The 57,671-nt window shown below is 36.9% G+C and carries 53 protein-coding genes and 1 pseudogene (1 of these 54 running past the window's edge); 18 read left to right on the top strand and 36 right to left on the bottom strand.

Features of this window, described 5'->3' with window-relative positions:
• On the bottom strand, window positions 1-511 hold the 5' portion of the coding sequence (helD, locus tag J7E77_RS02875; RefSeq protein ID WP_214712205.1) for an RNA polymerase recycling motor HelD. It extends 1,832 nt beyond the left edge of the window; only the first 511 of its 2,343 coding nucleotides appear in the window; it begins with the start codon at window positions 509-511; its stop codon lies beyond the left edge, outside the window.
• 454 nt (window positions 512-965) lie between these two features.
• Between helD and J7E77_RS02870 the strand changes: the two genes are divergently transcribed.
• Window positions 966-1,499: a YceI family protein gene (locus J7E77_RS02870; RefSeq protein WP_214712200.1), complete on the top strand. Its 534-nt coding sequence runs from the start codon at window positions 966-968 to the stop codon at window positions 1,497-1,499.
• Between the two features lie 286 nt (window positions 1,500-1,785).
• Window positions 1,786-4,200: an immune inhibitor A domain-containing protein gene (locus J7E77_RS02865; protein ID WP_214712199.1), complete on the top strand. Its 2,415-nt coding sequence runs from the start codon at window positions 1,786-1,788 to the stop codon at window positions 4,198-4,200.
• 320 nt (window positions 4,201-4,520) lie between these two features.
• Here J7E77_RS02865 and J7E77_RS02860 read toward each other — a convergent pair whose 3' ends face one another.
• The 7 genes from J7E77_RS02860 to J7E77_RS02830 all read right to left on the bottom strand — a co-directional run bounded on the left by J7E77_RS02860 (window position 4,521) and on the right by J7E77_RS02830 (window position 10,647).
• Window positions 4,521-5,009, bottom strand: a complete 489-nt coding sequence (locus J7E77_RS02860; RefSeq protein ID WP_214712198.1) for a L,D-transpeptidase family protein — start codon at window positions 5,007-5,009, stop codon at window positions 4,521-4,523.
• Between the two features lie 99 nt (window positions 5,010-5,108).
• Complete coding sequence (locus tag J7E77_RS02855) at window positions 5,109-6,611, bottom strand: aminotransferase class V-fold PLP-dependent enzyme (protein WP_214712197.1); 1,503 nt, start codon at window positions 6,609-6,611, stop codon at window positions 5,109-5,111.
• Between the two features lie 124 nt (window positions 6,612-6,735).
• Window positions 6,736-7,083, bottom strand: a complete 348-nt coding sequence (locus tag J7E77_RS02850) for a hypothetical protein (protein ID WP_088088565.1) — start codon at window positions 7,081-7,083, stop codon at window positions 6,736-6,738.
• A gap of 581 nt (window positions 7,084-7,664) precedes the next feature.
• The gene (locus J7E77_RS02845) at window positions 7,665-8,399 is read right to left on the bottom strand and encodes a polysaccharide deacetylase family protein (protein ID WP_214712195.1); all 735 of its coding nucleotides are present in this window, start codon (window positions 8,397-8,399) and stop codon (window positions 7,665-7,667) included.
• 123 nt (window positions 8,400-8,522) lie between these two features.
• Entirely contained in the window at window positions 8,523-9,185 is a 663-nt protein-coding gene (locus J7E77_RS02840) for a DUF2306 domain-containing protein (protein WP_214712187.1), read from the bottom strand.
• A 188-nt stretch (window positions 9,186-9,373) separates the two neighbouring features.
• Window positions 9,374-9,973 carry a TetR/AcrR family transcriptional regulator gene (locus J7E77_RS02835; protein WP_214712186.1) on the bottom strand — a complete coding sequence of 200 codons (600 nt, stop codon included), beginning with the start codon at window positions 9,971-9,973 and terminating at the stop codon, window positions 9,374-9,376.
• Window positions 9,974-10,002: 29 nt separating this feature from the next.
• A complete protein-coding gene (locus tag J7E77_RS02830) occupies window positions 10,003-10,647 on the bottom strand; it encodes a VC0807 family protein (protein ID WP_214712185.1) in 645 nt (214 codons plus the stop codon).
• Window positions 10,648-10,836: 189 nt separating this feature from the next.
• Between J7E77_RS02830 and J7E77_RS02825 the strand changes: the two genes are divergently transcribed.
• Window positions 10,837-11,625 (top strand): Cof-type HAD-IIB family hydrolase, encoded by a 789-nt coding sequence (locus J7E77_RS02825; RefSeq protein WP_214712183.1) that lies wholly within the window; start codon window positions 10,837-10,839, stop codon window positions 11,623-11,625.
• An 81-nt stretch (window positions 11,626-11,706) separates the two neighbouring features.
• Here the strand turns inward: J7E77_RS02825 and J7E77_RS02820 are convergent, their stop codons facing one another.
• Window positions 11,707-12,543 carry a DMT family transporter gene (locus J7E77_RS02820; protein WP_214712181.1) on the bottom strand — a complete coding sequence of 279 codons (837 nt, stop codon included), beginning with the start codon at window positions 12,541-12,543 and terminating at the stop codon, window positions 11,707-11,709.
• A gap of 235 nt (window positions 12,544-12,778) precedes the next feature.
• On the opposite strand from J7E77_RS02820, the gene J7E77_RS02815 reads away from it, so the two are divergent.
• Together J7E77_RS02815 and J7E77_RS02810 are read left to right on the top strand one after the other, a co-directional pair.
• Window positions 12,779-13,789, top strand: coding sequence for a MerR family transcriptional regulator (locus tag J7E77_RS02815; protein WP_214712179.1), 1,011 nt, complete (start codon window positions 12,779-12,781; stop codon window positions 13,787-13,789).
• Between the two features lie 103 nt (window positions 13,790-13,892).
• Window positions 13,893-14,414 (top strand): MerR family transcriptional regulator, encoded by a 522-nt coding sequence (locus J7E77_RS02810; RefSeq protein WP_214712178.1) that lies wholly within the window; start codon window positions 13,893-13,895, stop codon window positions 14,412-14,414.
• Between the two features lie 89 nt (window positions 14,415-14,503).
• On the opposite strand, the gene J7E77_RS02805 is transcribed toward J7E77_RS02810, so the two are convergent.
• The gene (locus J7E77_RS02805) at window positions 14,504-15,490 is read right to left on the bottom strand and encodes an acyltransferase family protein (protein WP_214712177.1); all 987 of its coding nucleotides are present in this window, start codon (window positions 15,488-15,490) and stop codon (window positions 14,504-14,506) included.
• Between the two features lie 297 nt (window positions 15,491-15,787).
• Window positions 15,788-17,032 carry a DHH family phosphoesterase gene (locus J7E77_RS02800; protein ID WP_214712176.1) on the bottom strand — a complete coding sequence of 415 codons (1,245 nt, stop codon included), beginning with the start codon at window positions 17,030-17,032 and terminating at the stop codon, window positions 15,788-15,790.
• A 209-nt stretch (window positions 17,033-17,241) separates the two neighbouring features.
• Between J7E77_RS02800 and J7E77_RS02795 the strand changes: the two genes are divergently transcribed.
• Window positions 17,242-18,213 carry an NAD(P)H-dependent flavin oxidoreductase gene (locus tag J7E77_RS02795; RefSeq protein WP_214712175.1) on the top strand — a complete coding sequence of 324 codons (972 nt, stop codon included), beginning with the start codon at window positions 17,242-17,244 and terminating at the stop codon, window positions 18,211-18,213.
• 46 nt (window positions 18,214-18,259) lie between these two features.
• Here J7E77_RS02795 and J7E77_RS02790 read toward each other — a convergent pair whose 3' ends face one another.
• Entirely contained in the window at window positions 18,260-18,745 is a 486-nt protein-coding gene (locus J7E77_RS02790) for a nitroreductase family protein (RefSeq protein ID WP_214712174.1), read from the bottom strand.
• Window positions 18,746-18,825: 80 nt separating this feature from the next.
• The gene (locus J7E77_RS02785; RefSeq protein ID WP_214712171.1) at window positions 18,826-19,509 is read right to left on the bottom strand and encodes a M50 family metallopeptidase; all 684 of its coding nucleotides are present in this window, start codon (window positions 19,507-19,509) and stop codon (window positions 18,826-18,828) included.
• 182 nt (window positions 19,510-19,691) lie between these two features.
• On the opposite strand from J7E77_RS02785, the gene J7E77_RS02780 reads away from it, so the two are divergent.
• A complete protein-coding gene (locus J7E77_RS02780) occupies window positions 19,692-20,816 on the top strand; it encodes an ABC transporter ATP-binding protein (RefSeq protein ID WP_214712169.1) in 1,125 nt (374 codons plus the stop codon).
• Entirely contained in the window at window positions 20,816-22,372 is a 1,557-nt protein-coding gene (locus tag J7E77_RS02775; protein ID WP_214712167.1) for an ABC transporter permease/substrate-binding protein, read from the top strand. The genes J7E77_RS02780 and J7E77_RS02775 overlap by 1 nt, the downstream gene beginning before the upstream one ends.
• A gap of 63 nt (window positions 22,373-22,435) precedes the next feature.
• Here the strand turns inward: J7E77_RS02775 and J7E77_RS02770 are convergent, their stop codons facing one another.
• Window positions 22,436-23,053 (bottom strand): GntR family transcriptional regulator, encoded by a 618-nt coding sequence (locus J7E77_RS02770; protein ID WP_214712165.1) that lies wholly within the window; start codon window positions 23,051-23,053, stop codon window positions 22,436-22,438.
• 191 nt (window positions 23,054-23,244) lie between these two features.
• On the opposite strand from J7E77_RS02770, the gene J7E77_RS02765 reads away from it, so the two are divergent.
• Both J7E77_RS02765 and J7E77_RS02760 read left to right on the top strand, forming a co-directional pair.
• Complete coding sequence (locus tag J7E77_RS02765; protein WP_214712163.1) at window positions 23,245-23,811, top strand: DUF2238 domain-containing protein; 567 nt, start codon at window positions 23,245-23,247, stop codon at window positions 23,809-23,811.
• A 13-nt stretch (window positions 23,812-23,824) separates the two neighbouring features.
• Window positions 23,825-24,403, top strand: a complete 579-nt coding sequence (locus J7E77_RS02760; protein ID WP_214712162.1) for a DUF2238 domain-containing protein — start codon at window positions 23,825-23,827, stop codon at window positions 24,401-24,403.
• A gap of 45 nt (window positions 24,404-24,448) precedes the next feature.
• On the opposite strand, the gene J7E77_RS02755 is transcribed toward J7E77_RS02760, so the two are convergent.
• The 13 genes from J7E77_RS02755 to J7E77_RS02700 all read right to left on the bottom strand — a co-directional run bounded on the left by J7E77_RS02755 (window position 24,449) and on the right by J7E77_RS02700 (window position 39,813).
• Window positions 24,449-25,810: an aspartate kinase gene (locus tag J7E77_RS02755; RefSeq protein WP_214712161.1), complete on the bottom strand. Its 1,362-nt coding sequence runs from the start codon at window positions 25,808-25,810 to the stop codon at window positions 24,449-24,451.
• A gap of 165 nt (window positions 25,811-25,975) precedes the next feature.
• Window positions 25,976-26,518, bottom strand: coding sequence for an NADPH-dependent FMN reductase (locus tag J7E77_RS02750; protein ID WP_214712160.1), 543 nt, complete (start codon window positions 26,516-26,518; stop codon window positions 25,976-25,978).
• Between the two features lie 90 nt (window positions 26,519-26,608).
• The gene (locus J7E77_RS02745) at window positions 26,609-27,223 is read right to left on the bottom strand and encodes an NUDIX hydrolase (protein ID WP_214712159.1); all 615 of its coding nucleotides are present in this window, start codon (window positions 27,221-27,223) and stop codon (window positions 26,609-26,611) included.
• Between the two features lie 111 nt (window positions 27,224-27,334).
• Entirely contained in the window at window positions 27,335-28,498 is a 1,164-nt protein-coding gene (locus J7E77_RS02740) for a homogentisate 1,2-dioxygenase (RefSeq protein WP_214712158.1), read from the bottom strand.
• A gap of 4 nt (window positions 28,499-28,502) precedes the next feature.
• A complete protein-coding gene (locus tag J7E77_RS02735; RefSeq protein ID WP_308160361.1) occupies window positions 28,503-29,432 on the bottom strand; it encodes a fumarylacetoacetate hydrolase family protein in 930 nt (309 codons plus the stop codon).
• Between the two features lie 5 nt (window positions 29,433-29,437).
• Window positions 29,438-30,058 (bottom strand): flavin reductase family protein, encoded by a 621-nt coding sequence (locus J7E77_RS02730; RefSeq protein WP_214712156.1) that lies wholly within the window; start codon window positions 30,056-30,058, stop codon window positions 29,438-29,440.
• Window positions 30,059-30,163: 105 nt separating this feature from the next.
• On the bottom strand, window positions 30,164-31,279 hold the full coding sequence (gene hppD, locus J7E77_RS02725) for a 4-hydroxyphenylpyruvate dioxygenase (RefSeq protein WP_214712155.1): 1,116 nt from the start codon (window positions 31,277-31,279) through the stop codon (window positions 30,164-30,166).
• A 251-nt stretch (window positions 31,280-31,530) separates the two neighbouring features.
• On the bottom strand, window positions 31,531-32,325 hold the full coding sequence (locus tag J7E77_RS02720) for an ABC transporter ATP-binding protein (RefSeq protein ID WP_214712154.1): 795 nt from the start codon (window positions 32,323-32,325) through the stop codon (window positions 31,531-31,533).
• Complete coding sequence (locus J7E77_RS02715) at window positions 32,300-33,331, bottom strand: ABC transporter permease (RefSeq protein WP_214712153.1); 1,032 nt, start codon at window positions 33,329-33,331, stop codon at window positions 32,300-32,302. The genes J7E77_RS02720 and J7E77_RS02715 overlap by 26 nt, the downstream gene beginning before the upstream one ends.
• A 122-nt stretch (window positions 33,332-33,453) precedes the next feature.
• Complete coding sequence (locus tag J7E77_RS02710; RefSeq protein ID WP_214712152.1) at window positions 33,454-34,452, bottom strand: ABC transporter substrate-binding protein; 999 nt, start codon at window positions 34,450-34,452, stop codon at window positions 33,454-33,456.
• A 245-nt stretch (window positions 34,453-34,697) separates the two neighbouring features.
• Window positions 34,698-34,826, bottom strand: a complete 129-nt coding sequence (locus J7E77_RS31055; RefSeq protein WP_285290459.1) for a hypothetical protein — start codon at window positions 34,824-34,826, stop codon at window positions 34,698-34,700.
• A gap of 184 nt (window positions 34,827-35,010) precedes the next feature.
• Window positions 35,011-36,189, bottom strand: a complete 1,179-nt coding sequence (locus J7E77_RS02705; protein WP_214712151.1) for a cation:proton antiporter — start codon at window positions 36,187-36,189, stop codon at window positions 35,011-35,013.
• Between the two features lie 216 nt (window positions 36,190-36,405).
• Complete coding sequence (locus J7E77_RS02700) at window positions 36,406-39,813, bottom strand: hypothetical protein (protein ID WP_214712150.1); 3,408 nt, start codon at window positions 39,811-39,813, stop codon at window positions 36,406-36,408.
• 196 nt (window positions 39,814-40,009) lie between these two features.
• On the opposite strand from J7E77_RS02700, the gene J7E77_RS02695 reads away from it, so the two are divergent.
• The gene (locus J7E77_RS02695) at window positions 40,010-40,486 is read left to right on the top strand and encodes a hypothetical protein (protein WP_214712148.1); all 477 of its coding nucleotides are present in this window, start codon (window positions 40,010-40,012) and stop codon (window positions 40,484-40,486) included.
• Window positions 40,487-40,526: 40 nt separating this feature from the next.
• On the opposite strand, the gene J7E77_RS02690 is transcribed toward J7E77_RS02695, so the two are convergent.
• The 3 genes from J7E77_RS02690 to ltaS form a co-directional block, all read right to left on the bottom strand.
• A complete protein-coding gene (locus J7E77_RS02690) occupies window positions 40,527-41,039 on the bottom strand; it encodes an HD domain-containing protein (RefSeq protein ID WP_088088594.1) in 513 nt (170 codons plus the stop codon).
• Window positions 41,040-41,169: 130 nt separating this feature from the next.
• Window positions 41,170-42,072, bottom strand: coding sequence for a thermonuclease family protein (locus tag J7E77_RS02685; protein ID WP_214712146.1), 903 nt, complete (start codon window positions 42,070-42,072; stop codon window positions 41,170-41,172).
• Window positions 42,073-42,157: 85 nt separating this feature from the next.
• On the bottom strand, window positions 42,158-44,107 hold the full coding sequence (gene ltaS / locus J7E77_RS02680) for a lipoteichoic acid synthase (RefSeq protein ID WP_214712144.1): 1,950 nt from the start codon (window positions 44,105-44,107) through the stop codon (window positions 42,158-42,160).
• A 517-nt stretch (window positions 44,108-44,624) separates the two neighbouring features.
• Between ltaS and J7E77_RS02675 the strand changes: the two genes are divergently transcribed.
• Together J7E77_RS02675 and J7E77_RS02670 are read left to right on the top strand one after the other, a co-directional pair.
• The gene (locus tag J7E77_RS02675) at window positions 44,625-44,804 is read left to right on the top strand and encodes a hypothetical protein (RefSeq protein ID WP_088088598.1); all 180 of its coding nucleotides are present in this window, start codon (window positions 44,625-44,627) and stop codon (window positions 44,802-44,804) included.
• Window positions 44,805-44,907: 103 nt separating this feature from the next.
• Window positions 44,908-45,087, top strand: a complete 180-nt coding sequence (locus J7E77_RS02670; protein ID WP_214712142.1) for an H-type small acid-soluble spore protein — start codon at window positions 44,908-44,910, stop codon at window positions 45,085-45,087.
• Between the two features lie 73 nt (window positions 45,088-45,160).
• On the opposite strand, the gene J7E77_RS02665 is transcribed toward J7E77_RS02670, so the two are convergent.
• The 4 genes from J7E77_RS02665 to J7E77_RS02650 form a co-directional block, all read right to left on the bottom strand.
• Window positions 45,161-45,322 (bottom strand): hypothetical protein, encoded by a 162-nt coding sequence (locus J7E77_RS02665; RefSeq protein ID WP_214712141.1) that lies wholly within the window; start codon window positions 45,320-45,322, stop codon window positions 45,161-45,163.
• A gap of 74 nt (window positions 45,323-45,396) precedes the next feature.
• A complete protein-coding gene (locus J7E77_RS02660; RefSeq protein ID WP_214712140.1) occupies window positions 45,397-46,545 on the bottom strand; it encodes an acyl-CoA dehydrogenase family protein in 1,149 nt (382 codons plus the stop codon).
• Window positions 46,546-46,616: 71 nt separating this feature from the next.
• Window positions 46,617-47,270, bottom strand: coding sequence for a potassium channel family protein (locus J7E77_RS02655; protein ID WP_214712139.1), 654 nt, complete (start codon window positions 47,268-47,270; stop codon window positions 46,617-46,619).
• A gap of 30 nt (window positions 47,271-47,300) precedes the next feature.
• The gene (locus J7E77_RS02650) at window positions 47,301-48,581 is read right to left on the bottom strand and encodes a TrkH family potassium uptake protein (RefSeq protein ID WP_374102941.1); all 1,281 of its coding nucleotides are present in this window, start codon (window positions 48,579-48,581) and stop codon (window positions 47,301-47,303) included.
• A 412-nt stretch (window positions 48,582-48,993) separates the two neighbouring features.
• Here J7E77_RS02650 and J7E77_RS02645 point away from each other — a divergent pair, with 412 nt between their 5' ends.
• Together J7E77_RS02645 and J7E77_RS02640 are read left to right on the top strand one after the other, a co-directional pair.
• Window positions 48,994-50,490, top strand: coding sequence for a nitrate/nitrite transporter (locus tag J7E77_RS02645; protein ID WP_214712138.1), 1,497 nt, complete (start codon window positions 48,994-48,996; stop codon window positions 50,488-50,490).
• Between the two features lie 220 nt (window positions 50,491-50,710).
• A pseudogene (locus tag J7E77_RS02640) lies at window positions 50,711-52,014 on the top strand (MFS transporter).
• Between the two features lie 222 nt (window positions 52,015-52,236).
• Here the strand turns inward: J7E77_RS02640 and fdhF are convergent.
• Both fdhF and J7E77_RS02625 read right to left on the bottom strand, forming a co-directional pair.
• Complete coding sequence (gene fdhF, locus J7E77_RS30375; protein ID WP_251029029.1) at window positions 52,237-54,297, bottom strand: formate dehydrogenase subunit alpha; 2,061 nt, start codon at window positions 54,295-54,297, stop codon at window positions 52,237-52,239.
• 147 nt (window positions 54,298-54,444) lie between these two features.
• Window positions 54,445-56,598, bottom strand: coding sequence for a PAS domain-containing protein (locus J7E77_RS02625; protein ID WP_214712135.1), 2,154 nt, complete (start codon window positions 56,596-56,598; stop codon window positions 54,445-54,447).
• 299 nt (window positions 56,599-56,897) lie between these two features.
• Here J7E77_RS02625 and yhfH point away from each other — a divergent pair, with 299 nt between their 5' ends.
• From yhfH to J7E77_RS02610, 3 genes are all read left to right on the top strand, one after another.
• Window positions 56,898-57,032, top strand: a complete 135-nt coding sequence (gene yhfH, locus J7E77_RS02620) for a protein YhfH (RefSeq protein ID WP_088088609.1) — start codon at window positions 56,898-56,900, stop codon at window positions 57,030-57,032.
• Window positions 57,033-57,181: 149 nt separating this feature from the next.
• Complete coding sequence (locus J7E77_RS02615; RefSeq protein WP_214712133.1) at window positions 57,182-57,355, top strand: hypothetical protein; 174 nt, start codon at window positions 57,182-57,184, stop codon at window positions 57,353-57,355.
• A gap of 17 nt (window positions 57,356-57,372) precedes the next feature.
• Window positions 57,373-57,621 carry a transcriptional regulator SplA domain-containing protein gene (locus J7E77_RS02610; protein WP_214712132.1) on the top strand — a complete coding sequence of 83 codons (249 nt, stop codon included), beginning with the start codon at window positions 57,373-57,375 and terminating at the stop codon, window positions 57,619-57,621.
• Window positions 57,622-57,671 lie beyond the last annotated feature (50 nt).

The following is a 57,671-nucleotide window of genomic DNA, read 5'->3' as shown; positions in this document are numbered from 1 at the left end:
GTTTTAAGTTCATTTCCCCTTCAATCGTTCCTTCAGGGGTACTATATCTGGCAGGACCAGGTGAATAGTCATAATAAAGGCTAGATATAGGGGCACGCCAGTCATAAATCAAAAAATTTTCATCCTGTTCATCCATTAACGATGCAATTCCTAGGTATACCCGGTCCTCTGCTTCTTCCCCGTTTTCTAAAAAATCAATCCGTCCAAAGTATGGGGAATACTTTAACCTTGATAGTGTATTGAGATGTTTATCCAAATGTCTATGGGTCCGCTCACGTTCTGAGAGCAGTTCGGCCTGTTGTTTGATACTCGCTGCTGTTTCTATCATATCATCAGGTTCATCCATATTGACGGTTACATCTTCCCAAAATTCTTTACGTATCTCGAGAACATCAGAACTTACCTTTCCAGCATTTAGCTTTAATTTATTTATCTTTTTTTCGATTTCATTTACAACCGTGGTCACTCTTCTTTGTTCCATTTTCAAGCCTGTGCTCTGTAAATCGCTCATCAAACCACTCCCCAGATAAATGTTTTGGTCATTTGTTGACAATCGAATAAAATCGTGTTAATGTTATAATAGGTAGTTTTCAAGTAATTACATCAATAATTATTTATGCCAAATATCATCTTATCATGCTCCTCCTACATTTTCAAGGAGATTTTTCAATGCCATTAACAAACGCCTTCAGGGGCGTTTTTTTTTTGTCCTATCTAAGTTTATGTAATCCTCAATTTTCTTCCTATCCTTCTGCCTGTAATCCGCAAACTTAAATATATTCTCATTGAATTATTTAATTCGTCCAATCCTAAATACTTATATAGATAGTATTGGAAAAAATTTAAAAAAAATTTATAAAATCTAATTGACAATATGTTTGCTCACAACATATAATTTATCTTGAATTAAGTTATTTTGATTTCAAGATAAACAAATTAAACAAACATACTGGAGGAGAAATAAAATGAAAAAAACTAAATGGGCTCTTGATGCATCACACAGCAGTGTAGATTTTTCTGTTCGTCACATGATGATCGCAAACGTGAAAGGTACTTTCAACAAGTTTGACGCAACGATTGATGCAGATCCAACCGATTTAACAACTGCAAGCATTGAATTTTCAGTTGATACTGCAAGTGTAGACACTCGAAATCAAGACCGTGATGGACACTTGGTTTCTGCAGATTTCTTTGATGCAGCTAATCACCCAACAATGACTTTCCGCTCTACTAAAATTGAAAAAACAGATGACGGCGAATACAATGTTACTGGTGATTTAACACTACGTGGTGTATCAAAACCTGAAACATTTGCAGTTACTTTCGAAGGTCAAGGAAAAGATCCATGGGGAAATGAAAAGGTTGGATTTAGTGCAGAAGGTACGATCAATCGTTCTGAGTATGGCCTAGTTTGGAATGCGGCACTTGAAACTGGCGGCGTCCTTGTTGCTGACAAAGTAAAAATCAACTTACAAATTCAAGCAGCTAAAGCTGAGTAATTAAGATAAATCAAACACATTAAGTCATTTCAGGCGTGAATTCACATCGAATTCACGCCTTATTTTTTTATAGAATAGACCCATTGTAAATTAATAGATTAGTCCAATCGGCTATTTTCATATATGATATAACCTTTTTCAAAAAAATTAAAATCGCTGTCGAAAATAATTCAAAAGGACTAAAACTTATCTGAATTAACAGAAAATTAAGGAAATAATCCTATTGTTTTATTTCAATTTTCGAAATATTATTTACTAGCAAGCCAAAAAAATTAGGGGGAGTTTTATGAAGAAACTATTAAAAACAGGTCTATCCACCGCAATAATGGCTGGTACATTGTTTGCCGGTTTTCCGGGCAACTATGCTAGTACATCGGGTGGAGTTCTAGCAAAAAGTCCAACCACTAATTCGCATTCTTATGGTTCACTAGACCTATCGGTAGTAAATGAAGATAAATTACTAGATGCCCTTATTAAACGTGGTGTTATCTCAAAGGGAGCATCTACTGCTGAAAAGCAAAGAGCATTACATAAGTACATAGAATTGAAGGGTAAAGAGGATAAAGTAAAGACATCTGACCCTTTAGCTGCAAAAGTAAAAGCTGGTGATGCAGAAAAACAAAGGAAATTTAAAGACTTCAATAAAGGTCTTTTAAAAGGAAATGGTAACAAAAATGGACAGTTGAAAGGCAATCCTGATCCAGTTAAAGAAGGGACTTCACCTGGAATTCAAAGACAGGGCAAATTACTAACATTAACTGTAGAGTACTCGGACATTGCACATAATAATATAAGGAAGGATGAGACTGATAACTATTATTCTGACTATACTCTACAACACTATGAAGATATGATTTTTGGTAAAAACGGAGTTAAAGGGCCTAAGGGTGAAACATTTGTATCCCAAAAGCAATATTATGAACAACAATCTGGTGGAACATATACGATAAATGGACAAGCGTATGGTTGGCTAAAAGTTCCTAGAACTGCAGCATTTTATGGAGCTGATAGTGCTACTGGACATGACAATGTAACCCCAGGTGGATCAAAACAATTGGTTGTCGATACTTATAAAGCTGCACTAGCTGCAGGAATCCCCTTGGAAGATTATGACCTAGAGGATCCACATGATTTTGATAGTGATGGTGATTTCTGGGAGCCAGATGGATTAGTTGACCATCTTCAGATTATTCATGCTGGTATGGGCCAAGAAGCTGGTGGTGGTTCACTAGGAGATAAAGCAATCTGGTCACATCGTTCTGCAAAGTTTGTTGATTTAGACGGTTATGATGAATCAATCCAGCATCCAATTGGAAAACCAGGATTCTACGATTACACAATGATGCCTGAAGACGGAGCTACCGGCGTATTCGCACACGAATATGGTCATGATTTAGGGCTTCCAGATGAATATGATACAATCTATTCCGGTGCTGACGAACCGATTGGATATTGGTCCATTATGTCAGCTGGATCATGGGCAGGAAAAATCCCAGGTTCAGAACCAACAGGCTTCTCTCCTTGGGCAAAGCAATACTTCCAATCTACATTGGGTGGAAAATGGACTGCCCCTACATCTGTAAACTGGGAAGAAGTCTCCACAAAAGGAACACAGTTCTTACTCGACCAAGCAAATTCACCACTTGGGAAAAATAATCAGGCAATTCGAGTAAACTTATCGAAAAAGAAAACCCCTGTTAACACACCTGCTTCTGGAAGCTTTGAATTCTGGGGCGGGCAAAAAGATGAAATGGATACAAATATGGTAACTGATGTAGATTTAACTGGGAAAAATTCTGCTACATTAACATTTGATGCCTGGTATGATATTGAAGAGCAGTGGGATTTTGCTTTTGTTCAGGTTTCTACTGACGATGGTGCTACTTGGAACTCACTAGGGAATTCTAATACTCGTTCGGATGTTGTAGCTGAAGGTTACCCTACTATCTTGAATTCAATGCCTGGTTTCTCAGGTAATTCTAATGGGTGGCAGGCACAATCTTTTGATCTATCAGAGTACAAAGGTCAAAAGATTAAACTTCGCCTTCGCTATGCAACTGACTGGGGTACATCAAATATTGGTTTCTTCGCAGATAATTTAAAGGTTGTTGCTGATGGAGTAACAGTAGTAGAAGATGGTGCTGAAAGCCCGACCTCTCCATTTACATTAAATGGATTCTCGAAAATGGATGGAAATAAACTCACAGACCATTACTACCTTCTCGAATGGCGTAACCATCAAGGTGTTGATTCAGGCCTTGCCAATATTAAACGTGGTAACACATTAATGAGCTATGATGGCGGTTTAGTTGTTTGGTATGTGGATGACAGCTATACAGAAAACTGGACTGGTGTACACCCAGGAAATGGTTTCCTAGGTGTAGTAGATGCCCATCTATCAAAGGATCTGAGATGGCTTTTAGCTGCTGATGGATCTACTCCTGAAGCAAGCACTCGTTATCAAATTGCGGATGCAGCTTTCGGCTTAAATTCTACTTCAGGATTAAACCTAAATTATCCAGGTGTACAGACATTAACTGCTCCAAGTCAAACTGCTGTATCGTTATTCAATGACAGCAATTCGTTTTTAAATACCTTCTTACCTGATGCTGGTCGGGATATCCCGCACTATGGACTTAAAGTTCGAGTTAACGGACAATCCAAAGACAAATCTGTTGGCTCAATCGTAATATATAAGTAATTAAATGAGTTCCACCTTCTTACTTTAGAAGGTGGGATTTTTTTCATATCGACACTTCGAGCGGTCTTCCTATGGAGAAATATAAACTAGTTACTTTTTTATAAAATTTAGATGGCTGATAAGAAAATTAAGTTTTTTGCTTTATGAGGACAGGTTTTACATTTTCCCACTGATTTCTGTCTTCATGAACACTTCATGAGGACAAATTCTATACTTTCCCTCTGATTTCTGTCTTCATGAATGTCACATCAAGATAGATTTTTATATTTCCCTTGGCTTCATTAGAAAAAGGCTGATTCGAAAACCGGCCTTTTTTTCCCCTAAGGACGAATAATCACTCTAGTCCCATTTGGTACCATATCCGCCAGCTGCAAAACATCCCGATTATACATTCTCACACAGCCATGGGAAACGGCTTTTCCAATCGAACTTGGGTCGTTTGTGCCGTGAATCCCGTAACCTTGTTTGGAAAGTGAAAGCCACAACACTCCAAATGGTCCCCCTGGATTATACTGCCGATTTACAATCACAAAATCACCTGTTGGAGTATTCGTCAACATCTTCCCTACCGCGATTGGAAAAATTTTTACTAGCCTTCCATTGTTATATAATGTAAGTCTTCGTTTTCCGACAGAGATTTGAATGGAAAAGGGTATAGTAGTGGGTTCTGGCAGACCTGGAATTTGGATTTTTTGGCCTACATGTAATTGCCCGACCCCAGGATTTGCTGCGTGAAGTCTACGGAGACTTACGCGATAATTAGCAGAGATAATCCCCAGCGTTTCGCCAGGCTTAACTATATGAATCATACGATCCCACCTTTCTTCTGATAGCATATGACCATACAAGTTTGTGGTTGCCTTATTTAGAATAGGTACTGATATCCTTCCTTTCTAGCTGGATCAGCATTATTCAAACCGAAATAGTGGGGCCATATCCTCTCTTACGTGGTTCACAAAAAAGTAATCATTACTTGCCTTATCATATCGATAATCGTTTCTCCATTCATTTATGTTTAAGGTGATATCTCTTATGGCATTTACAAACAATAGGATTTCTTCGTTAGTCATAATCGGATGTAATGAGAAACGAACCCACCCTGGTTTCTCCGACAGATCTCCCTGATTAATCTGTTCAGAAATATGCTTAGAGGAAGGTTTATCAATGTGAAGGAGATAATGTCCGTAGGTCCCTGCACATGAGCAGCCACCTCTTACTTGAATCCCAAACCGGTCATTGAGAAGGCGCACGATTAGATTGTAATGGATTTTCTCAATATAAAAAGAAACAATACCCAGACGAACTTTTTTATGACCATCTAATAAATGAAGGCCGGGAATCTCTACTAATCTAGGTAATAAAATACTTAACTGTTCCTTCTCTCTTGTTAATATATTGTCCACACCCATTTGATTCTTCAAATTCAAACATAGGGCGGTCCGAATGGCTTGTAATATTCCTGGTGTCCCACCATCTTCACGCAGCTCGATACTGGTATGATATTGGTGCTCACCCCATGGATTCGTCCAGGTCACAGTCCCGCCCCCGGGATGGTCTGGAACATGATTAGCATATAACCTAGTATCAAAGACCAAAACACCACTAGTTCCCGGTCCCCCTAAAAACTTATGAGGAGAGAAAAAGACGGCATCAAGTTTTTCCAATGGGTCCTTTGGATGCATATTAATGGTCACATACGGAGCCGCAGCCGCAAAATCCACTATACAAATGCCACCATGTTGATGCATAATTTTTGCTAATTGATGGTATGGGGTTTGAACCCCTGTTACATTGGAGCATGCTGTAAACGAACCAATCTTCATTTTTCTATTCTTATATTGATGCAGCAGGTGAACAAGCTGATTTTTGTCCACGCCTCCTTCCTCGTCTGGACTTAATACAACCACATCCCCCAGTGTCTCGAGCCAGGATGTCTGGTTTGAGTGATGTTCCATATGTGTAATAAAAATTACTGGTCGCTCATTTTCGGAAATCTGCAGCCGCCCTTTCCACTGTTCATGAACTCTAATTCCTAACAATCTCTGAAACTTATTCATCACAGAGGTCATTCCAAATCCATCCAGGATTAGGGCATCATGCTCGTCGGCGTTAACATGTTCCTTAATAATTTTTCTGGATTGATTATATATCCCTGTCATCATTAAACTAGTTATATTCGATTCTGTATGTGTATTTGCCATAAAGGGTCCGAATACCTCAGAAATTTTCTGTTCGATGGGTCGGTAAAGTCGTCCGCTTGCCGTCCAGTCCGCATAGATGATTTTCTTTTTCCCATAGGGGGAATCAAACACTTGGTTCGTCCCAATCACTTGTGAGCGAAACGGTTGAAAATATTCTTCAAGGTTATCCGGAATCCGATAGGTTTTACTTCCAATATTAGCGGTGATCATTTGTTTCACACCTCACAATATAAATCTGTTATTAATATATGCAGGAATCTATAGCACGGTTTCTTTAACGAAATCTAAAAAGAGCAGCCCCCTATAAGGGCTGCTCTTCTGGTATTAGTATTTACTAATAAGTAGTAATTTTCGCTGATTCTTTCCTTGTAACTTCCTCAATTTTTTGGATAAACATTTGAAAGACACGTCTTTTTTCCTCTAGGTCTTTTATGTATTCTTTTAGTTGGTTATAGCTTTCTTCAAATGGTTTATGGTACATGTCGCGAATTTTATCAATAATTTCTTCATTTACCGTCGATTGTATCACTTGCTTTGTTATGCCATATTTGTAGGAGTACACCTTTAATTCCTGTGCTACTTCATCATATTCATTTGCAATTTCAGTTAAGACTAGTGAAATATCATCTTTCCACTCATCTAATGATTTTTGCAAGTAGGATTTTACCATTGTCTCTTCCATATAAACACCCGCCCTAATACAGTCTCGATTATGTTTATACTATTATAACGTGGTTTGATTACATTGAGGTTTCGGCCAGTTTACATTGTCTTTTCAATAGCTATTTTTTTGAGTCTTTCTCCTCAATCACCTGAGTAATTGGATCCACACTAGTAATACTTTCTAGGTTTTTAATACGTGGCAGATTTCCTGGGATAAAGAACTCGTATAAAATCAATAAAAAAACTGTGCAAACCGATTGGTTGCACATTTTTTATGTTTCTAACTAAAAGATGGTTTTCGTAAAGAACAATGGGAGCTTTCGGAAAGAAGTTCTGGTGCAAAATCAGCCAGTTTCTTGATAAAATAACATGTTTCTGGAAAGTGGTGCTCTAAGAACTTGTTTTGAAAAAGAAATCAGTTCACTTGCTGAAAAACTCAAAGCAGGATCGATATTTCGAAGGTTATTAAGCAGGCTGCCGAATGATGAAATAAATCTTTCAGCAACTGCTATTTCCTATGTAACATTTTTGTTAACACTTCCTTGCACAACTATTTTTTTTGGAAAAAACAAATACCTCTTAAAAGTAATAGTTCTTAAATTAGTCTATCTTCACTGCTTTTTCGAAATCATCGAGTGTAGTTGAATATTTTATATACGTTCGAGGTAAATAGTAAAGCTCGTTCTTAAAGCCTTTCATTGAAAATGGGCCTGGCGTTGTAGTCAGTCCATACCGATAATACTTTTTCGCTTCCGCCACCACATGTTCATTCGTAATCCCATAGGGGTACGCTAGAGCAATAACAGCTTTACCTGTTATTTGCTGGATTTTTTCTTTCGATTCTTTTAGTTCATATTTTAAGTTTTCCTCTTTGATTAAATCTGGATGTGTAGCTGTATGTGACTGAATAGATATTAATCCTGAATCTGCTAACATTTTTAGATCTGCTTTAGATAAGCGGTTTGCCCTTCCTACGAAATCAGAAATTACAAAAAAGGTACCGGCTGGATGAAAACTTTCTGTTGTGAGTTTTTGAAAAATCGAATAGGCATTAAGATTATTTTTGTAACCATCATCAAAGGTGATAAAGATTGGCTTTTGAACAGTTTTAATATCCTTCCAACGCTCGAAAGTTAATAAGGTATAACCATGATCTCTTAAATATGCCATTTGTTTCTCAAAATTTTCTGGAGTTACATATAACTCCTTGGATCCAATACTGTCAAATTGATCGATGGAATGATAAATTAATATAGGAATCTTTTGCTTAGCATAGACGCTTTTGGGAAGACCTAAAATGAGAAGAGATAAGAATAGTAATAAAATCTTTTTCATAAAATTCCTCGCTTTTTGCGTTTTATATTTATCTTCCCCCTATTATTCCTCCAAAATATCATTTCATTAAAAAAGCTGCTTTTGGCAGCTTTCTACGATGGATGAGATCAACTCACAAAAAAGTTAAACAACTGGATTGGAGCTAGGGATTTTTTGTCCTGATGTATATTTCTTATTTTTCTTCCTTTTCCATTCCACAAATAATAGGTTCATCACAATGGCTAGGTATACTGCAATTGGAAAAGCTACTGAACTATCCAAAAATATGGTAAAAGGGATGACGACTATCCGAAAAGTAACGAACACCCATGTTATTGCATAACTACGAAGAATCCAGACCTTATGTGCACTTATTTTCCGCTGGGTTGCCTTGATTACGCCCATAGAAGTAGTCCACAGCCAAAAAGCATTTAGGACTAGAAATGCAATGGTTGACCCCTTTCCTCCTGTTGCAAAAAGAGAAATATATGGTACGACAAGTATATTAATAAAAATTGCTACTGCATAAATTCTGCCTAATATTTTATGAAGCTTTGGTTTCCTTTGGCTTATCTTAGTCAATTGAAAAGGACCAATCGCTAGAGAGATCGTACCAAATAAAATATGAGGATAGAAAAACCACTTCCACGTTGTCAATGAAAAATCTGGGTTTTCCATTTTTCCCTTAACCATTGGTGCCCATTCCACACCATTCAATAGAAACATAACAAAGATATAGACGGCGAATAAAGCAATCGTAAAATATAAAACGCCAATTGTAAGTTTCCTTTTCGTCTCATTCTTCATTTTATTTTCCTCCATTACCCCAAATTTTTTCAAAACATTTATATGGTACGGATCTGAATGGAAGTCGGATGATCCCTCTCTATCCTAATTGAATGTAACCCATTATTAACACCTCACTCAAGAAATGTACCGACAGTCGGTTTGTTTTTATCGTACAAACCCCCACCTAATGGGGCCCAAGAAAAGATTCATGTTAATGAATTCATAATCACTTTAAAAATATCACTTGCATCTACTTTGTCTTCTTCTGAGGAGCTCAAACTTTGCGTGACCCGTAAACCGTATGAAAAGGTCATCATTAGTGTTGACATCCTTTCTGCATCAATATTAGGAGGGATCACGCCATTTTCCTGCCCCATCTTAATCCATTGGGTACCAGTATCTTTACTGTAGCGGAAAAGTTCAGTCAGGATATTTTTGACCTTTTCATTTTCTTGGCTTAACAAATATATAAAAATTAAGTTTCCAATATCATTGGAATTTTGCCGTGAGTGAAAAAATTGACTGACAACCCCAAACCGTCCTTGATTAGGACTTTCTTCTTGCATGGATTGAGTAATTGTCATTTGAAATTTTTCATTCATTTCTTCAATTTTAGATTTTAGAATGAGCCCGAACAACTCATCCTTACTGTCAACATAATGATAGATGGCCCCTTTAGATAGTCCAGATCTTTCAATAATGTCTTTTAGTGTCGTATTTCTACAGCCCTTTTCGATAATGATTTCTTCAGTTATTGATAGGATGTGTTGAAAGCTCGGGTTATCATAAATAGTTGAATTAGCCATAATACTACCTTCCTTAATTTCATGATGAGTTATTTATTATTAGTTAATAGGTCTAGACGTGTTTTTGCATACCTGCGATACACAATTGTAAATAAAATCGTTGCACTAATCACCCCCCAAAAAATCAGTTGTGACACCGCTAAAAATGCCGAGACCGATAGTTCGTAGACGAGATTGATTTTGGCAATCGCCTCACCTAATAATGCGATTCCCCAAATTGCTGTCATGATTCTAAGGACTAACCGAAAATATGGATGCTCCCAGTTTTTTTCGAATTGCCCCTTCTTTTCCGTGGCTTCACTTGCACTAAACCTGATGGCAAAATGATAAATTAATGGCTTTGCAAAGAACAAGGATGCGATAAATATCAGGCCTAGCAATCCTGTAACCATTGATTCTCTTAACAGGATAAGCCTTTCATTTCCACCAAGAACGAACGCCAGCAAGCTTAATACAAAGCCAGTTAGCATAAATAAACCAAACGCATCTGCTTTTCTATATTTCACAAGATGGAAAAGATTATCCGCCAATGGAATTAAAGTAGCAATTAATAACGCAACAAAACTTGTGTAGTAGTCTAATAGTAAGTTATAAACGATAACTGGTATCACTCCATTTATTACAATACTTAATACAATCGATTGGATCAATTTCTTTTTATAATTTACATTCACGTGTATGCCTCCCCTTTTTCACCTTTTAAATGTAATAAACTTATCTTACAAACCGACTGCCGGTTTGTAAATTGTTTTATTTACTTTTTTTCCCTTTTCGTATTTAAATTGCATTCTATATTCATGTGACATCCTTTCTTAATAAGTGGTAGACTAAAAACAACATTCTTCAAAGAAGGAGCTACATTCATGACCAATTATAAAGTTTTATTTTTAGATATCGATGGAACATTACTGAGACCAGATGGTACGATTGAAGATTCAACAAAAAAGGCCATTTCAAAGGTTCAGGCTCAGGGCTTGGAAGTTTTCTTAGCTACAGGAAGGCCACTACATGAATTAGATGAACTCGCAAAAGAGTTAAATATTCACTCATTCATTGGTTATAACGGTGCATATGCCATTTATAAAGGTGAAGATATATTCCAGGAGCCTATGAAGAGCTCTACAGTTATGAATTTCTTAGAGATTGCTAAGGATAACCAGCATGAAGTGGTCCTGTATACGAATAATAAGAACGTTTTTACCAATGTAGATTCTGGGATCACAACGGAGTTTATGCACAAATTCCACTTACATAAAAATGAACCTTATTCTCCTTCAGTTAATAGTTCGATCTTAGGGATGACACTAGTCAATCTAAAAAAAGATGACCCTGTCCTTTACAATAATGAAGAGGGAATCCATTTATCCCAAGTCAATGTCGAGGGAATGCATCATTGCTATGATGTAATCAGGGACAAAGTGAACAAAGGCTATGGAGTTCAAGTAGTTTTGAAGCGGCTAGGCATCAATAAGGAAAGTTCGATTGCATTTGGAGATGGAATGAATGATAAGGAAATGCTTCAAAACGTGGGCGAAAGCTTTGTCATGGGTAACGGCCATCCAGACCTTTTTAAATATGCAAAGCATAAAACTACCAAGGTTACTGATTCTGGAATATATAATGGGTTGAAAAAGCTTGGGATGGTGAATTGAGATAGGTAATAAATCATGATGCCAAATAAAAAGTGCAGAGCATTTCAATTTAACTTGAAACACTCTGCACTTTTTTGCGCTTTAGATCTTTGTGAAAATTATCCCAAGTAGAGCAGTACATACACCGATCACTTGATATCTTTTTAATTTTTCTTTAAAAAGTATAAACCCAGCTAGAACCACTACTAGACAATTTAAACTTACAATTGGAAACACGATACTTGCCGTTCCAGAATTAAGGGCATAGAAATAACTGCTATATCCTAAAATGCTAATTAGTCCAACAATGGATCCCACATTGGCTTCTGACCTCTGCCACTTTTCTTTTTTCAAGATACTGCAAATAGCTAAATAGACACTCCCCCCGCCATACATGGCAATGAGGATATCTAATGAATTTATTTGCAAATAGGATGTAGTTTTCATTAAAACCCCTAGTAAACCAAAAGAAAATATCGCAAGCCCAACGCGAATAATCCAAGGGAAATAATTTATTCCTCTATTATTACCAGATGAATACTGGATGGCCATGGCTGAGCCAAGCATAATTATGATTCCTACCCACTGAATCACTGTGATATGTTCATGAAAAAGAACGCCAGCACATACGATTGGAAATATTGTATTTGTTCCTACTAATGGCGATGTCAAACTAGCAGGGCCCTTTTCAAAGGCCTTTGACATTTGGATATTTCCGTTTGCATTTAATATTCCAATAAAAGCTCCTAGTAAAATGGTGATAAGATTCAAATGGACTGTCCCGTTTACAAAAGCAAATCCCAAAGTTAATAGGAATGCTACAAAATAGAAGAAGAACTGAATATGTACTTTCGACACTTTCTTCTCCGTGCTCCACTTGAAAATAGTATTATTAGTCCCAAAACAAACCATAGTAACAAAGGCCGCTGCAATCCACATGTTGAGATCCTTCTTTCTACATCAGTTCCTCTCCATATAATAAACCTCATTTCTACTCTGCTCAATCGTTTTTTTTTTAATAAATGCTCAATTTGCAAAATATTGTTGTTATTTCATGCTTTCCGTCTTGTTTTGATAGCTTTTGTCATCTAGCAGGAAAATGTGCTACCGAATGGTGAATTACTAACATAAAGATGAATTATTTCCGAGATAAATAGAAAGGAATGATTTTTATATGAAGACCTATACCTTAAAAGAAGTAGCCAAAAAAATAAATACAACACCAGGCACCATACGTCAATGGGAAAAAGATTTAGTTGATTTACTAGAAATTCCTCGTACAAAACAAGGGGCAAGAATATGTACAGATAGGGAGATTGACCAGCTAATAGAAATTAAACAACTTTATGAAAAAAAGTTAAGTAAGGAAACAATCAGGGAATGGATGCAAAAAAAACTTCACCCTGAAAGTGAGGATATACCCCAATCCCCCGCAGTTTCACAAGAGACCATTGAAAATCAGGATGTCTCAGAATCATTGGCAGTTCCACAAGGGGTCATTGAAAACCAGGATGTCCAAGAATCATTCGCTGTTTCACTCAATGGAATAGAAAATCTGGATATGCAAGAATCACCTATGGTCTCATTAGAGGTCATTTCTGACTCAGCCAAACCGATAACCATACAAGACGCTATAGATGCACATCAGTTTTTCGAGGCAATGGATACGTACAAGCAAAATTTCTTAAGCGACGTAAAAGATGAAATCCGGACGGTTGTTCGAAGAGAAGTACTAGATGAAGTAAAAAAGGAAATAAAGAATGGAACCTATACCACAGTTAAATCATTATCTGACTCGATATATAAATCATCTGCTAACACAAGAGCTGAAATTCAGGAGTTATCAGAGACTCTTGAAAAAGCATCTGAACTATCAGCTGACTCATTACAGTACCTATCCAACAACATTGCTAATGTTTCAATCGAGACTTCGCAAGAAATTTATACACTTTCCAAGCAGTTGTCAGAAACTTCCGAGGAACTATCCCACTATGTGGATGTTACTAATAACGAAATCTCAAGTCTCACAGAGGCAATGTCAAAAGAACGTGAATTTTTCCTTGAAGAGCGTAATCAGTACCGACATGAAATTTCGCAAAGAGAATTAGCCTTTCAACAAATGCTTAACAGTTATAGACATGTGGCTGCAACAAAAGAAAAGAAATGGTGGAAATTCTGGACTTAATACGAAAGTTTTCTTCGATTAGAACGACTCCCTTTTAAAGACAAAAAACAATAATTTCGTCACTCGTGGATTGCGGTTTATTTTATCAATGGAGGGATTCGAAATGAATACAAGTGAAGTAGCAAAATTATTAGGAGTATCTACAAGTACTATTCAGCGCTGGGTAAAACAGCTTGAGCTTCCAATGGAAAGAAATGAGCGTGGTCATTACCATTTTAGCAGCGAGGATATAGAACTATTAAAAAAAATACACGAACAGCTCCAAAACGGGACACTAATCCAAGAAATAGTCCCATTAAAAGAGAAAAAAAATCCTCGAAAAGGTGCTGTTAAAGCGGTAAATGACGATCAAGCACTAGAAAAGTTATATTCAAAAGTCAGTGAATTGGAAAGTAATCTAAATTCAAAAGCAGATTCGGTTGCTTCCTATCAACTCCTTCAGCATCGCCGTGAACTAGAGGATTTGCAACATCTCGTAAAAGATTTATCGCAGCAGGTAGAACAACTTCAAAAACAAATGAACCAACTAAAAATGACCTCGCAAATGGAAAAACCACTTGTATTTGATCACAGTAAAGTAAAAAGAAAAAAGAAAAATATTGTCAGTTCATTATTTGGGTTTTAGGTCGTTACAATTTTATAATTTAAATACACAAAAAATAGCCGAACTGGTCCATACTAGTTCGGCTTTCATTAACCACTCCCTGTATTCTTTTAAACTTTAAATTCGACAAGAGGTTGAGTATATTTTTTAATTAAATAACTTCCTAGAACGATACAGATCATAAAGGAAAGAACGAAAAGTAAAAGATAATTCCCTGAAATGGAGATGATACTTTTATTTGGAAGAATCTCTTGGAGCGATTTAATAATAAATCCATGAAGCAAATAGACATATAAAGTTCTTTCACCAATTTTCGTTACTTTAAATTGATTGGAAGGTATTAATGCTAAAAACCCAAATACAACTATTAATGTCAGCCCATATTGAAGTCCTCGCAACAGTCCATCGGCCAACTCTTTTTCCCCCATATTTGCATATGATGTATCGCCGAGAAGCCATGGCACCGCATCTTGAGGGAAACTGAACCCAAAGAAAATATAAGTCCCGATAATGATTATTATACCAACTGGAAGTGAATATCTGGCCCGAATTACTTTCTTTAACTGATCACCATTTAGTAAAAAACCCAAGAGGAAATAGGGAAAAAATACAAATGTTCTTGATAGGCTTAAAAAACTACCCGCGTGATCAACAAAACCAATCGCAATTCCCAAGACAATGGCAATAAAAAAGCCCCTCCATCTTAACCTTGCAAAGAGATATAGCAGTAAATTCCAAAAAAACAAACTCATCAAAAACCAAAGCGACCAATGAGGATGTAAAAAATCAATTTCTATATTATTTTCCTGCCCATTTAAATAATAATATATGGAATAGATCATCTGAAAAATAAAATAAGGAAGTAATATCTTCTTAATAGACTTTATAAAGTAGCCTTTCTTTTTATAACCTTTCGCGAAGTATCCAGAGATTAGGATAAAAGCGGGCATATGGAATAGAAAAATAACTGTATATAAAGTGAAAAGGATCCCATCATGTTCCTTTAATGGACTTATGAGATGCCCAAAAACGACGAGAAAAATCAAAATGAATTTTGCATTATCAAAATATTTACTCCTTTTTGAAGCTGAAGCCATCATATCACCCCATAGGTTAATTAAATCAAAAAGGTATATTAATATTTTTTTCAAACCCTCACCATTTAATTCCCACGACCAATTCTCTTAGTTGTTAACCAATCATAACAAAAGAACATTACAGGAATATGTATATAAATTAACTTTCTGTTGCATGGTTATTACGATTTTGAAATAATAATCTCATATACCTACGATTATATTACCACTTCACTCTTAATAAACCCTTAAAATTGAATGTTAAAAAAATCAAAAAAAGGCCACTCCTTTTTTCGTTAAGGAATGGCTTTTACTAATTCATAAAGTAATATCTACAAGATGATTCCTGATGGTTTCCTGATAATTCCCTCTTAATTCATCTTGTGCGATCCGAAGAGCTTTTGAAACGTGATAAAGATATTCATGGTCGCTTCGAAGCCAAGAAGAATAATTTCTTTTTAAATACCGTTCTGCATCCGCGAATGCAGAGAAAGACTGCTCCAATCTCTTCTTATTATGTATTATAGAAAAATAGCCATCTCCACATGGAATGATATATGAACTTTCTCCTAACGGGTTCTGATAAGATGTTCCAACCTGTGAATCCTTAACATTAAATTCATTCCGATCTGCATCTGGTTTAAGTGGAATCGTTTCAAAAACATTTATTACAAACTTTTCAAACGCTTCCCTTGTCATTTCTGATCCAGAGGCTTTCGGATGCCCTCCTCCTCCGTACTTTTTTGCATATTCGGCTACATTTATTTCATCATGAATGGTTCGAAATCCCATCTTCTTTCCACCCATATTCAGAAGGACAATCATATCCAAATGCGGATATAAATTATTTAATTCATTCCCTAGCTCTGATAAATATTGTTCGGCATGAACAATTCCAACACAGTAATCATCAATAAAAGTTTGAACCAGTTGTCTACTTTTCGAATGGATGTAACGATGAATTTTTTGTTCCTCGATATCAAGCAGCATATGTTCCGTATCGGTCAAAACAAATGATTCATTATTTTCAGTCAACCTTTTTAACATTTCCTCCTCAAACAGTTCACGACTCATAATATAGAACAAATCATTTAATCGTTTGGCTGTTAAATTATTATTTTCATCCCACTCCCAAGTGTCATATTGACGTACTAATTCGATAAATTCTTCAAGTGCTTTATTTCGTTCCATCATTTTGTGTTCAATTAGGTAATCATAAAATAAAGAAGTTGCACAAGTCTTTTTTCCCGTCTCATACTCAGGAATTACGCTCCCCCATTTGTATTGATTAAAATGCAAAGCAGTCACATGATGATCGATCATTTGAACTGGTTTTCCCTTTTGGAACCGCTCCTCGAGTTTTTTCTCTACCTGCTCATTTACAGCCAAATCAGTAATGTAGATTTCCACATTATTATTCTCAGGGTTTTTAATAACTGCTTCCACTCTTTGATTTAAATTTCGATAAGAACAGTAAAATATATTGGCCTTGTCTGCAAATGCCAGTTTCGCAATAAGTCCACAACCAAGACCATCAAGATCAATATCCGTAAAAATAATCATCCTATCTACCACCATCCATTTTTCGCTTCATAACGTATCGTTTGGTTTCAGCAAATTTTTTATGCAGGTTAACCTAGTTATGATTTAACATTAATCTTTATTTTATCATATAGAAAATAATACCACCTACCATTATGACCTGGTGATAGTAATCACAGACATATTAAAAATGACATGGTATGATGCATGGGAAGTTTCTAATACAAACAATGAAACGGGGTTATAATTTGAACTTTCCACAACTTAAAATAGGCCATATGAGACCTCAGGTTCCAATCATGCAAGGTGGAATGGGTGTCGGTATTTCTCTAAGCAAATTGGCTTCAGCTGTCGCAAATGCAGGCGGGATTGGGATTATATCTGGAACAGGGATTTCAACTGACGAAATGAGAACACATATAAGAAAAGCTAAAAGTCTGATCAAAGATGCAGGATACATTGGTGTAAATGTTCTATTCGCGATGAATGACTTTGCAGAAAAAATGAAAGCAGCTCTAGAAGAAAAAGTTGACTTTATTATTTCTGGAGCTGGAATCTCACGAGATATGTACGCATGGGGAAGAGAAGCAGGAATTCCTGTTATCTCTATAGTCTCGTCTGCTAAATTAGCCAGGATTTCCGAACGACTGGGAGCAGTAGCAGTTGTCGTTGAAGGCTTTGAAGCAGGGGGACATCTTGGAACAGACCGCCCAATGTTTGATATCCTCCCAGAAATTGTTGAAGCGGTTTCCATCCCCGTTATTGCGGCAGGAGGAATCATGACTGGCGGCGATATTGCAAAAGCTCTTGCAATGGGTGCGTCTGGTGTACAAATGGGTACACGCTTTGTAGCCAGCGAGGAATGTGATGCCCCATTAACTTTTAAACAAAAATATGTTGATGCAGGTAAAGAAGATTTGGTTTTGGTAAAAACAACCGTTGGTCTTCACGGAAGGGCCATTAATAATAATTTTGCAAAATTAATTAGTGGTACAGATAAGCTAAAAATCGCTAAATGCATTGATTGCTTAAAGAATTGTTCTTACCGCTTTTGCACCATGGATTCTCTTTTGGTATCCATGAATGGTGATGCGGAAAATGGCCTTGTTTTTGCAGGGGCTAGAGTTGGAGAAATCAAAGATATTCTTCCCGTTCAAACAATCATTGATAACCTTACATTAGAATACAATCAGGCTATCTAGCATATTTAAAAGAGCCAACCGTACGGTTGGCTCTTTCCTGTTCCTGTTATGGTAAATTTCTGAATTTGTTCTGAATCGGTGTACGTGGTTTTGGCTCTGGGATTACATCAGGATAGCCTACTCCCAGAACGCCAATAATATCATAGCCATCCGGAACACCAAGAATCCCCCTGTTTTTGGGCGTAATGCCAATCGATGACCAAAAGGTCCCAACCCCTTCTGTCCATGCAGCTAAATTAAAATTTTGGATAAAGCACGCAGTTGCCAGCGCATTCTCCACTGTTTCTACGGATGTCGCCCCGTGCTTGGATAAAATCATCAGTACTATTGGTGCGTTTCCAAAATTAGTTTTATGGTTTAGCTTTTCTCTTGTTTCTGCTCCAATAAAGTAAATCTCCCATGGTTCTGTCATGCGGTGATTGGGTGCCATGGCAGCAGCCTCTAGCCATGCGTGAAGTGAATTTTTGTCAATTTCATCAGGTTTGAATTTTTTTATGTTGCGCCGAGTTTTAATTAAATCAATAATATTCAATCAATAACTCCCCTTTTATATTCATATCGAAACCCATCGTAATATCTTATGTCTCTCCCAATATTTTGTACGTAAAAGTTTTAATTCCCCAGTTTATAATATCCACGTTTTAAGCCGTAATAGCAGAACCATAGTGATTGGACAAAGAAGAAAATCCCCCAAATAGGAGCTGGAATAAAACCTGTGATCCGCGCAAGATTGGCTGCATCCCCTGCTGATTGGGGCTGATATATACTAATGAATAATATTTCATAAGCACTTTGTACTGAATCAACCAATAAAATTGAAGCAATTAAAAGTAATAAGTTATCTCTAAAGTTTTGACTCCCTTTAATGAGTAATAAAAGAAAGGCAACGGCAAATGAGCATAGCCAAAACAACCCGTAAGGATTCCTTACCCAAAAAATAAGATTCAAACCGATAAAACCTAGCAATATATCAATCAACACAATCTGCTTTTTCTTTCCAATTAGTAAAAATGAGACAAATGCCATAAAGGAGGCAAAGGTATACCCACCAAGGCTGGTAAGGAAGCTTCCCAAATAAGAAGACTGATTACTATATGTAGCCCCTTCGGAATTCATAAATAAAGATATTCTTTCTACATTACCCCCAAAAAGAGCAATCAAAGCATGACCTGATTCATGTATAAGTGTATTAATGACTTTGACATAGTTTCCTAGCAATGGCACATGGATCAACAGAAAAGCAAACACGAGGAAAAGGAAAAACTTCGCACTGAATTTGTCTCGAACAAAGCTCAAAAAAGATTCTCCTCTTTTTTAAAAATTTAATTACTAACACCATTTTAACATTTTATGTTATTACTATTGCAAATTTCAGCTCTTTCTTAAAAATCGGCTTGATTAGACAAACCAACAACTTTTATGTTACTATTAAGTTGTTGCATTGACGCAAGACAACTTAATTATTGGGGGGAATGGAATTGATAGAATTTAAAAACATTGTTAAGAAGTATCGGACAAAAACAATTATTAATCCTTTTTCATTAGATATTGAGGCTGGACAGTTAGTTGTTTTTATCGGACCGAGTGGCTGTGGGAAAACCACTTTACTGAAAATGATTAATAAATTGATTCAGCCAACTTCTGGAAAAATTTATGTAAATGGGACGGATATCTCAACCATAAATCCAATTGAGCTCCGCAGAAACATTGGCTATGTCATTCAAAATACTGGTTTATTTCCACATATGTCCATTAAAGAAAATTTAGAATTGATTCCAAAGCTAAAGGGTGAAGATCCCGCTTCGATTACCCAAAAAACAGGTGAATTGCTAGAGTTGGTCGGCTTAGATCCTAAGGAGTTCTTACATCGTTTTCCGAAGGAATTGAGCGGGGGACAACAGCAAAGAATTGGCGTGGCAAGAGCCTTCTCAACCAACTCCGATATCATTTTAATGGATGAACCATTTAGCGCCTTAGATCCAGTCACAAGAAGCTCCCTTCAAGATGAACTCTTCCAAATGCAAAAGGAATTAAACAAGACGATTATTTTCGTCACCCACGATATGGACGAAGCTATTAAAATAGCAGATAAGATTTGCATTCTAAAAGACGGTGATATTCTCCAATATGATACGCCTGAAAACATTCTTAAAAATCCTGCTAATGACTTTGTTGAAGAATTTATTGGAAAAAGAAGAGTTTGGAATAATCCTGAATTATTAATGGCCGAGGATATTATGATACCTAATCCAGTAAAAATTACCGCAAGGCGGACCGTACTTCAGGCCATTGAGATTATGAAGGACCATAAGGTAGACAGCCTAATAGTTACTGACAAACATAATGTCCTTAAGGGTTTAGTGACATTAAAAAGCATCCAGTTGTTAAATCGAACGACGTCGATTGAAATGATTATGGAACAAAATGTTCTTTCCGTTTCACAGGATGCAAATTTAATTTCTGTTTTAGCTACAATGAATGAACATAAAATCGGTTATGTACCTGTTGTGAATGGTCATAACCAATTAATTGGTCTCATTACGAGAAGCAGTATACTATCTGCATTAAGCAGCCAACTAATTGATTTGGAGGTGGCCTTTTAATGAGTGGATTTTGGAATTATTTAACCACAAACTATGAGCAGGTTTTAAGTTTACTTGGCCAGCATCTTTACTTAAGTGTGATTTCTGTATTAGTAGCGATTATAATTGGGATCCCGCTTGGTATATTAATTTCAAGAGAACCAAAGCTCTCAAAACCTATTATTGGAACTACGAATGTGATCCAAGCTGTACCGAGTTTGGCATTACTTGGATTTCTCATCCCATTCGTTGGAATCGGCAGTACCCCAGCGATTATCATGGTCGTTCTATATTCACTGCTTCCCATTGTTAAAAACACATACACAGGTTTAACGAATATTGATGGGGACATTCTGGAAGCCGCCAGAGGTATCGGTCTGACCAAGAGTCAAACGATGAGAAAGGTTCAGTTACCACTAGCCTTCCCGATGATTATGGCGGGTATCAGAATTTCAGCGGTTACCGCTGTTGGATTAATGACCATTGCAGCCTTCATCGGTGCAGGCGGACTTGGGTATCTCGTATTTTCTGGTGTGCAAACAGTTGACAATTATATGATTTTGGCCGGAGCTATTCCAGCCTGTATACTTGCACTTCTCATTGATTATATTGTCGGAAAACTCGAATCCTCACTTTCTTATACAAGCAAGCAAAGATCAGCAAAAAAGACTGGTAAAACCACTAAAAAAATGATGATTAGTTTGGCTTGTATTTTGTTAATCATTGCCGGGACTTTTACTGCTTATTCAAAGGCAAACGCAAAGGATAAAATTGTAATTGGTTCAAAAAATTTTAGCGAACAAATGATATTAGGTAATATGCTCGCTGATTTAATAGAAAATAAGACTGATATTCAAGTAGAAAGAAAACTAAATCTTGGTGGTAGTCAGGTTGCCTTCAGTGCCCTTAAAAATGGGGACATTGACATGTATGTTGAATATACGGGGACAGGATTAATTAATATCTTAAAGAAGAAGCCACAGAGTGATCCGGACATCGTCTACGATATTGTCCAGAAGGAATTCAAGCAAAAATATGGTTTTGAATTGTTAAAACCGCTTGGATTTAATAACACCTATGCCTTAGCAATTCGTCAAGACACCGCAAAAGAATATGGTTTAAAGACGATCTCTGATTTAGCAAAGATAAGCTCGGAATTAACCATGGGTCCGACGATCGAATTTCCAAATCGCGAGGACGGATTACGCGGACTTTCCAAAAAGTATAATTTGAAATTTAAAGACGTAAAAGCCATTGACGGCGGGTTACGCTATACTGCATTAAACAACCATAAAAGTGATGTCATCGATGCCTTTTCGACGGACGGGTTACTTGAAGAGTTTAAATTGAAGGTATTAGAGGATGATAAAAACTTCTTCCCTCCCTATTATGCCGTACCGATGATAAAAGAAGAAACATTAAAAGAACATCCAGAACTAAAAAAGATTATTAATTCCTTATCTGGTAAGCTAACTGATGAAAAAATGCGCGAACTCAACTATAAGGTCGACAGCCTCAAACAGTCACCTGCCAAAGTCGCAAAAGAATTTTTGGAAACAGAAGGATTATTAGAATAATAGTGGAAAAGGAAAAAGCCGGACCTCAACATCCGGCTTTTTCTCATATAATCCAACCCGTTTTTACTCTTCCATAAAGTGAATCACCCGGTCATGAGTTTCTTCAGCACCTATGATAAGCAGGACATCCCCTTCAAGAATTACCGCATAAGGTCCCGGTGAGATAATTAATTCACCTTTCCGTTTCATGCCGATCACGGTTCCCCCGGTATTTTGCCAAAACTTCAATTCCGAAATAGTTTGTCCTATATGAATACAGCCTGGAAAAACTTCTACCTCGATTGGCGCCAATGGGTTCGTGTGACGAAGCTTTCCAGAGTAGTCCATGATTTTTCTAAGCGTGTCAAACAGCTGCTCATCGAGCTTGTCTCTTTCAGAAATCAGTGAGTTCATTTGCTTTTCAAGATCTTTAATACTTGCGATGTTGGAAAACCGTTGAATATATTTATAGGCATTTTCTCGAGAAGATATGACGATTCCACTACCTTTAGTGGATTGGACAATCTCGACATCCTCTAGAATCTTAATGGCTCTCCTAACAGTTTCAGGGGAAACCTTGTATTCACTTGCTAACGTCGATCTGCCATGAATCTTTTCTCCTACCTTAAATTTCCCATCGTAGATTCTATTTGCTAAATCTATCGCTATTCGCTCGTAAGTTGGTATTTGTGCCTTTTGCATAGCTTCCTCCGCCATCTATTCTTTACCTGAGTCTGTACATAATTATAGTAATTGCTACTTATCAAATATACTCTTTTCCATGTGTATATGCGAGAACAAATATTTCATTTCCACTCAGTTTAACTTTCCATGATTTCATTTGTATTTATTGGACATAATTGTAAGGAATCTTGTTTAATGGGGTGAAGTATTTGAAACGGAAAGTAATTATCCTTTTAAGTGTTGTTTTTATTCTATTAATGTCTGCCTTATTTGTTTATTACCTTATTAAAGAGGATTCCTCGAGATGGCAAGTAGCACTTGGCGGCATTCTTGTGAGTGGATTGCCCCTCCTACTAATATTTAAGAAAAAGAATCCATTTAACCTCCCAATTATAATAGGTTATTATATGTTAATTTTCTGTACATTATTTTTAGGATCGATCGCGAGTTTTTACCTTCATTATAAATGGTGGGACTCTACCATTCATATTTTAAAGGGTATGTATGTAGCTTTTGTTGGTATAACTTTATTTAAATTATTCATCCCGAAAGATGTGCGGAATGATGCTTCAAGATGGATTTTATTTCTTTTTGTTCTTTCACTCTCAGTCCTAGCAAGTGCACTTTGGGAGATCTATGAGTTTGTGGGTGATCAAACGTTTACTCACACCATGCAAAGAGGCGGAAATAAAGATACAATGTATGACTTACTCTGTGGGTTTGCGGGGGGACTCCTAGTCTCCTTTTACGCCTTTGTGCGAAAGCCTAAAGTATGAGAGGAGGAAATTTATGAATCGAAAGCTTGTCATCATTTTCAGTTTAATCTATGTCATTTTTATGGCAGCATTAGCCGTCTACTACTTTTCAAACGATGTAACCTTTAAAGGAACAGTTGCCATTGGAGGAATTGTTTGTGGAGCAGTCCCTTTATTATTGGCCTTATTTACTAAGCTCCAATTCAATTTGCCCATTGTCATTTCTTATTTAATTTTCTTAGTCGGTTCACAATATCTCGGTTCCATATTAGGCTGGTATGGACTCGGTTGGTGGGACACCTTTATGCACGTGGTCAGTGGAGCCATTCTCGCTTTTTCTGGAATTGCTTTATATGAACGATTGATCCATAGAAATGCGGGGGATAAAATATCGCCATGGTTTGTGTTTTTATTTACGTTATCCTTTGCAGCACTCGGTGGAGTACTATGGGAAATTTATGAATTTAGCTCTGACCAAATTTTTGATATGACCTTACAAGGCGGCGGAAATAAAGATACGATGACGGATTTAATTGCTGATACAATTGGCGGACTTGTTATTGCAATGTGGGCTGGGATTCGAACAAGGATTAAGTTAAAAAAAGGGCGATAGAAAAAGGTACGTCGTTTTTGACGTACCTTTTTACTACGCTTAAAATTAAACCGTTACTGCGACAAAAAATTCCTCATAAAGAGCTTGAACCGCTCTTTTTTCATCTACTACTTTAACCCCAAACATCATGCTCACCTCAGATGAACCTTGGTTAATCATTTCGATATTAATACTAGCTTTCGCCAATGCTTTGGAGGCTCTTGCCATTGTTCCTACATTATGGCGCATGCCCTCTCCCACAACCATAATGAGAGCTAGGCTATGTTCAAATTTCACTTGATCGGCATGTAATTCAGTTTCAATCCGTTCTTTAATCGCCTTTTCCGTTTCTGCATCCATTTGATTTTCACGGAGGATAACAGAAACATCATCAATTCCAGAAGGCGTATGTTCATAGGATAGTCCGAAGTCCTCTAAGATACTTAAAAGCTTGCGGCCAAAACCTATCTCTCTATTCATTAAGTATTTGCTTACATATATACTACAAAAACCTTGATCACTTGCAATTCCAATAACTGGCCCATTCGTATTGTCTCGCTCATAAACAATCCTCGTTCCTGGTGCACTTGGATTGTTTGTATTTTTGATTTGAACAGGTATTCCCGCTCTGAATGCTGGAACAAGTGCTTCATCATGTAATACGGTAAATCCTGCATATGAAAGCTCTCGCATTTCCCGGTAGGTTAATTCCTTTATTTCCTTCGGCTCCTTTACAATAGAAGGGTTCACGGAATAAACAGCATCTACATCCGTAAAGTTCTCATATAAGTCTGCTTTCAGTGCATTTGCAAGGATTGAACCAGTAATATCGGACCCACTTCGCGAAAAGGTAAAAACCTCTCCTTGTTTGCTATATCCAAAGAATCCAGGGAAAATTAATATCCCAGAACGATCGTGCAGCGAATATAACTGACTATAGGCTTCTGGTAATGCTTGAGCATTGCCAGGCTCATCACTGACAAGGAGACCGGCTTCTTTAGGGTCAACATAATAGGCCTCAACCCCCTGCTCCTGGAAATAAGCTGCTACCAATTTGGCGTGATTATCCTCACCGCTCGCTTTTAATAAATCCAGAAAACGATCCGGTTTTGTTTTGTCGCTACTCAACCTCTTTGTTAAATCGTCATGAATTTCGTTAATAATTTCTAAAGGTAGGGATAATTCTTCGGCGATAGTGGAATATCTATCGATGACTGCATCAAATTTTTCCCTTGGATTTTTATTTTGTAAACATAACTCTCCACATTCAATTAATAAATCAGTTACCTTGTTATCTTCCGAAAACCTTTTTCCTGGCGCAGATACTACAACTACCTTCCGCTCGGAATCTGAAACAACTATCTTAAATACCTTCTCAATTTGTTTTCCGGATGCTAACGAGGACCCGCCAAACTTTACGACCTTCATCCCTACATCTCCCTAATATCTAAAAATATAATTTTAATTTTAACGATATTCAGAAAATAATCAAGTTATTTCTTTTATATAAAGACATTTGTACACCAGCAGTGGACAGTGAGATAAAAAAAAACAGTAGATTTCCTCTCGAAATCCACTGTTTTAGATGTTCGTTTACAAATGTTTTGTTTTTTCTACCCAATCGATAAAGTTATTCATCACAGTATCTAGGAATCCAAGTGTAGGTTCATGTGTTAATTTCCCGTCTTCATCCACCTTTTCATGGACAGCATTGATAAATACTTCATTTCCTGGAATCGTTAATGCTCCCATAGCAGCTAATATTTGTCTAAGATTAACCTGTGCTCTTACTGTTCCAAGAACACCTGGTGTGGCGCCAACAATCATTACTGGTTTTTTCATCATTACTTTATCCACTCGCGAAAACCAATCAAGTGCATTTTTCAAAAATGCAGGAATGGCATGATTATATTCTGGAGTGGCAATTAATACACCATCACTTGCTGCCACTATTTTTTTGATTTGAATCACAACTTCTGCTGGTGTTAACTCATCATCCTGGTTGTACATTGGAAGGTCTTCGATCGGTAATATCTCAATTTCAACTTTTTCGAGATAACGTTCCTTCAGTAATTCTACCAGCTTTTTATTAATAGATTGCTTTCTATTACTGCCAACGATTGCTACGATTTTCATAAAAATAAACTCCTTATCCTTGAATTTCAAGCTGCAATATAACTATAATCATTGTTTCTTAAAATAACCAGGGATATGCTCTTATAGATACTAACGAATAAGTTCAATAAAATGGGAAAGAATCTTAGCGGTTAATCCCCAAATTACTTTTCCTTGATACCGGTAGAAATATTCCTCGACCCCTCGAGTCCGCCAATTATAATTCTCCCCGCCGACAATTAGGTCAAAGGGAAAATTCTCTTCAGGTTCCGGCCTAAATTCAATATGATATATCTCTGGCTCATTATTTATAAAAAAAGATAGTGGTACAGTAAAAATCTCCCCGACTTCTGATGGATTTGGAACGATCCTATTCGGATGTTTAATGTATCCAACAAAAGGATAGATAATCATTCCAAATGGTGAAATCATATAATCTAGTGGGTTAATGTCTGCAATTTGCTCTTTGGTAATTCCTAATTCCTCAACCGTTTCTCGGATAGCTGCATCTTTTTCATCGATATCCTGTGCGTCAATTCCCCCCCCTGGAAAACATATTTCTCCAGGCTGCCTCCTTAGTTCTAGGGAACGAACCTCTAACAACACGTGAATCCCATCCTCTTTTTCAATGAGTGGTACCATGACAGCATATTTTGAAAATTTCTCACTTCCAAGAATTTTAGGAGTATGACTTTTTAATTTAGTTACTATTGATTCCAGTTCCATGATTTCACCTCTATTCATTTACAATTTTTTCTTATTACTACCATACCACTTTTTACCTTAGATTGAAAAAACAATCCAACTTGTAATACGTTGGATTGTTCTGAAAAATCATTAATCCTTCTTTTCATACCAAGAATACATATAGTTGGCATCTTCTATTTTTTGTGCGGTTTTTACGATTTTTAGAGGATGAAAGGTGTCGATCATAACGGCCAGTTCAAGAGTTTCCTTTTTTCCAATACTCGCTTCCGTTTTCCCAGGATGAGGTCCATGTGGGATCCCGCCTGGATGAAGCGTGATGGAACCCTCCTGTACTCCTTTACGACTCATAAAATTTCCTTCCACATAATAAAGGAGTTCGTCACTGTTAACGTTACTATGATAATAGGGAGCAGGAATCGATTCTGGATGATAATCATACAGCCTCGGGACGAATGAGCAAACGACAAAATTATTACCTTCAAAGGTTTGATGGACGGGTGGCGGCTGATGGACTCTTCCTGTGATTGGTTCAAAATCTGCGATGTTAAAGGCCCATGGATATAAATACCCATCCCAGCCAACTACATCAAGTGGATGATGTCCAATGATATGTGAGGATAACTTCCCTCTTGATTTCGTTAAAACCTCAAATTCACCCTTTTCATCAAATGTCGTCAATTCTTCCGGTCCACGAAGGTCTCTTTCACAAAATGGGCTATGCTCTAAAAGTTGACCATATTCATTTCGGTACCTTCTAGGAGTTGTTATTTGGCTGAAGGATTCAACAAACAACATTTTCGTTTCTTCATTTTCGTTCGGGATCACACGGTAAATGGTACCAATCGGAATAATAAGATAATCACCTGGACTGTAAGAAAGGTTCCCGAACATTGTTTCTAGTTTCCCTGAGCCATAGTGGACATAAAGCATTTCATCGCCATCACCATTCCGATAATAGCTTTGCATCGCCATCGTCACATTGGCTGTTCCAATTAATAAATCCTGATTTCCCAAAATATATTCCCTTGCCTTTAGGGCGTCCCCTTTGGTTACTACTTTACTTGTAAAAAAGTGGCGGTGTTTTAGCGGCTGCTGGTCTTCATATTCGGGTAAGTAGTTGCCGACCATTTCTGCCTTCACCACTTCTGTCGGCATATATTGATGATACAAAATAGATTGGGTTCCAGAGAATCCACGAGTCCCCATTACCTGCTCTCTGTAAAGACTCCCATCTTCCTTTTTAAACATCGTATGCCGTTTGTGCGGAATCTTACCCATTTGACGGTAATACATCTTCTCACCTCTCTTCAGCGATTATCTCATTCTGTAACACTCCAAGATAATCAATCTCTAGTTCGACTTGATCATCAGGCATAAGCCAGCGATGGACCTTCTCTCCAAGCTCAAGAATACATCCAGATCCAACTGTACCTGAACCAATCATCTCTCCAGGGTATAAAGTCACGCCAGCAGAAGCCCTCTCAATCATCTCAGCAAATGAATAATATAAGTCTTTCATATTCCCCTTGGAAAGAAGAACCCCATTGACACGGGCTTTCATCGAAAGATTGAAGCCCTTTCCTAATTTAAATGGTTCTAACTCGTCTTTTGTGACAATCCACGGTCCAATCGATGTCGAGAAATCCTTCCCCTTTGCAGGCCCCAGTCCAATCTTCATTTCCCTTCTTTGTAGGTCTCTTGCGCTCCAATCATTTAAAATACAATAGCCAAAAATATACTCATCTGCCTCATCTGCGGAAATATTTCTGCCTTCTTTGCCAATAATGCATGCGATCTCCAGCTCATAATCAAGCCAGTTACAATTTACAGGCTTGATTATTTCCTCTCCTGGTCCCTTAATTGCAAGATGATTGGAAAAGTAAAAGACAGGGATTTCGTACCATTCTGGAATCATCTCGAGGCCCCTATTCTCCCTCGCTGTTTTCACATGCTGCTCAAATGCATAAAAATCACGAAAACTCCTCGGAATAGGTAGTGGTGCCTTTAAACAAAGTTGACTCAATGGATAAACTCCTTTTTGTCCCTTTGTAAATGGGGTTAAACTAGCCACTGTTTCCAGATTGGCGTCACTATTTTCAAGAAAAGCTAATAGATTACTTGGCAGCACCCCGCCTGATGCCTCATACATATCAATGGCATGGTCTTGGTCAAGTAACCAGCCTGCTCGGATTGTCCCATCCATTTTTTCAAAAGTAACGAATTTCACGACACTCACCTTTTCTCCATTTTTCGATCCATTTCAAACATTTTAGCTAACGGGTCAGTATAGATGTTCCCAGCCATCCGTCCAATTGGGTTCAGCTTGGCCGTATCAATTCTCCCTTTATCAAATAGTTCATCGGTCACATGGACATGAACTACTTTTCCTATTACAAGGCTCCCTGCACCGGGCTTATTTCCAAAATGTAATACCTGCTCTAATTCACATTCTAAATGAACAAGTGATTCCTTGATACGCGGTACACTCACCTTTAAACTTGGTTCCTTCGTTAAACCCACTTCTGCTATTTCGTCGATATCCGGGTTGAATTCGATCGCACAGTCATTCATTTGCTCAGCCATGCTATTACTTACAATATTAATAACAAATTGACCTGTGCTTTCAATATTTACAAGTGTATCTTTCTTAGCCCCATCCGTTCCTCTTCTCATCGGTGAAAAACAGATAAGCATGGGGTCCGCACAAATCGCAGTAAAAAAACTAAATGGTGCTGCATTAGCTACCCCATTTCCATCTATGGTCGAAACAAAAGCAATTGGACGGGGAAGGATCGAACCAACTAATAGTTTATATGCCTCTCTCCATTCCAGTGTTTTCGGCGAGATCTCCATAACATATTCACCCCTTACAGGTTAACTTTTAAAAAAAGGGAGTAATATCTCTCCCTTTTCCTACTCCGCTCTATACTTTTGTCCTTTAAACCCTTGCTCTTTATATTAGAGATTTCCTCGTCTTTCCTGCTCCCGTTCAATTGACTCAAATAAAGCTTTAAAGTTTCCTTCACCAAAACCACGTGCCCCTTTTCGTTGAATAATTTCAACAAATAATGTCGGACGGTCTACGATTGGTTTTGTAAAAATTTGCAGTAAATACCCCTCATCATCACGGTCTACTAAAATATTTAGTTCGCGAAGCTTTTCAATTTCTTCATCAATTTTACCGATGCGTTCACCTAAGGATTCATAATATGCTGGTGGAGTATTCAGGAATTCTACCCCATTCTCCTTTAAAATAGCGACAGTTGATACAATATCTTCCGTTAATATCGCCAAATGTTGGACACCCGGACCATTGTAGAATTCTAGATATTCCTGTATTTGTGATTTGCGTTTTCCGACTGCCGGTTCATTGATTGGGAATTTAATCCGCCCTCCGTTATGCATAACCTTTGACATTAGAGCTGAGTATTCCGTCGTGATGTCCTTGTCAGAGAAATGTTTCATTTCCTTAAAGCCCATTACCTTAGCGTAATATTCGACCCACTCCTCCATCCTCTCCACGTTACCCACTACATGATCGATCCCAATTAACCCGGCATCTTTAATCGGAAGTGGCGCCGAGTATACGACATACCCGGGTAAAAATGCCCCTTGATAATTTTTCCGTTCAATTAACGTATGGATGGTATCCCCATATGTACCAAGAACGGCTTTTTTAATCACACCTGTTTCATCCTTGATTTCAGATGGGGCAGCAATCACAATGGCTCCTCTTTTCACTGCCTCTTCAAAAGCTTTCTCAACATTATCGACTAACAGGGCTATGTCCTTCACACCGTCACCGTGTTTTTTTACAAATTGGGAAACTCCACTGTCTTCGGTATAGGAGCCTGTAAGGACGAGGCGAATATTCCGTTGCTTTAAACAATAGGAAGCGGTTTCACGATTACCAGTTTCAAGACCAGCGTAAGCTACTGGTTGAAATCCAAAGGCAGTGCAAAAAAAGTGACATGCTTGCTTGGCATTCCCTGTGTAAATTTCAATATAATCAACATCTCGAACGGGGAAAAAATCATCAACTAATTGGTCTGCTCTTACTCTATTTTCTTTCATTTAGAAACCCCCATTAGTTTAAAAGTAATAATATTCTGAATTAATTCTAAATGAAAGAATCTTGTCCTTTCAAGGATGGGAAGTAAAGCAATAACGCTTTTTTGTACTAAAGTAATTTAGATATCTTCGAATTATTTCCCAAAATACAAAAAGAAACTTACCCAAAACAGGCAGTTTCTCCTTTAATGATATTGGAAATACTTTTTATAAAAGCAAATCTAAAATAGACACTCAAAAAAAAATTTTTCCTATTAGGAAAGAATGGCACGATCACTTGACATTTGTACCCCACGTATCCTTTTAAACTCCATCAGTAAACCTTCAATTGTTAATTGTTTCTTATTTTCCTCATTGACCTCTAAAATAATTTGGCCCTTATCCATCATGATTAATCGATTGCCTAAGTCAATGGCTTGCTGCATGTTATGAGTAACCATTAATGTGGTCAGTTTATATTTGTCTACAATTTCTCTCGTTAAGTTCGTAATTAATTCCGCTCTTGATGGATCAAGTGCTGCCGTATGTTCATCAAGAAGGAGGATGGAAGGCTCTGTGAAGGTTGCCATTAACAGGGATAGTGCTTGACGTTCTCCCCCGGATAACAAGCCTACCTTTGCACTTAGGCGGTTCTCGAGGCCCAGATGCAGTGATTCCAATACCTCACGAAAATAATCACGTCGCTTTTTTGTAACTCCTTGCCGAAGTGTTCTCATTTTATTCCGAGAATAAGCCATGGCAAGATTTTCTTCAATCGTCATACTTGGAGCCGTACCGGCCATTGGATCCTGAAAAACACGACCGATCATTTTTGACCGTTTAAACTCTGACATATTAGTGACATTTTTTCCGCCAATATGTACTTCCCCTACATCCGGGATTAACACACCTGAAATGATATTCATTAAGGTTGATTTCCCCGCCCCGTTACTGCCAATTACCGTTACGAAATCACCAGGCTGAAGGGTTAGGTTCACATGATCAATGGCGATTTTTTCATCAGGTGTCCCTTCATTAAATATCTTATGAATCTGATTTAATTGTAACATGATTGTCCCCCTTCGCATGGCCAGAAGTCTGCATGATGTTTGATCTTTCAGATCTTCTGCGGGATTTCCGCTTTCTCTCTTTAGAACTTTCAATAATCTTTGGAGTAGTAAGAGCAAGAATAACAATGAGAGCAGTAATCAGCTTCATATCACCAGGGTCCAAGAAATCTACCCGTAATGCTAAAGTAACAACAATTCGATAAATAATCGATCCGCCAATAACAGCGAGAGTGGTCCTAGCAATCGTTTTTGTACCAAATAAGGCTTCACCAATAATAACGGAGGCTAGACCAATCACAATCATCCCAATCCCCATACCCACATCTGCAAATCCACCTTGCTGGGCAATCAGAGCACCTGAGAAAGCTACAAGAGCATTTGAAAGACCTAAGCCAAGGACAACAAGGAGGTTGGTATTAGCAGAAAGGCTGCGAATCATCCGTTTATTATCTCCCGTAGCCCTGACGGCAAGCCCAATTTCGGTTTTCAAAAACAGATCGGTAAAGAATTTAATCACAAATGTTACGATAATCATAAAAATAAGAATTCCCCATGTTTCCGGCAAGCTGTCGCCGAGACCCACCATGGAGAGAATGTTATTTAAAAATGAATCAATTCCTGTCTTTTCAAAAAATCCACTAATTTTCGTAAAAGCTGTATCTGTATTTAATAATGGGATATTTGAGCGTCCCATGATTCGAAGATTTATTGAATAAAGTGCAATCATCATTAAAATTCCGGAAAGCAAGTTATTAATCTTTCCAAATGTATGGAGAAGACCTGTCATACATCCAGCTGCAAAACCGGCGAATAACGCCATGATTGTTGCTAAAAATGGATCGGTTCCATTCGCAATCATTACAGCTGAAATTGCTGCCCCCGTCACAAAACTCCCATCCACCGTTAAATCTGGAAAATCCAGAATACGAAAGGAAAGATAGACGCCTAGTGCCATAATCGCATAGATAATACCTGCTTCAAATGATCCAAATATGGCTGTAAACATTGAGATCATCCTTTCTTTAAATCATTAAGCCTGCTTCTAAGATGCAATAACCTATTTCAAGCTAATGTTTGGTTCATGGATGGAGCCTTCAAACGAAGGCTCCATTCATGAAAAATATAATTTTATTTACCTTCGAAAAACTCGCCTAAACTTTTCCAAGCTTCATTTACCGTTAAGCCTTGAGCTTCAGCAGCCTTCGTATTAATGACAAGCTTTAAGCTGTTTGGAAGTTCTACTGGAATTTCAGATACCTTCTTCTTCCCGCTTAAAATATCAGCAGCCATTAAACCAGATTGATAGCCAAGATCGAAATAGCTGAACCCGCTGGCAGCAACGGCTCCTTTTTTCATGGAATCAAGTTCACCAACGAAAAGTGGAATTTTTTTGCTGTTTGCAACGGCAATAACCGTATCAAGAGCAGTAACTACGGTATTGTCAGTTGGAACATAAATCGCATCAACACGGCCAACTAATGATTCAGCTGCCTGCTTCACTTCTGCTGTAGTTGAAACAGATACTTCAACAAGTTTAGCACCCTTCTCTTCAGCAATTTTCTTAACTTCTTTCACCTGAACCACTGAATTTTGTTCACCAGAGTTATAGATCACACCAATATTTTTTGCTTTCACTTCGTCCGTAATAAAGCTAATTGTTTTTTTCGTTGCTTCTGGATGGTTATCGGTTGTACCAGTAATGTTTTTCCCTGGTTTATCAAAAGCCTCTACCAAACCTGCTCCCACAGGATCTGTCACCGATGTAAAGATAATCGGAATATCCTTGGTTGCATTCAATGCTGCCGTTGCACTTGGAGTGGCATTAGCAAAAATTAAATCCACTTTATCACCGACAAAATTATTGGCAATTGTTTGAGTGTTGTTCATATCTGCCTGAGCATTTTGTTCATCATAGCTTACCTTAATCCCTTTATCCTTTAAGGCTTTTTTAAAGCCTTCTGTCGCAGCGTCTAGAGATGGGTGTGGGGCAAACTGGGTAATTCCAACTTTGAACTCCTTATCCGCTCCTTCTTTTTCAGAACCCCCTGCTTTTTCTTTACTACCGCAGCCTGCAAGCAACATCATTCCCGCTAAGGCAATCGACAATACTTTAACTTTTTTCTTCATCTAGCTAAATCCCCCTTAAATAATAAAATACTAATTTTCATAAAATTTAATATATTAGAAATTATTCTAGTATTTTTTTGCACGAAAAGCAATAGAAATGCGTAAAATATTTTTTCGCTTTAAAGCAGCATAATTTAATAGGAAATCTTGACATTATTAAAAACCTTCACTTTCTTTTTAAACAACAAAAAATGCCTTCTTTTAAATGGAAGGCATTCTAGAAAACTATCTGGATAATATTATTTTTACCAATCACGGGTATTTTCAAGTAAGAGGTCAATTTCAACCTTTTTCATTTTATTGTTGCTTTTCTCAGATGTTAGATTTGACGTTACTTCTAGTAATTTGTCGATATCAATGATCACGGTTCCCATTTCTAACCTCCTGAATGTTAGTCTGTATTCTTTAATATAATATTCGACTAATCCATTAGAATAATGGGGGTACAATTTCAATCAATCTTCATAAAACGAAAAAGGACTAGAACTTATTTGTAAATTACTAGTGAAAGTATGATATATTTCACTAATAATTTTTCATAAAATTTTTGTTTTTAAGCTAGCTTCCTATTTTACTTAAAACTGGTTTTTTCATTTCTGTTTGTTTATTACCTTCACTGAAAAAATACTTCATCATTGGGGGTGTCACGATGGTAGTAACTAGTACTACTACCACTAAAACAGCAAATAATTCCTGACTGATTAATTTTGTCTCCAAACCAATCGAGGCAATAATTAAGGCAACCTCTCCACGTGAAACCATAGCAGCTCCAATTCCAAGTGAACTCTTCCAGGAAAAATGAGCTAGTTTTGCTCCCATTGCAGCACCGATTAACTTGGTTAAAATGGCTAGGATGCTAAAACCGATAATTAGCCCGAAATTTTTCGATATTCCGTCAAAGCTTACTGCCACCCCTATCGAGGTAAAAAATATAGGTACAAAAATGGAATAGCTGATTGTTTCCACTTTCTCAAATATTTTAAGTTTATATTCTGTTTGACTAATAGCAACCCCAGCGATGTACGCCCCTATAATCGCCGCAACACCTGTTATTTCGGCTACATAGGCAAACAGGAAGCAAATGATTAATGCACCCGTGACGAGCGGCTCCGTGACCTTTAATCGGGCAAATTTCTTTAAAACCCATGGAACCACCTTCCAAGCTACTAAAATAGCACTCATGAAAAAGAGGACCTTTTTAATAATCATCATGCTTAAATTCACTTCTCCACCGGCCATACTCATTAAAAAGGCCAGGGCGATAATCACAAGAACATCATCAATGACGGCAGCCCCTAAAATCGCGGTCCCTTCTTTAGATTTCATTTTATTTAACTCTTTAAGTGCTTGAACGGAAATACTTACACTTGTTGCTGAAAGTAATAATCCTAAAAATAAGGCTTCAAATGTTGTCATATTCATCAAAATTCCTGCTAAGTAACCTGAAACTAAAGGAACAATGATTCCACTGATTCCAACGAAGGTTGATGCCTTCCACGTGCGTTTAAATTCATTTAAATCAGTCTCCATACCTGCTATAAACATTAACAAGATGACACCAATTTGGCTTAGGTCTGCCAATGTTTTCGTATCTGAAACGAGGCCTAACACAGCTGGACCTAAAATAACCCCTATTAACAACTTCCCTAGAACCGAGGGCTGACCTAATTTAACGCAAATATCCCCAGCAATCTTAGATGCAAATAAAATAATCGCTAATTCAAAAATTAATTCCATCCAATCACCTTTCCTTCCTAAAAAATTAAAGGGTCTGCTTTATAAAAATCAGACCCTTTTTGGGAGAAAACAAAAAAAGCCTGTCAACCACGGGACATAGATATCCCTTGGTGACAGGCTCCTCCAAAAACAATAAATGATTTATTTAATTATTACTATTATAACAAACTTTATGTTTTTATTCAATGAGAATTAATTGCAGGCGGTCTTTCCCCTTTAGTCCCACTTTTTCATTTTATCAATTACTTTTTCCTTGAAACTGGTGATAAAGGTCGATTCACCTTTATTTACTTTTTGCTTATTCCATTCATTAAAGCTTGCTACGGTAATCAAGATAAGACCAGCAATTAATAAATAGAACCACCATGGCATATTCCCCCAGTATGGTCTAGTTTGCAGGAAGACATTTAATAATAATACACCTGCCCCAACAAAGAAATAGGATTTAATTTGCAGGAGCATACCTGCCATCATCGCTAACAATGAAAGTGTTCCTAAAATGATTGCATCATAAATCGTGTTGCTTGCTAAACCATCTTGAATTAATAATAGGGATAAGATTATTAGGACTCCCCATTTAACAGCCTTCGTTATATCAGAATAACTTCCCTTTAAACAACGTCGAATGAAAATGATTAGAATTATAAACGGAAGGACAATCACTTCACGTTCCCATAATGACGGAATATGAAGCATAGCCATTATGGAATAGTATGGTTGTAACAAATAGGCTCCACCAATTATTGTCAAAAGGACAGAGAACCTGGCAGGCACCCTTTTCCTTTGCAGCAAAAAGGAAGCTGAAATAAGCAATCCTGGCAGTGCCTGACACCAGATGTATTGATTCTCGAAACTGTACATAAGAGCGAAAAACATGAATGAAACTAGCGTAAATCCATCGAATTTTGTTTGCTGAATGTTCGATCCATATTCAACTAGCTTTTTATAAACGAATTGGCCAATAATCAACAGAACAATCCCTAAGCCACCAGACAGAATCATTTTATCGAGTTCATCTAATTCACCAAGATAAGAGTATTCAATCGTTGCAATAAATGCTAAAAATAATGGGATGACCCCTAGAAGATCCCATTTGATTTTATGCATATAAAACAGTGTCCCAACAATATAGGCAAGCGTGACAAGATACGGCAGCAAATCAAACGGAAAGGTAATTAATGTAAATACAATTCCGATTGTTGAAAATGGGACGAAATAATAAGCTGTCCGTTTCTTAAATTCATCCTTAGCGAAAAATGCAAATAGAAGAATGAAACCGCTAGTGATAGGGAATTCATAGTTTCCAAAATATCGATTGATTAATTGATCTAACCCAGTTGAAACAATAAAGTAGAGGGACGTAAAGCTCCCATAAAGAAAAACTTTTATCTTCCATTCTACCTTAGTAAACTTTGTACTAAAAGCATATACAAACACTGCCAAGATAAAGCTATAAATCGAGTCTGACTGATAGGCAAACCATGTGAAGAATAGCGCTAGTGGATAAATGCTGTGTCCAACCCAAGCAAAGGCAATGGAAAGATTCAAGTCATTTTTCTGACTGAGATAAGCGATTAGAAGCATGACCACTGCACTTGTTGAAGCAATTAGTGAATTAATGGTATGACTTAATGAAAATTTAAGCGTAATAGCTTGGATAATCGAAAAATACGTAAGCAGTACTGAGATACTTACAATAAAAGGGACCCACTTCGTACCAACTTTTTTATATAAATAAAAATACATACCGATTCCAACCAACAAAACAAGCGGCTGAACCCATAAATGATTAATCGGACTTAGCAAAGCATGGAAAATGGCAAATGTATAGAGTACCTGTGAGGTATATATTGATATAACACCTAATTCCTTTTCCCCAACTTTTTTCCATACAAAACTAAATAATAAAACCATGATTGCCCCAGCCGCAAAATTTATTGCATAACCATATTCATTAAGATAAACAGAAAAATTTGTATTAATTTCTTCTCCAAAAGCTACGATGGAAAGACCAAGTAAACCAGGAATACTCCATAAAGCGGCCTCCTGAAGATAAATCCGTGTTTCCTTCTTATATAGTAGAAAGGCAGCAACCACCAATAGTAATAACATAATGCCTAGTTCCCACCATAATAACCAAGAAATTGCAGACAAAATTGCAAGCACCATTATCGATAAGCCTACATCTCTGGAGGCAGTCTGAATGATCTTTACGTACTTTGAAAGTAGCGCAATGCCTAACCCAAAATATAGGATAAAACCTGCTAAAGACAACTGAAGAGAAAAATTGACCATATCGAAAGGCTGGCTTACTAATGCAATCGTTTCATAAATGCCAGAAGCTGCAAAAACTGAGCTTAAATACGGAAATAATCGTCTAGAACTTTGAGAGGATAAATAAATAAAGTTAACTGCAATGATAAAATAAGCAAGCATAAGCACAATCGATGGATTGCCTGCACGAAGGAGAATTCCTTCCAGGCTAATGTAAATAAACGCTAAACCTGAGATTACTGCACTTGTATATTGGAAGGCTTTATTTAATGTGAATTTATCATCCATAGCCTTTGGAACGAATACAATCCCAAATCCAATTAATGCATAAACAATCGCCCCAAAACTATCGAGGAAGCTATGCTCAATTAACTGATAGGCACCATAAACGATCATGACACTAAAAATGAAATGATATTCTTTTCGACCGCTCACATACATCATTGATAAATAAATAATCGCTGTTAACAGCAGGTTGAAGCTGTATAAGACCTCATTATCGTATAAAAAAAGCATAAATAAGGTACAAAGTACAAGATTTACTTGGACGTACGGAATAAATTCATTCGTAAATAATTTGAATGATTCCTTGTGTTTTAACTGATGATATACAAAAATAAAGATAGCATTAAAAACCATTAAACCTAGATAAAAGAAATCAATTTTTAGATGGAAGCTGGCTAAGAGAAAGGCAGTTCCTATGCTTATTGAGACATAGGTAAACCAAACAAATAATCTAGAAACTAAGTTCTTTGCAAATAAATAGTAAACAATAATTGGCAGCAAACTCCCGAGCGTTCCGAGTATATAACGTCCCTCCCCGGATATTGATAAATATGGTCCTAATAACCCAAACCATCCAAGCGATAGGATAAAAATTGGTAAAAACAAACTTCCAAGAACAATGAAGGCAAAGGCCGTCTTTTCAATTTTTAATATTTTCTTCGTTAAAAAAGCAATACCGTAAAATAATAAGGCAACAATTGCTATTGATCCACTTTTCATGAAACTTGTCATTGATTCCCAATTACTCGTCGCAACAAACAATCCACCTATTAATAAAAAGATTACCCCAATGTTTAATAACCAGGTAATATTCCTTTCACGAATTTCTTCTGGTGTTAACGTTTTTTTCACTTTTTGCGGTTTTGGCGGTGCAGCTTTTTGAATTGGCGTATTTTTTTCAGTGGATGGGGGTTTTGCCTCCATTTCTAATAAATCCATATGATATTGATAATGTGCCCTTGCTACGGTGTCGACAATTGCCTCAGAAAGGTACCCTTCTTCACGTAAAGTGAATAACTCTTTTCTAAAAATTTTCCTCTGCTCTTCTCTTATATTCGAATCCATGAAATCTCCCCACATTCATACCAAAATGGCAATCATACAAAATTTTCCTCTATAGTGTAATTTTACACCATTACTCAATATTTTCAATATATTCTCAAAAAAACATGAAATCTGCAACACTTTTTTTAAAGATTTTACGTTTGGGTAAAATATCTGTATGATGTAAGAGGATTTACTTAAATAGACGGAGGAAACTATGCTTACATATAATGAAAAATTAGCGATTATCGAATCATTTTCAGAGTTGGAACGAAAGAATGTTTCACTTGGACGAGTCAATTTTCAGTTCGAAGGCAGTATCTCTGATAAGAAAAACATTGTTTATCACTTACACCCAAATGGGAATGGATTTGTTTATGCTGGACAGCTGGACCATTATGATACGGATGAAAAAGGAATGGTCAATATCCGTGATTTCTCCGAAGACCAACTCCGTAAATTGTTAAAACAATCGATTCAATCCTTATCATCAGTCGAAAAAACGCCTGCTGAAGAAGCCATTATTGGAGATTCAAAAGAGGAACGTTGGGTAGATAGTGAAAATAATGTCCTGATTCTAGTTGAAGAAAATGAATCCTGGAATATCTATTATGGGTTAAACCTTGATGCTACCTTTGATACCTATGAGGAAGCTGAGGCGTTTTTGCAAGAAGAAGGCTTTACTAGGAAGTAATTTGATTGAACAAAGGCGGTGCATTTGCACCGCCTTATCTTTATTCACCTTTTTTGTCGATCCATTCGTCTAGGCGGATAATGCTTTGTTTTGCACGTTCATATTCAATGGTTCGGTAATGGTGCATGCCGCCTTCTTCCTCATCCTTTTCGTCGGCCCATTTAACAATTTGTTGTAATGGTGTCCGAACGATATCGTTTGATGGTAGAAAGGAGTCAGTATGAAATAAAATGGCGAGTGCAATCGTCTTAGCTTTGATTGGATTTTCACCAAGACGGATTAAGAGCTTGTGAGCCCGCTCAGCCCCTTTAATTGGGTGAATGTCATTTTGCTTGTATAAGTCATAATCCCATTTTCCATTTTTATACCATGTATAATGGCCCATGTCATGGAGGAGCCCTGCTTTTGCAGCAATGTCAACATCCAGTTGATGCTCCTTCCCTAATTGAAAGGCATGGTAGGCTACAGCAATCGCATGGGCAAGACCAGAACGGTTCAAATATTTTTGGGCAATATGATGTTCAAATATATTCAATAAGGTAACGTCTCTCATGCGATCTCTCCTAACTTTTTCAAAATAATATATTTCATTTATTATATGATAACAAATGGTACATGGCTATTTTTTTATATAAAAAAAACAGAAGGCATTCGAAGGCCCGCCGCTTCTTTTAAACAAATGATTAGCGTTTTGACTTTCTGTACCCTTCATCCTGCGCTTCTTTTTCTGAACAAAACCAAACGATGTTGTCGGTGGTGGAGTCGTAAAAACTACCGCCGGGTACATGATAGATATGAGAATTTGCATTCCCTTTGATCTTCCCTTTACAATCTAAGTTTGATTCCTGATCATCACTTGGGTTATTTTGATAGTTGTTCCCTGAAGATGCTTTTGAATTTGTACCTTTTTCTTCCGTTTCTTTGACATTTTCAGTATTATACCCATCCTCTTGAGCATAATTTTCAATCGACCAGATTCCTACACCTTTTTCTTGTGCTTTCTTTTGAATCGCATAAAATTCATCAACATATTGGGTGTTCGGAGCATAAATATAGGCCACACGAGCAAGGCCTTTTTCCAACAGCATTTCATTAAACATTTTTCCATTAACATAAATATAGGCAAGTAGGCGCCCATATTTATCACGTCCGTCTCCAATTCCAAGTTCAATTTCAACTTTAGTACCAACGGAGAGAATTTCCTTTGTATACTCGGAGGCTTCTTGTCCAAATGGCTGTACTCCTAAGCGGGGATGATGTGTCTCAGGTGTATCCACACAGAGCATTCTTACCTTTTCTATCTTCCCATTAAGGTTAACATTAATAGTATCACCATCGACATTCTTGACGATAGTTGCGGGAAGTAATTTCTTATTACCGGTTTTCGATTGAGGTACTTCTGTTTGAGAGAGTGAAGGTGTCTTTGGATCGCTCGTTTCATTCGTATGAACTTCATTGTTTTTGACAACAGAAGAAGTTTTAGAGTCACTTTTCTGCTTAGATGGTTCGCTATTAGAACACCCTGAGAGAATGATAGGAATAATTACGATAAACGATATTATTAATTGGAGAATTCTGTTGTTCATAGATAGTGCCCCTTTAAATTATTAATTTTATCTATTGTAACAAAAGAAAAAGAGAGAAGTTAATGCTCCTCTCTCTTTGACCTTGTTACTTTTCTTCTGTTACTTTGTCAACTTTTGGGCCTAGATATTCATAATCGTTAGGATTGATCGGTGTATATCCTTTTGGCTTATAGAACCGCAGCAGGTCTTTGTAAACTATTTCATCGGACATATTTAGCTCTGTATTAACTTTGCTATCTACATCCTTACATGTAGTACTATCTTCTAATAACTCACCTGTTAAAGAGGAGTAACATTTTTCATTTATTTGGATAGCCTCAGATGTTACAAAGTCACCGTTTCTGAATAATGCCCAATTACGGTGTTGTTTAGAAAGTAAATCTGAACCAAATTCCATATAATCTTTCGTATCAATACCTAATAAATGGAGAACGGTTGGACGGACATCGACTTCCCCGCCAACTTGGTGTTGAATTCCACCCTTTACACCAGGTACGTGAATAAATAATGGTACACGCTGTAATTTTGCATTGATTGCAGGTGTAATTTCGTCCACACCCATAACCTTCGCCATTGCATCATTATGGTTCTCAGATATTCCGTAATGGTCACCATACATTACAATTATTGTATTGTCATACATACCATTAGCTTTTAAATCATTAAAGAATTGCTCAAATGCCTGATCCATATAGTTTGCAGATTGGAAATATTGGTTTACAACCGTATCACCGTAATCCCCAGCAGGAAAATCAGTATCTTCCGGATCCATTTCAAATGGGAAATGATTAGATAGTGAAATAAACTTTGTATAGAACGGCTGCTTTAAGCTTTCAAGTAATGGAATAGATTCTTTAAAGAAAGGTTTATCTTTCATTCCATAGTTTTTTGTATTTTCATCTGACATGCTGTAGTATTCTGCATCAAAGAATTGATCGTATCCAAATGCTTTATAGATAACATTTCGATTCCAGAACGTCTTATAGTTCCCGTGTAACACTGCAGAACTATATCCCTGTCCTTTTAGAATAGAAGGCATAGCTTGATAAGTGTTCTGGGCTTTGTTAACAAAAACAGCACCTTGTGCCATTGGATATAATGAATTTTCCATTAGAAATTCGGCATCCGATGTTTTCCCTTGTCCTGTTTGATGATAGAAATTATCAAAATAGAAGGTATTATTGTCATGTGCTAATGAGTTCAAAAATGGTGTTACTTCTTGTCCGTTAGGCATTTTATAATCAATCATAAAGCTTTGAAAGGATTCCATCGAAATATAAACTACGTTCATACCTTTTGCTTTACCAAAATATTTTGGATTTGGTGCAGCATAGTTTGCTTTACGATAGTTCTCAACATCTGTAATATCACTGCTATCCGCTAAAGCCCGCTGACTCGATGATTTTATATTTTGGATCACATCATAAATGGTAAAGTTATACGCTCCAAGGTATTTTACTAAATAATTTCGGTCAAATGAACGTGACAGTAACTGCGGACGATCCTTTTCTGCTAAACCTAAATTAAATAGAAAAGTAGTAATTGAAAATAATAGAACAATCTTAAAGGTCTTTCTGTTCGTCACCGTAACTTTTTTGAATACGGTTAATGCTAACGCGATTAAAATAAACATATCTGTAAAATAAAAAATGTCAAACGGAGACATTAATGAAAGTGCACTGTCGCCAAGTTGACCAGCGTTTGTTTTGGTTTGCATTAGAACCGGAACCGTAATGAAATCATTAAAAAATCGATAATAGGCAATATTTGCATACAATAAGAATGATAATAGAAAATTTGTTAATATCATAATCAATTTTGAATGCTTTTTAAAAAGCAGGGCAAATCCAAAGAAGAAAAGTGCTGAACTTAATGGATTTATTAAAAGCAAAAACTTCTGTAGGCTATTTTCAATACCTAAGTTAAATTCAATTTGATATGCAGCATAGGTTTTGATCCAAAATAATAAAACAGCTGCTATAAAGAATGTAATATGACTATTGGTTAATGTTTTTGGTAGTCTAATTTTATTCATCTTTAAATTCTCCTCTCACTTACCAATTAAGCTTCGGTAAACGAACCTCAATCACTATATCACATTTCTTTAAAAAATAAAAACATAAGTCTTGCTATTTTTATCTATACTTTTCTACAACATTCTACACTTTTCCCCGCCATCTCGGGCAAGCAAAATCATTACCTTCAACAACTTGGTCATTTCTTAAAAATTGAGATATACCTTTTATTTTTATGTCCGTTCTCTTTGGGACATGACTGTTTTCAATCTTCAATAATATAAGACGAAATAAGTTTTATTTAGTTTCAAATTTTTTTCTTGTTAAATTTTCTATTCTTCCATAAATTATATCTTAGTCGGAACAATCCTTGAGGCATCATTTCTACATATCATAAACCCGAACGTATGAAGGAGCAATATGAATTTAGACTTATCTTTAACATACGGTAAGGAGAAAGATTACTTGAATGAACTACTTAAACATTGGATAGCATATACACAGAGGAATGTAGAAAAAATTTAAAAGGAGAATACGATGCCCAGAATTAGGCCTGAATTTACAAAAAGCCCATATTTTGTTGATGAACCAGGAAATTGGCATTTAAAGCCTGGCGCTCCAAAAGATCTCCAAGTCGAGCTTGAAAATTATCTTAATAGCTTGGGTGATGATGACGAGCCAGGAACTATCAATGGTATACATATCAACTACCCTTAAGAATTTTTAATGCCAATTATATAATAGAAGAAAGCAGTTGCAAATGTATTTTATTGGAATGAAATGAAGATCATTAAATGACTATTTTATAGGAGTGAATATAATGAATATTAACCGTGTAAAACAAATTTTGTCATCATCTGCTGATATAGAAGTAAAATATAATGGTACATCGGTTTGGATTGACCAATTAAATGAAGATGGACATACAGCAACAGTACATTTACGAGGCCCTTTGGAAGAACGTTCAGTTGTTGAAATTGGAGAACTTATCGAGGAATAATTTTTTCAGACGATCTTTTCATTGAAAAGATCGTCTTTTTTTACAACTTAAAAGGCAGGATTGAATTCCTGCCTTACACCATATCTTCATTCTCTTTTTCTATATCACTTGGTTCTGGCTGTTCTCCTTGGACAATACCCCCAAGTACTTCTCTGTTGTTCAGACTTGCATCTTTTCCTGCACCTGGTGCGATATTCGACATTGGAAGTTGTTCTAATTCTTTACCTCTAGGCATTATTCCTCACTCCTTTATGTTAAGGTTTCCAATATGGCGGAAAAATAACATAAAAAAATAAGTTCTAAATTTTGTTAGTGATTTAAAATACTATCCCTGGCGAGTAATTGTATCGTCATGTCATCCATTGGTGGATTATGAAGGCCTGCTCTTACATCTCGATAATACCGCTGTAACGGATTTTTCAATGAAAGACTTTTTGCACCTACGATTCTCATTGCTAAATCCACAACTTCGATTGCGTTATTGGTAACTGTTAATTTTGCTGCACCTAAAGCAGCCCCCATTTTTTCCCTAGCTTGATCGTTTGAATGATCCCACTGTTTTGCAACCCCATATAAGAAATACTCGGACTGCATTAATTTCAACTCAATCTCTCCAAGTTTTTGCTGAACATTTGGTAAATCGATAATTGGTCCGACAATACTATTCGGAGAATATTCCTTAGCAAATTGAATAGCATAACTTTGGGCTGCTTTTGCTATGCCGAGATAACATGCTGGAATATGAAGTAGCCATCCATTCGCTCTTTTTCCGTTCGAACTAAACTTTTCCACAAGATATTCATCACCTACCAAACAATTATCCAAAATTAAGTCATGACTCCCTGTTCCTCTTAACGAGATACTGTCCCAAGTTTCCTCAATAACCAATCCTTTTGTGGATCGTGGAAGTAGAAAATTGGCCACATCATTGGTTTCTTTGATTGTTGCACTAACTATAAAGTAATCTAGGACGGGGGACATGGTAGTAAATGTTTTTCTCCCTTTAATAACCCAGCCATTCTGACTTTTTTCTGCTGTGGTTTCCGGTCTGCCGCCTCGTGTAGGACTTCCAGTCTTCGGTTCACTTTGAGCACTATTTATTAATGCTCCATTTTTCACTTGTTTACAAAGATACTTAAAGATCGACTCATCCCAAGAGCTTTTTTCATTTAGATTCATAATAATTCCCATATGCCATCCAATCGAAAGTGCTGTTGCCCCGTCACCTTCCGCAATCGTTTCTTGGAGTCGAATTAGTTCATAAAGCGAGATATCCTCTCCACCATGCCTTGAAGGAACAGTTAATGCCGTGTAACCTGTATTTTTCAGATCCTGAATATTTGCATACGGGAAACTACCTTCTATATCTACCTGAGGTGCTCGTAATAGGAATTGTTTTGAAAGTATTCTCATTAACTCTATTCGTTCATCCAATGTATCTTTTTCTTGAAAGTTCATCTCTCATCTCTCCTATCCCATTAACAAAAAATCGTTCAAACCCCTAGTCTCATTAACCAGGGGTTTGTTTCTTATTCTAAATTAGCGAATTTTTCCAAATCTCGGTTTTCACCGATTACTACTAGTACATCACCGTAATTAATTTTTTCATCAGGAGATGGTGAAATGTTAATTTCATCTTCATGCCGAATCGCGATGACGCTCAAATTAAACTTTGCCCTTAAATCTAGTTCCCTTAAGGTTTTCTCCATCATCCTATCGGGGATTTTTACTTCCTCTACACTATAATCCTTCGATATCTCAATAAAATTTAAGACATTAGGTGATAACAGCTGATGGGCGACTCGAATTCCCATATCTCGTTCAGGAAAGACGACCCAGTCTGCCCCAACCTTTTTTAATACTTGACCATGTAGTTTATTTAATGCTTTGGCAATCACCTTTTTTACACCTAGTTCCTTCAATAATAAAACAGATAGGATACTTGCTTGAATATCGTCTCCGATTGCTACAATAACTGTATCAAAATTACGGATCCCAATCGATTTTAATGCCTCAGCTTCTGTTGAATCGGCAATCACGGAATGAGTAACGAATGGATGGGATTCTTCAACTCGTTCCTCATTCACATCGACTCCAAGCACTTCCTGCCCAGATTCATATAACTTATTGGCAATACTTAGTCCAAACCTACCTAATCCAATCACTGCATATTGATTAGCCACTGTCTCCTTGTACCTCCTTGGTGTAAAAAACTACCCAATCGTGATTTTTCCCTTCGGATACCGGAATGCATCAGGTTTTCTGCGTATTGTCACCGCATAAGCAATAGTTAATGGTCCTACCCTGCCAGCAAACATAGTAAAAATTATCAATGCCTTGCCAAGTGATGATAATTCTGGTGTCAATCCCATTGATAGCCCGACTGTTGCAAAGGCAGAAGTTACCTCAAATACTATTGTTAAAAAATCTTGTCCGTGTTCAGAAATGGTTAGAATGAGTGTCATTAGCATGACGAGAAATAATCCACTAAATGTGACGGTTAATGCTTTATAAATCGTTTCATATTCAATCCGCTGACGGTAAAAAATAACATCCTCTTTCCCGCGAATTTGTGACCAAACAGCTCCAATGAGCGTTGTAAAAGTGGTGGTTTTGATCCCCCCGCCTGTCGACCCAGGCGATGCACCAACAAACATGAGTAACACAATTAATAATAATGATGATTGAGTTAGATCACCAATATTTAATGTGTTAGCCCCTGCTGTTCTTGCCGTAACAGATTGGAATAATGACCCAAGGATTTTCCCTGAAAACGACAATGGTTTTAGCGTTAATCCATTAGAATATTCAAGCAGTAATATACCAACTGTACCTACTACTATTAAAACGCTGCTCGTCATTAAGACAAGCTTTGTATGTAATGATAGCCGTTTTGAAACACGATATTCAAAAAGTTCGTTCATAACGATAAAGCCGATCCCACCTAAGATAATTAATGCACTAACGGTCAACGTAACGGTTGGATCGTCAACATAACTGGTTAAACTATGAAACTCCCCCATTAAGTCAAATCCTGCATTGTTAAAGTTGGAAATTGAATGGAAAATTCCATAATAAATCGCTTTTCCTATCGGCATGTCAAAGGAAAAACGGATAGATAAAAGCACAGCACCAAGGAACTCAATCACCGCTGTAAAAATTAAAATTCGTCTTACTAGCCGTACAATCCCCTCCATTGATAAATTATTTAAAGATTCTTGAAGTAGAAGCCTTTCTTTTAAAGATATTTTCTTCCCTAATAGGAAGGCAAAAAACGTTGCAAACGTCATAAATCCAAGTCCACCGACTTGAATCATACATAAAATAACCACTTGACCGAATATCGAAAATGTGGTCCCGGTATCTACGACAACTAAACCTGTTACGCATGTTGCAGAGGTTGCAGTGAACAGGGCGTTTAAAAATGACAAACCTTGCCCATTTGAAGTCGAAACCGGCATCGTAAGTAGAAATGTTCCTAGTAATATGATCAAACCAAAACCTAGAACAAGAATCTTTGGAGGATCTAGATATATTTTTTTGCGCAGAATAGTTCTCTCCCTTACTACTTTAATGTTATTTTTAACAAACAATTAATAATCATGTGTTATCTATGATCTTAATTTTTTTCTCCTTGTTCATGCCTCTATTTTTAAATATTGTAAATCTATAATACAGGAAAAATATACAATTACGAACAAAACATGTAAATTAAAGATGTGAATTGGTACACCTTAGAAAAATTTTTACCATGAGTGTGTCAAATGTGTGTCATAACTCACTGTTGATTGACTATATGTTGTTCTATAATACAAGAAGTAAAACTTTCCATGTTCATAAACACTCTTTATATAACGACTTTTTGAGGAAATAATAAAATAGCATGGGAATTGAAGGGGGATTGTTATGAAACAAGGGTCAAAACAACTATTTATACAAACTGGAAGTCTGTTAGCAGGTTTTATGGTTTGGGTACTGATATCATCACTAATGCCGTTTATTAAAGTAGATATCCAACTTACTTCATCTCAAATTGCATGGACTACGGCGGTCCCTATTATCCTCGGTTCACTTCTTCGAGTTCCGATTGGCTACTGGACCAATCGCTATGGAGCTCGAATTTTATTTACAATCAGCTTTATTATACTGCTCATTCCAATTGCGTTGTTAAGCTATGCTAATTCCTTATTAACATTAATCTTAGGAGGATTTTTACTAGGGATTGGCGGTGCTGTCTTTTCCATCGGTGTTACCTCTCTTCCCAAGTATTATGAAAAAACAAAGCATGGGTTTATTAACGGAATTTACGGGGCAGGAAATATTGGTACGGCAATTACTTCCTTTTCCGCACCCGTGCTTGCTACCGCCTATGGATGGAGAAACACCATTAAAATCTTCCTGATAGTTGTATTAATCTTTGCAATTTTAAACTTTATTTTTGGGGACAAAAAGGAACGAAAAGTTAACATTTCCTTACTCGATCAAACCAAAGGGGTATATAAAAATCCAAAACTTTGGTTTCTAAGTTTATTTTATTTTATCACGTTTGGTTCCTTCGTTGCTTTCACCATTTATTTACCATCGTTTTTAGTTAATCACTTTGAATTAGATAAAGTCGATGCAGGACTCCGGACAGCAGGTTTTATTGCTTTGGCAACCTTTTTTAGACCCATAGGTGGATGGTTGGGCGATAAAGTTAATCCTTTTCTTATTTTAATGGCTGTTTTCTTTAGCCTAACTTTTGCAGGATTTCTTTTGTCATTTACTCCATCACTGCCGATTTATTCCTTTGGTTGCTTATTAGTTGCTTTCTTTGCGGGAATTGGAAATGGCGCTATCTTTAAACTAGTCCCTTTATATTTTTCCAATCAAGCGGGTATTGTGAATGGAATTGTTTCTGCCATGGGAGGACTGGGTGGTTTTTTCCCGCCAATCATTCTCACGATTCTCTTTGATTGGACTGGTCATTATGCGATTGGGTTTATGTCCCTATCTGAATTTTCTTTAGCAAGTCTGGTTATCGTAGTATGGCTATATTATCAAGATAAGTTGGATATTTCTGCAAAGATTGTAAACCATGCCTTAGATGGTATTTGTGTAACCGATGTTACTGGCATTATTCAAAGCGTTAATCCCGCATTCACAAAAATCACTGGCTATAGTCAAGCAGAGGTAATCGGTAAAACCCCAAGTGTTCTTCAATCCGGTGAACATGACAACGAGTTTTACAAAAAAATGTGGTTTAGTTTAAAAACAGACGGGGTTTGGGAAGGTTATATTTGGAACAAACGCAAAAACAATGTAATTTATAGAGAATGGCTAACTATTACAGCCATTAAAGATGACGTAGGTGAAACAAAAAACTTTGTAGGTATGTTCTATGAAGATAACGAAAAATCCTAAAAAGGCAGTATAAAAGAGATCTTCCCCGTGGAGGTCTCTTTTTTTGTAACCTTGGGCAATTTATTACAACTTTTTGTCAACTTCCTTGAGTTCACAGTTCGTTCACTGTTTTTGTGACGTACGTCACAATATTCATGTTACTATCTGTTTTATAGTAATTACACAAACAACTAAAACTTTATAAAAATTAAAATTTGAACACAAATTAGGGGGAAATATAATGGCCAGAATTAATTATTGGAATCCAGAGGACGAAAAATTTTGGAACGCTGAAGGAAAAAAACATGCCCGACGAAATCTATGGATATCTGTACCATCATTGATGATCGCTTTTATCGTATGGCAGATATGGTCAGTCGTTGCCGTTAGACTTAACGACATCGGTTTCCATTTCACCGAAGAACAATTATTTACACTTGCAGCAGTTCCTGGTCTTGTCGGTGCGACACTTCGCTTTGTTTACACATTTGCAGTCGGCTCTATTGGTGGAAAAAACTGGACAGTGATTTCAACAGCAATCTTAGCAATTCCAGCGATTGGTATTGGCTTTGCAGTCCAAAATCCGGAAACACCATTTTCTATCATGTTATTGCTTGCAGCCCTTTGCGGACTAGGCGGAGGTAATTTCTCATCTTCGTCAGCAAATATTAGCTTTTTCTTTCCAAAAAAGGAAAAAGGGACAGCACTTGGTATTAATGGTGGTTTAGGAAACATGGGTGTATCTCTGTCGTTCAATTCGTTACACCATTAATTGTTACCTCAGGAACTTTTGCATTAGTTGGCGGCAAACAAGTTTTAGCAAATGGTCAGGAAGTTTGGTTACAGAACGCGGCATTTATTTGGGTGATTCCTATTGTCATCTTGACAGTTTTAGCAATGTTTAAGATGGATAATGTACCAGGTGCAAAACAATCAGTTTCGGAACAATTTGTGATTGTAAAACGGAAACATACTTGGATTATGGCAGCCCTATATGTAGCAACCTTTGGTTCATTCATTGGTTATTCAGCGGCATTTCCGCTTTTATTAAGATCACAATTCCCTGAGCATATATCACTTGCCTTTCTTGGTGCATTAGTGGCCGCAGCTTCAAGACCTGTTGGTGGTTGGATGGGAGACAAACTTGGGGGTGCAAAGGTAACTTCCTATGTTTTAGTCATCATGGGAATTGGCGCTGCAGGGGTTATTTATTTCCTAAACGGAAAACAATTTGCTGGATTTTTATTATCCTTCTTAATTCTGTTCGTTGCATCTGGTATTGGTTCAGGCTCGACTTTCCAAATGATTCCGAACCTTTTTATTCCTAAAGAAGCAGCACCTGTAATTGGGTTTTCAGCGGCATTTGCAGCCTATGGTTCATTCTTTATTCCTAAACTTTTCGGGTGGTCAGTTAAGGCGACGGGCACTCCTGTTACAGCTTTTTACTTCTTTATTGCTTTTTATGTAGTAGCATTTGGACTCAACTGGTATTTCTATCAAAGAAAAGCTACAGCAACTAAATCAATAACACAACAAGTCGGATAAATCCGGCTTGTTTTATTTTATTAAACTGTTATACTTGGCTGTTGATTTCCGCTCCAGGCGCTTCGCTTTCCGCGGGCGTTCCGGGGAGCCTCCTCGGCGCCGTCCTCCCGCAGGAGTCTTCGCGCCTTCCGCTCCAATCAACATGTGCCAAAATTAACAATGAGCTGTAACTTAGCCAATTAAAAAAACGCAGTCATTAAACTGCGTCGATTTAAAAATTCTCTATATCCTCGATATCGCAACCGCACAAGCCTTATATTCGGCTGTTCCTGAAATAGGATCAAACTCATTTAAGGTTAAGACATTGGTCGGTGTTTCACTCCAGTGGAAGCTCATAAAAACGAGCCCTGGGACTACTTGTTCTGTAATCTTCGCCTTTACCTGTAGTTCTCCTCTTCTCGAGCGAACCTGTACCACTTCACCATCTGTTATACCTAAAGCTGCAGCATCGTTTGGATGAATATCAACAGTTTCTTCTGTTTGTTTTAATTTAACTCCAGCAGCATAATGACGCGTCTGAGAATGTGTATTGTAAGATTCATAACGTCTTCCTGTTGTTAGTGTAAATGGATATTCAGCATCAGGGAGTTCCAATGGTGCAGTATAATCTACCGGTACAAATGCTGACTTTGTTGATGTCGACTCCATTTGGTGGAACCTCTCGTGCAAGATAAGTGTTCCTGGATGGTTTTCATCTGGGCAAGGATAATGAATACCATACTCTTTTTCAAGTCTTTCATACGATATGCCCCCGTACATCTCCCAAGCTAGTTTTCTAACTTCATCCCAGATTTCTTCACTGTTGTTATAGTGAATAGGATAGCCCATAATCGTAGAAAGGTCACATAGGATTTCCCAGTCTTCTTTCACATTAGGGTGTGGTTCTACCGCTTTGCGAACCCTTTGAACTCTCCGGTCGGTGTTGGTATATGTTCCATCCACCTCACCCCATGAACGTGCTGGTAATACAACATTAGCCATTTTTGCTGTTTCCGTTAAGAAAATATCTTGAACAATTAATAAATCAAGCTTTTCAAACAATGTTTGTGTATGATTCATATGAACATCAGCAAGGAGCGGGTTTTCACCAATGACATAAAGTGCCTTTAATTCACCCGTCTCGATCCGATCAAAAGTTCTCGTTTGTGTGTCACCAACTCTTGGGTTTAGTTCAACATTCCATTCCTTTTCAAACCGCGCCCGCGAATCACGATTTGCTATGCTCATTCCACCTGTTAATTGGTTTGGCAAACAGCCCATATCACCCGCACCTTGAACATTATTCTGACCTCGAAGCGGCATGACACCAGAGCCTGTTTTACCGATATTCCCAGTTAATAATGCAAGATTTGCTATATCAAATACATTATTTACACCACAGTGATGCTCCGTAATCCCGAGCGTGTACGCAATCATTGAACCGTTTGAAGTGGCGTACTCTCTTGCAGTTGCAGCAATGTCATCCGCATTTAAACCGGTAATCGATGCAGCGTATTCCAGCGTAAAAGGCTCGACTTGCTTTTCTAACTTCTCGAAATCAAGCGTAACCTGTTGAACAAACTCTGGACTGTATAAACCTTCTTTTAAGATGACTCTAATAAAAGCATTGATAAGAGCAATATCTGAGCCCACATTTAATTGCAAATGGCGATGGGAAGATTTTACCATATCTATTTTCCTTGGATCTATGACAATTATTTTCAAACCAGCTTTTGCAGCTTTTTTCATACGATTTGCAATAATGGGGTGTGCCTCTGTTGTATTTGAACCCATCAAAAGTAACACTTCAGCTCGATCAATATCATCTAGTGTATTAGTCGGTGAACCGCTTCCAAAAACAGTTGCCAGACCGGCAACGCTAGAGGCGTGTCAGGTGCGGTTACAGCCATCAATATTGTTACTATTAATGACCGCCCTCATAAATTTTTGAGTAACAAAATTGGATTCGTTTGTATTTCTCGCGCAAGCGAACATGGATATCGAGTCTGGACCCCACGTAGTTTTTATGTTGGATAATTGACTAGCAATAAATTGATATGCTTCATCCCAAGTGGTTTCGACTAGCTTTCCTGCTTTACGGATTAGTGGAGATGTTAATCTATTTTTTGCATGTACGTATTCATAGGCAAATGCGCCTTTTACACATGTCTGCCCTTTGTTCACTGGTGCTTCCTTGTCACCGCGGATTTTCATGATTTTGTTGTCTTGTACTTCAAGGACTAAGCCACATCCAGTACCACAGTAACCGCAGATCGTTTTAACAAAATTTGCTTCTCCCACCATTTTCACTCCCCTATAAAAACATTAATACCTCTATTACCATATTAATCTATTTAAAAAAATTGTGGATTTCTTTTTCAAAAAATATTTGTCTTTTTCTTGAATGAAAATTTTGGGAATAAAAAAAACGAGAGATTAGATCCCCCGCTTTCAGGCAATTTTTGCCGGTAATAAGATATTAAAGGTTGTTCCTTTATTAGGTTCACTTTCCACAAACACCTTACCATTATGGCTTTCAATTATTTTGAAACTAACCATTAAGCCTAAGCCGTTACCATTCTTCTTGGTTGTGTAAAAAGGTTCTCCTAATTTCTTTAATTTTTCTTTGGATATTCCTACTCCTGTGTCTTGAATAGAAATTTGGACATTATTATCATGTATGATTGTTTTAACATGTAATTCGCCACCATTAGGCATAGCTTCAATTCCGTTTTTAATGAAATTCAGAAATACCTGCTTTAAGCGATTCTCATCACATTCAATTTGAATATTTTCATGGTGACAATCAAAGGTCAAACGAACATTTTTCTTCCTCGCTTCGAATTCAAGCAAGGAGACGACATTCTTTATAACAGGAACAACATTTTTTTCTTCCAACTCCACTGCCTTTGGTTTTGCCAATACCATAAAGTCCTCAACAATCGTATTAACCCGTTCAATTTCATCAAGAATGATACTTAAAAACTCCATTCGCTCCGGATCTTTTTCGTCTAACTGCAAGAATTCCGCGTACCCTTTCATTGAGGTTAGTGGATTACGGATTTCATGAGCAACACCTGCAGCCAATTGTCCAACAGCAGCGAGCTTATCCTGACGATGGAGGACCTCTTCTGTTTTCTTCCGCTCTGTTATATCATTGCGAATCGCAAGGTATTGGTATGGCTTTCCTTGACCATTAATAAATGGAACAATGGTTGTGTCCACCCAATAATAAGTTCCATCTTTAGCTTTATTTCTAATTTCACCCTTCCAGACATTTCCAGAACCAATAGTTTTCCAAAGATTTTTGAAAAAGTCCTTTGAGTGGTAACCAGAATTTAGAATATTGTGGTCTTTCCCCAGGATTTCTTCTCGATTATATTTAGATATCTCACAGAACTTGTCATTTACACTTGTGATCATCCCTTTTGCATCGGTAAATGCGACAATTGAGGATTGATCAAGCGCAAATTTTATATCAATATTCTCTTTAATTGTTTCCTTAAGATGTTCTTCCGCCTTTTTGCGATCAGAAATATCTGAACGTATTGCAATATATTGGACAGGTTTACCTTTTTTATTCAAAAAAGGAACAATTGTAGTATCCACCCAATAAAACGTCCCATCCTTTGCTTTATTTCGAATTTCCCCGCGCCATATTTGTCCAGCTTGTATCGTACGCCATAGGTCTTTGAAAAACTCTTTAGAATGATAGCCAGAATTTAATATTCTATGGTTCTGACCGATAATCTCATCCTTTTTATATTTAGAAATTTCTTCAAATTTATCATTTACAAAAATTATTGTTCCTACTGGGTTTGTAATCGCAACAATGGTTGAAGCATCAAGTGCAGCTTTGATGTCTTTTAAGTTTGTATCCGTCGTCATTAATTGTTTACTAATTAATGTACTAGATAAGATAAGTCCACCGATTATTAATACTGATACGAAAAGTACCAAATAAATAATAAATGGACTATCAGCGCTCGATCCCCCAAGAACTTTTGTTGTCGGAAATGAGGCTCTCCTTAAAAGAAAATGACCTTCGATAATTGCTAATGACATAATGATTGCACTAATTGGTTTTAACCAAACCTGATTACTTTGGGTATAGCTTTTTGAAGAAAAAAGAATCCATAAAGAAAATAAAAAGGAACCACAGATTAAAAGTCCTGAAAAAACAAGCAAAAGGACATTATATTTACTATTTACATTCATTGCATATAATCCGATTACCTGTATTGCAATAACTGCAAAGGTTAGAAATACACTGCCCACGATTAAATGATAATATTTAATTTGTTTTCCATAAAATGAAAGGAAAGCCATTCCTGTAAAAGCAAACCCAATAGCCATTGAAAGAATAGTAAGTGGAATATGATAACTTGCGAACCGATTTGTATCTGCTGAAATGAGTCCGATAAAGTTCATGATCCAAATCCCGATTCCCATAGATAATGTTCCACCCAAAAACAGGAGCCTCTTATTTTTTTCAGACGACTTAATTAAAGTAAACATATCTAATGCTGTATATGATGCCATGATGGTTAAACCAATGGCAATAATAATGAAATAAGGTTGAAAAGTCCCGATTATTGCATTCATTTACCAGCATCTCCCCACTTTCTATAATGCTTTTCTACTATGATTGTAATGTAAATCGTAATGTGATGGAAGCACCAAATATCGAAGATTGTCAATTTCCCTTTATTTTAACCGATAAATAATCGTCCAATTAAAACAAGAAAAACGGAATAAATTAATTCTTGTGATAAAAGACTTATTTTTTTAAAAAGGGCAGATTTTTTTTAAAAAAAGTCTACACATTTTTATTTATTTCAGCTATACTGTACTATAACAAGAGTGATTCAAATAAACTGTATTAATAAAGGGGGATTTTTATTATGTTAATGAGTCCAGTTGAGTTTTTTCGTACATTGCAAAAAAAGGAATGTTCAGAGTGTGGTCAGCACATGGAGGAACAAGCAGAAAGTTATTTTATGGAATGTGACCGCTGTTTAGCTAAAAAAGAGGAATAGTTCAAAAAAACTCTCCATTTTTGGAGAGTTTTTTTGATATTAATCATTAATGATATCTACTGTATTCAATATATTTCCGTTTTGGAGAGAATTAGGAAGGCATAATCCCTTTTAGGGAAGCAAACCCTTAAGATAAGGAGTTGAATTGAATGTTTAAAAAGGATAATTCTCGAACAGAACAAACTAGAGACTCTCTAAAAGAAACTTTTGCTGGTCGCACGAAAACTGTTTCAGGTGATTCAGTGGATGAACTTAGAAATCTTGAAGAAGCCAACACGTTAATTAGCGGAGATGAGATTCAACAGCAAAATGAAAATCTATAGAAAGGCGGTTAAATTATATGGGAATGATTGATATAGCTAATGCTAAACCGGGTGATGAAGTTTATATTATTTATCGGAATCCTACTTTTCTAACTGCCGCAAATATTAAAGCCGCCGAAATTGTCCAACATCCATATAACCCTGATAACTTAGCGTTATATCTTAATGAGAAATTTCTTGACCTTGAAGAGGATGATGCACTTTTTAGCAGCTCTGATGCAGCAAAAAAGGCATATGATACACATTTTTTTGATTTTGGTGAATAAGAAAAGACTGTCATTTATCTATGACAGTCTCAGATTGTAGACAAAAGGCA

It is taken from the genome of Bacillus sp. ISL-77 (genome assembly GCF_018613105.1).
The sequence above is the reverse complement of the archived record's forward strand: the minus strand, read 5'-3'. Positions and strand labels throughout refer to the sequence as shown.

Coding starts and splice junctions, on each gene's coding strand:
- J7E77_RS02870 (WP_214712200.1), top strand. CDS start 966: ATGAAAAAAACTAAATGGGCTCTTGATGCATCACACAGCAGTGTAGAT.
- J7E77_RS02865 (WP_214712199.1), top strand. CDS start 1,786: ATGAAGAAACTATTAAAAACAGGTCTATCCACCGCAATAATGGCTGGT.
- J7E77_RS02860 (WP_214712198.1), bottom strand. CDS start 5,009: ATGATTCATATAGTTAAGCCTGGCGAAACGCTGGGGATTATCTCTGCT.
- J7E77_RS02855 (WP_214712197.1), bottom strand. CDS start 6,611: ATGATCACCGCTAATATTGGAAGTAAAACCTATCGGATTCCGGATAAC.
- J7E77_RS02850 (WP_088088565.1), bottom strand. CDS start 7,083: ATGGAAGAGACAATGGTAAAATCCTACTTGCAAAAATCATTAGATGAG.
- J7E77_RS02845 (WP_214712195.1), bottom strand. CDS start 8,399: ATGAAAAAGATTTTATTACTATTCTTATCTCTTCTCATTTTAGGTCTT.
- J7E77_RS02840 (WP_214712187.1), bottom strand. CDS start 9,185: ATGAAGAATGAGACGAAAAGGAAACTTACAATTGGCGTTTTATATTTT.
- J7E77_RS02835 (WP_214712186.1), bottom strand. CDS start 9,973: ATGGCTAATTCAACTATTTATGATAACCCGAGCTTTCAACACATCCTA.
- J7E77_RS02825 (WP_214712183.1), top strand. CDS start 10,837: ATGACCAATTATAAAGTTTTATTTTTAGATATCGATGGAACATTACTG.
- J7E77_RS02820 (WP_214712181.1), bottom strand. CDS start 12,543: ATGTGGATTGCAGCGGCCTTTGTTACTATGGTTTGTTTTGGGACTAAT.
- J7E77_RS02815 (WP_214712179.1), top strand. CDS start 12,779: ATGAAGACCTATACCTTAAAAGAAGTAGCCAAAAAAATAAATACAACA.
- J7E77_RS02810 (WP_214712178.1), top strand. CDS start 13,893: ATGAATACAAGTGAAGTAGCAAAATTATTAGGAGTATCTACAAGTACT.
- J7E77_RS02805 (WP_214712177.1), bottom strand. CDS start 15,490: ATGGCTTCAGCTTCAAAAAGGAGTAAATATTTTGATAATGCAAAATTC.
- J7E77_RS02800 (WP_214712176.1), bottom strand. CDS start 17,032: ATGATTATTTTTACGGATATTGATCTTGATGGTCTTGGTTGTGGACTT.
- J7E77_RS02795 (WP_214712175.1), top strand. CDS start 17,242: ATGAAACGGGGTTATAATTTGAACTTTCCACAACTTAAAATAGGCCAT.
- J7E77_RS02775 (WP_214712167.1), top strand. CDS start 20,816: ATGAGTGGATTTTGGAATTATTTAACCACAAACTATGAGCAGGTTTTA.
- J7E77_RS02770 (WP_214712165.1), bottom strand. CDS start 23,053: ATGCAAAAGGCACAAATACCAACTTACGAGCGAATAGCGATAGATTTA.
- J7E77_RS02760 (WP_214712162.1), top strand. CDS start 23,825: ATGAATCGAAAGCTTGTCATCATTTTCAGTTTAATCTATGTCATTTTT.
- J7E77_RS02755 (WP_214712161.1), bottom strand. CDS start 25,810: ATGAAGGTCGTAAAGTTTGGCGGGTCCTCGTTAGCATCCGGAAAACAA.
- J7E77_RS02750 (WP_214712160.1), bottom strand. CDS start 26,518: ATGAAAATCGTAGCAATCGTTGGCAGTAATAGAAAGCAATCTATTAAT.
- J7E77_RS02745 (WP_214712159.1), bottom strand. CDS start 27,223: ATGGAACTGGAATCAATAGTAACTAAATTAAAAAGTCATACTCCTAAA.
- J7E77_RS02740 (WP_214712158.1), bottom strand. CDS start 28,498: ATGTATTACCGTCAAATGGGTAAGATTCCGCACAAACGGCATACGATG.
- J7E77_RS02730 (WP_214712156.1), bottom strand. CDS start 30,058: ATGGAGATCTCGCCGAAAACACTGGAATGGAGAGAGGCATATAAACTA.
- hppD (WP_214712155.1), bottom strand. CDS start 31,279: ATGAAAGAAAATAGAGTAAGAGCAGACCAATTAGTTGATGATTTTTTC.
- J7E77_RS02720 (WP_214712154.1), bottom strand. CDS start 32,325: ATGTTACAATTAAATCAGATTCATAAGATATTTAATGAAGGGACACCT.
- J7E77_RS02715 (WP_214712153.1), bottom strand. CDS start 33,331: ATGTTTACAGCCATATTTGGATCATTTGAAGCAGGTATTATCTATGCG.
- J7E77_RS02710 (WP_214712152.1), bottom strand. CDS start 34,452: ATGAAGAAAAAAGTTAAAGTATTGTCGATTGCCTTAGCGGGAATGATG.
- J7E77_RS31055 (WP_285290459.1), bottom strand. CDS start 34,826: ATGGGAACCGTGATCATTGATATCGACAAATTACTAGAAGTAACGTCA.
- J7E77_RS02705 (WP_214712151.1), bottom strand. CDS start 36,189: ATGGAATTAATTTTTGAATTAGCGATTATTTTATTTGCATCTAAGATT.
- J7E77_RS02700 (WP_214712150.1), bottom strand. CDS start 39,813: ATGGATTCGAATATAAGAGAAGAGCAGAGGAAAATTTTTAGAAAAGAG.
- J7E77_RS02695 (WP_214712148.1), top strand. CDS start 40,010: ATGCTTACATATAATGAAAAATTAGCGATTATCGAATCATTTTCAGAG.
- J7E77_RS02690 (WP_088088594.1), bottom strand. CDS start 41,039: ATGAGAGACGTTACCTTATTGAATATATTTGAACATCATATTGCCCAA.
- J7E77_RS02685 (WP_214712146.1), bottom strand. CDS start 42,072: ATGAACAACAGAATTCTCCAATTAATAATATCGTTTATCGTAATTATT.
- ltaS (WP_214712144.1), bottom strand. CDS start 44,107: ATGAATAAAATTAGACTACCAAAAACATTAACCAATAGTCATATTACA.
- J7E77_RS02675 (WP_088088598.1), top strand. CDS start 44,625: ATGCCCAGAATTAGGCCTGAATTTACAAAAAGCCCATATTTTGTTGAT.
- J7E77_RS02670 (WP_214712142.1), top strand. CDS start 44,908: ATGAATATTAACCGTGTAAAACAAATTTTGTCATCATCTGCTGATATA.
- J7E77_RS02665 (WP_214712141.1), bottom strand. CDS start 45,322: ATGCCTAGAGGTAAAGAATTAGAACAACTTCCAATGTCGAATATCGCA.
- J7E77_RS02660 (WP_214712140.1), bottom strand. CDS start 46,545: ATGAACTTTCAAGAAAAAGATACATTGGATGAACGAATAGAGTTAATG.
- J7E77_RS02645 (WP_214712138.1), top strand. CDS start 48,994: ATGAAACAAGGGTCAAAACAACTATTTATACAAACTGGAAGTCTGTTA.
- J7E77_RS02625 (WP_214712135.1), bottom strand. CDS start 56,598: ATGAATGCAATAATCGGGACTTTTCAACCTTATTTCATTATTATTGCC.
- yhfH (WP_088088609.1), top strand. CDS start 56,898: ATGTTAATGAGTCCAGTTGAGTTTTTTCGTACATTGCAAAAAAAGGAA.
- J7E77_RS02615 (WP_214712133.1), top strand. CDS start 57,182: ATGTTTAAAAAGGATAATTCTCGAACAGAACAAACTAGAGACTCTCTA.
- J7E77_RS02610 (WP_214712132.1), top strand. CDS start 57,373: ATGGGAATGATTGATATAGCTAATGCTAAACCGGGTGATGAAGTTTAT.